Annotated in this window: 63 protein-coding genes and 1 tRNA gene (1 of these 64 cut by a window edge); 34 read left to right on the top strand and 30 right to left on the bottom strand. The window is 64.5% G+C overall.

The annotated features are described in order from the left end of the window. A protein-coding gene (locus tag N826_RS19350) for a MarR family winged helix-turn-helix transcriptional regulator (protein ID WP_052831613.1) crosses the window boundary here: on the bottom strand, positions 1-393 show its 5' portion. 99 nt of this gene lie to the left of the window's left edge; 393 of the gene's 492 nt are visible here — the first part of the coding sequence; it begins with the start codon at positions 391-393; the stop codon falls past the left edge of the window. Between the two features lie 500 nt (positions 394-893). Here N826_RS19350 and xth point away from each other — a divergent pair, with 500 nt between their 5' ends. After that, positions 894-1,685 (top strand): exodeoxyribonuclease III, encoded by a 792-nt coding sequence (gene xth, locus N826_RS19345; RefSeq protein WP_044431519.1) that lies wholly within the window; start codon positions 894-896, stop codon positions 1,683-1,685. Positions 1,686-1,712: 27 nt separating this feature from the next. Here the strand turns inward: xth and N826_RS19340 are convergent, their stop codons facing one another. The 3 genes from N826_RS19340 to N826_RS43160 all read right to left on the bottom strand — a co-directional run bounded on the left by N826_RS19340 (position 1,713) and on the right by N826_RS43160 (position 3,371). Next, entirely contained in the window at positions 1,713-2,549 is an 837-nt protein-coding gene (locus tag N826_RS19340; protein WP_044431518.1) for a transglutaminase-like domain-containing protein, read from the bottom strand. 109 nt (positions 2,550-2,658) lie between these two features. After that, positions 2,659-3,138, bottom strand: a complete 480-nt coding sequence (locus N826_RS19335; protein WP_244619660.1) for a GNAT family N-acetyltransferase — start codon at positions 3,136-3,138, stop codon at positions 2,659-2,661. Positions 3,139-3,155: 17 nt separating this feature from the next. Next, positions 3,156-3,371 carry a hypothetical protein gene (locus tag N826_RS43160; protein ID WP_147040891.1) on the bottom strand — a complete coding sequence of 72 codons (216 nt, stop codon included), beginning with the start codon at positions 3,369-3,371 and terminating at the stop codon, positions 3,156-3,158. On the opposite strand from N826_RS43160, the gene N826_RS19330 reads away from it, so the two are divergent. Next, positions 3,370-4,215, top strand: a complete 846-nt coding sequence (locus tag N826_RS19330; RefSeq protein ID WP_084720903.1) for a calcium-binding protein — start codon at positions 3,370-3,372, stop codon at positions 4,213-4,215. The two genes, N826_RS43160 and N826_RS19330, sit on opposite strands and share 2 nt — an antisense overlap. Before the next feature lie 81 nt (positions 4,216-4,296). On the opposite strand, the gene N826_RS19325 is transcribed toward N826_RS19330, so the two are convergent. Both N826_RS19325 and N826_RS19320 read right to left on the bottom strand, forming a co-directional pair. Then, entirely contained in the window at positions 4,297-4,512 is a 216-nt protein-coding gene (locus N826_RS19325) for a YbdD/YjiX family protein (protein ID WP_044431516.1), read from the bottom strand. Next, complete coding sequence (locus N826_RS19320; protein WP_044431515.1) at positions 4,505-6,598, bottom strand: carbon starvation CstA family protein; 2,094 nt, start codon at positions 6,596-6,598, stop codon at positions 4,505-4,507. Before N826_RS19320 ends, N826_RS19325 begins: the two co-directional genes overlap by 8 nt. A gap of 314 nt (positions 6,599-6,912) precedes the next feature. Between N826_RS19320 and N826_RS19315 the strand changes: the two genes are divergently transcribed. Beyond that, entirely contained in the window at positions 6,913-7,218 is a 306-nt protein-coding gene (locus N826_RS19315; protein WP_044431514.1) for a type II toxin-antitoxin system TacA family antitoxin, read from the top strand. Between the two features lie 9 nt (positions 7,219-7,227). Next, positions 7,228-7,716: a GNAT family N-acetyltransferase gene (locus tag N826_RS19310; protein ID WP_044431513.1), complete on the top strand. Its 489-nt coding sequence runs from the start codon at positions 7,228-7,230 to the stop codon at positions 7,714-7,716. 7 nt (positions 7,717-7,723) lie between these two features. Here the strand turns inward: N826_RS19310 and N826_RS43155 are convergent, their stop codons facing one another. Together N826_RS43155 and N826_RS19305 are read right to left on the bottom strand one after the other, a co-directional pair. After that, a complete protein-coding gene (locus N826_RS43155; RefSeq protein ID WP_157599352.1) occupies positions 7,724-7,888 on the bottom strand; it encodes a hypothetical protein in 165 nt (54 codons plus the stop codon). A 231-nt stretch (positions 7,889-8,119) separates the two neighbouring features. Beyond that, the gene (locus N826_RS19305) at positions 8,120-9,262 is read right to left on the bottom strand and encodes a PLP-dependent cysteine synthase family protein (protein ID WP_044431512.1); all 1,143 of its coding nucleotides are present in this window, start codon (positions 9,260-9,262) and stop codon (positions 8,120-8,122) included. Positions 9,263-9,466: 204 nt separating this feature from the next. Here N826_RS19305 and N826_RS19300 point away from each other — a divergent pair, with 204 nt between their 5' ends. Together N826_RS19300 and N826_RS19295 are read left to right on the top strand one after the other, a co-directional pair. Then, positions 9,467-9,829, top strand: a complete 363-nt coding sequence (locus N826_RS19300) for a hypothetical protein (RefSeq protein ID WP_044431511.1) — start codon at positions 9,467-9,469, stop codon at positions 9,827-9,829. 189 nt (positions 9,830-10,018) lie between these two features. Next, entirely contained in the window at positions 10,019-10,504 is a 486-nt protein-coding gene (locus N826_RS19295; protein WP_044431509.1) for a hypothetical protein, read from the top strand. Positions 10,505-10,515: 11 nt separating this feature from the next. Here N826_RS19295 and N826_RS19290 read toward each other — a convergent pair whose 3' ends face one another. Genes N826_RS19290 through N826_RS19280 form a run of 3 tightly spaced genes read right to left on the bottom strand, consistent with a single transcriptional unit; the run spans position 10,516 to position 13,912 of the window. After that, positions 10,516-11,751 (bottom strand): class I SAM-dependent methyltransferase, encoded by a 1,236-nt coding sequence (locus N826_RS19290; protein ID WP_044431507.1) that lies wholly within the window; start codon positions 11,749-11,751, stop codon positions 10,516-10,518. A gap of 5 nt (positions 11,752-11,756) precedes the next feature. Continuing rightward, entirely contained in the window at positions 11,757-12,752 is a 996-nt protein-coding gene (locus N826_RS19285; protein WP_044431506.1) for an NADPH:quinone oxidoreductase family protein, read from the bottom strand. Positions 12,753-12,802: 50 nt separating this feature from the next. After that, complete coding sequence (locus N826_RS19280; protein WP_052831611.1) at positions 12,803-13,912, bottom strand: asparaginase; 1,110 nt, start codon at positions 13,910-13,912, stop codon at positions 12,803-12,805. Positions 13,913-13,948: 36 nt separating this feature from the next. Between N826_RS19280 and N826_RS19275 the strand changes: the two genes are divergently transcribed. The 5 genes from N826_RS19275 to N826_RS19255 all read left to right on the top strand — a co-directional run bounded on the left by N826_RS19275 (position 13,949) and on the right by N826_RS19255 (position 18,868). Then, on the top strand, positions 13,949-14,530 hold the full coding sequence (locus N826_RS19275; RefSeq protein WP_308518290.1) for an RNA methyltransferase: 582 nt from the start codon (positions 13,949-13,951) through the stop codon (positions 14,528-14,530). 192 nt (positions 14,531-14,722) lie between these two features. Beyond that, a complete protein-coding gene (locus N826_RS19270) occupies positions 14,723-15,088 on the top strand; it encodes a ribbon-helix-helix domain-containing protein (RefSeq protein ID WP_052831609.1) in 366 nt (121 codons plus the stop codon). A 151-nt stretch (positions 15,089-15,239) separates the two neighbouring features. Next, a complete protein-coding gene (locus N826_RS19265) occupies positions 15,240-15,965 on the top strand; it encodes a hypothetical protein (protein WP_044431505.1) in 726 nt (241 codons plus the stop codon). Between the two features lie 105 nt (positions 15,966-16,070). Continuing rightward, the gene (locus N826_RS19260) at positions 16,071-16,532 is read left to right on the top strand and encodes a hypothetical protein (protein ID WP_044431504.1); all 462 of its coding nucleotides are present in this window, start codon (positions 16,071-16,073) and stop codon (positions 16,530-16,532) included. 245 nt (positions 16,533-16,777) lie between these two features. Then, a complete protein-coding gene (locus N826_RS19255) occupies positions 16,778-18,868 on the top strand; it encodes a sodium-translocating pyrophosphatase (RefSeq protein ID WP_044431503.1) in 2,091 nt (696 codons plus the stop codon). 90 nt (positions 18,869-18,958) lie between these two features. Here the strand turns inward: N826_RS19255 and N826_RS19250 are convergent, their stop codons facing one another. After that, a complete protein-coding gene (locus tag N826_RS19250) occupies positions 18,959-19,435 on the bottom strand; it encodes an outer membrane protein assembly factor BamE (protein WP_044431710.1) in 477 nt (158 codons plus the stop codon). 235 nt (positions 19,436-19,670) lie between these two features. Between N826_RS19250 and N826_RS19245 the strand changes: the two genes are divergently transcribed. The 8 genes from N826_RS19245 (at position 19,671) to N826_RS19215 (ending at position 24,517) form a co-directional block, all read left to right on the top strand. Then, on the top strand, positions 19,671-20,225 hold the full coding sequence (locus N826_RS19245; RefSeq protein WP_044431502.1) for a ubiquinol-cytochrome C chaperone family protein: 555 nt from the start codon (positions 19,671-19,673) through the stop codon (positions 20,223-20,225). Positions 20,226-20,309: 84 nt separating this feature from the next. Then, entirely contained in the window at positions 20,310-20,858 is a 549-nt protein-coding gene (locus N826_RS19240) for a YceD family protein (RefSeq protein ID WP_044431500.1), read from the top strand. 101 nt (positions 20,859-20,959) lie between these two features. Then, positions 20,960-21,142 carry a 50S ribosomal protein L32 gene (gene rpmF / locus N826_RS41775; RefSeq protein ID WP_084720899.1) on the top strand — a complete coding sequence of 61 codons (183 nt, stop codon included), beginning with the start codon at positions 20,960-20,962 and terminating at the stop codon, positions 21,140-21,142. A 125-nt stretch (positions 21,143-21,267) separates the two neighbouring features. Continuing rightward, positions 21,268-22,362 (top strand): phosphate acyltransferase PlsX, encoded by a 1,095-nt coding sequence (gene plsX / locus N826_RS19235; RefSeq protein WP_044431708.1) that lies wholly within the window; start codon positions 21,268-21,270, stop codon positions 22,360-22,362. Then, positions 22,363-23,337 carry a beta-ketoacyl-ACP synthase III gene (locus tag N826_RS19230; RefSeq protein WP_044431498.1) on the top strand — a complete coding sequence of 325 codons (975 nt, stop codon included), beginning with the start codon at positions 22,363-22,365 and terminating at the stop codon, positions 23,335-23,337. A 130-nt stretch (positions 23,338-23,467) separates the two neighbouring features. Beyond that, positions 23,468-23,800 (top strand): integration host factor subunit alpha, encoded by a 333-nt coding sequence (locus tag N826_RS19225; RefSeq protein ID WP_044431497.1) that lies wholly within the window; start codon positions 23,468-23,470, stop codon positions 23,798-23,800. 2 nt (positions 23,801-23,802) lie between these two features. Beyond that, positions 23,803-24,315, top strand: a complete 513-nt coding sequence (locus N826_RS19220; RefSeq protein ID WP_044431496.1) for a MerR family transcriptional regulator — start codon at positions 23,803-23,805, stop codon at positions 24,313-24,315. Positions 24,316-24,443: 128 nt separating this feature from the next. Then, positions 24,444-24,517: transfer RNA gene (locus tag N826_RS19215), tRNA-Pro, on the top strand. Positions 24,518-24,921: 404 nt separating this feature from the next. Here N826_RS19215 and N826_RS19210 read toward each other — a convergent pair. Further along, on the bottom strand, positions 24,922-25,215 hold the full coding sequence (locus tag N826_RS19210) for a hypothetical protein (protein WP_044431494.1): 294 nt from the start codon (positions 25,213-25,215) through the stop codon (positions 24,922-24,924). A 168-nt stretch (positions 25,216-25,383) separates the two neighbouring features. On the opposite strand from N826_RS19210, the gene N826_RS19205 reads away from it, so the two are divergent. Further along, positions 25,384-26,619 (top strand): MFS transporter, encoded by a 1,236-nt coding sequence (locus N826_RS19205; protein WP_044431493.1) that lies wholly within the window; start codon positions 25,384-25,386, stop codon positions 26,617-26,619. 13 nt (positions 26,620-26,632) lie between these two features. Here N826_RS19205 and N826_RS19200 read toward each other — a convergent pair whose 3' ends face one another. Genes N826_RS19200 through N826_RS19190 form a run of 3 tightly spaced genes read right to left on the bottom strand, consistent with a single transcriptional unit; the run spans position 26,633 to position 29,280 of the window. Next, positions 26,633-27,940 carry an O-acetylhomoserine aminocarboxypropyltransferase gene (locus N826_RS19200; protein ID WP_044431492.1) on the bottom strand — a complete coding sequence of 436 codons (1,308 nt, stop codon included), beginning with the start codon at positions 27,938-27,940 and terminating at the stop codon, positions 26,633-26,635. Positions 27,941-27,955: 15 nt separating this feature from the next. Continuing rightward, positions 27,956-28,456 (bottom strand): CoA-binding protein, encoded by a 501-nt coding sequence (locus N826_RS43150; protein WP_044431706.1) that lies wholly within the window; start codon positions 28,454-28,456, stop codon positions 27,956-27,958. A 20-nt stretch (positions 28,457-28,476) separates the two neighbouring features. Continuing rightward, positions 28,477-29,280 (bottom strand): enoyl-CoA hydratase, encoded by an 804-nt coding sequence (locus tag N826_RS19190; protein ID WP_044431491.1) that lies wholly within the window; start codon positions 29,278-29,280, stop codon positions 28,477-28,479. A 136-nt stretch (positions 29,281-29,416) separates the two neighbouring features. Here N826_RS19190 and N826_RS19185 point away from each other — a divergent pair, with 136 nt between their 5' ends. From N826_RS19185 to argC, 4 genes are all read left to right on the top strand, one after another. Further along, positions 29,417-29,875 (top strand): PaaI family thioesterase, encoded by a 459-nt coding sequence (locus N826_RS19185; protein WP_044431490.1) that lies wholly within the window; start codon positions 29,417-29,419, stop codon positions 29,873-29,875. 222 nt (positions 29,876-30,097) lie between these two features. Then, complete coding sequence (rplM, locus tag N826_RS19180; RefSeq protein WP_044431489.1) at positions 30,098-30,562, top strand: 50S ribosomal protein L13; 465 nt, start codon at positions 30,098-30,100, stop codon at positions 30,560-30,562. 3 nt (positions 30,563-30,565) lie between these two features. Continuing rightward, entirely contained in the window at positions 30,566-31,066 is a 501-nt protein-coding gene (gene rpsI, locus N826_RS19175; protein ID WP_044431488.1) for a 30S ribosomal protein S9, read from the top strand. A gap of 127 nt (positions 31,067-31,193) precedes the next feature. Then, positions 31,194-32,246 (top strand): N-acetyl-gamma-glutamyl-phosphate reductase, encoded by a 1,053-nt coding sequence (argC, locus tag N826_RS19170; protein ID WP_044431487.1) that lies wholly within the window; start codon positions 31,194-31,196, stop codon positions 32,244-32,246. Between the two features lie 102 nt (positions 32,247-32,348). Here argC and thiL read toward each other — a convergent pair whose 3' ends face one another. The 5 genes from thiL to N826_RS19145 are packed head-to-tail and all read right to left on the bottom strand — an operon-like array spanning position 32,349 to position 36,236. Continuing rightward, positions 32,349-33,335, bottom strand: a complete 987-nt coding sequence (gene thiL, locus N826_RS19165; protein ID WP_044431486.1) for a thiamine-phosphate kinase — start codon at positions 33,333-33,335, stop codon at positions 32,349-32,351. Then, positions 33,313-33,921, bottom strand: a complete 609-nt coding sequence (gene nusB, locus N826_RS19160) for a transcription antitermination factor NusB (protein ID WP_084720898.1) — start codon at positions 33,919-33,921, stop codon at positions 33,313-33,315. The genes thiL and nusB overlap by 23 nt, the downstream gene beginning before the upstream one ends. A 30-nt stretch (positions 33,922-33,951) precedes the next feature. Continuing rightward, complete coding sequence (locus tag N826_RS19155) at positions 33,952-34,470, bottom strand: 6,7-dimethyl-8-ribityllumazine synthase (protein WP_044431485.1); 519 nt, start codon at positions 34,468-34,470, stop codon at positions 33,952-33,954. A gap of 3 nt (positions 34,471-34,473) precedes the next feature. Further along, a complete protein-coding gene (ribB, locus tag N826_RS19150) occupies positions 34,474-35,646 on the bottom strand; it encodes a 3,4-dihydroxy-2-butanone-4-phosphate synthase (RefSeq protein WP_044431484.1) in 1,173 nt (390 codons plus the stop codon). Between the two features lie 2 nt (positions 35,647-35,648). Next, positions 35,649-36,236: a riboflavin synthase gene (locus tag N826_RS19145; RefSeq protein WP_044431483.1), complete on the bottom strand. Its 588-nt coding sequence runs from the start codon at positions 36,234-36,236 to the stop codon at positions 35,649-35,651. 268 nt (positions 36,237-36,504) lie between these two features. Between N826_RS19145 and N826_RS19140 the strand changes: the two genes are divergently transcribed. Then, positions 36,505-37,827, top strand: a complete 1,323-nt coding sequence (locus N826_RS19140) for a serine hydrolase domain-containing protein (RefSeq protein WP_044431482.1) — start codon at positions 36,505-36,507, stop codon at positions 37,825-37,827. On the opposite strand, the gene N826_RS19135 is transcribed toward N826_RS19140, so the two are convergent. Next, positions 37,794-38,810, bottom strand: coding sequence for an amidoligase family protein (locus tag N826_RS19135; RefSeq protein WP_063772276.1), 1,017 nt, complete (start codon positions 38,808-38,810; stop codon positions 37,794-37,796). The two genes, N826_RS19140 and N826_RS19135, sit on opposite strands and share 34 nt — an antisense overlap. 90 nt (positions 38,811-38,900) lie before the next feature. Beyond that, positions 38,901-39,227 carry a DUF1476 domain-containing protein gene (locus N826_RS19130; RefSeq protein WP_052831607.1) on the bottom strand — a complete coding sequence of 109 codons (327 nt, stop codon included), beginning with the start codon at positions 39,225-39,227 and terminating at the stop codon, positions 38,901-38,903. A gap of 396 nt (positions 39,228-39,623) precedes the next feature. Between N826_RS19130 and N826_RS19125 the strand changes: the two genes are divergently transcribed. Beyond that, the gene (locus N826_RS19125) at positions 39,624-41,123 is read left to right on the top strand and encodes a glycosyltransferase (protein ID WP_044431481.1); all 1,500 of its coding nucleotides are present in this window, start codon (positions 39,624-39,626) and stop codon (positions 41,121-41,123) included. A gap of 162 nt (positions 41,124-41,285) precedes the next feature. Next, the gene (locus N826_RS19120) at positions 41,286-41,885 is read left to right on the top strand and encodes a glutathione S-transferase family protein (RefSeq protein WP_044431480.1); all 600 of its coding nucleotides are present in this window, start codon (positions 41,286-41,288) and stop codon (positions 41,883-41,885) included. A gap of 25 nt (positions 41,886-41,910) precedes the next feature. On the opposite strand, the gene N826_RS19115 is transcribed toward N826_RS19120, so the two are convergent. Then, positions 41,911-42,570 (bottom strand): glutathione S-transferase family protein, encoded by a 660-nt coding sequence (locus N826_RS19115; protein WP_044431479.1) that lies wholly within the window; start codon positions 42,568-42,570, stop codon positions 41,911-41,913. 268 nt (positions 42,571-42,838) lie between these two features. Between N826_RS19115 and N826_RS19110 the strand changes: the two genes are divergently transcribed. Both N826_RS19110 and ettA read left to right on the top strand, forming a co-directional pair. Further along, a complete protein-coding gene (locus N826_RS19110) occupies positions 42,839-44,062 on the top strand; it encodes a polyhydroxyalkanoate depolymerase (protein ID WP_044431478.1) in 1,224 nt (407 codons plus the stop codon). Positions 44,063-44,218: 156 nt separating this feature from the next. Beyond that, a complete protein-coding gene (ettA, locus tag N826_RS19105) occupies positions 44,219-45,901 on the top strand; it encodes an energy-dependent translational throttle protein EttA (RefSeq protein ID WP_044431477.1) in 1,683 nt (560 codons plus the stop codon). 55 nt (positions 45,902-45,956) lie between these two features. Here the strand turns inward: ettA and N826_RS19100 are convergent, their stop codons facing one another. After that, positions 45,957-46,388: a hypothetical protein gene (locus N826_RS19100; protein ID WP_147041221.1), complete on the bottom strand. Its 432-nt coding sequence runs from the start codon at positions 46,386-46,388 to the stop codon at positions 45,957-45,959. Between the two features lie 237 nt (positions 46,389-46,625). Between N826_RS19100 and N826_RS19095 the strand changes: the two genes are divergently transcribed. Continuing rightward, positions 46,626-47,390, top strand: coding sequence for a hypothetical protein (locus N826_RS19095; RefSeq protein WP_044431475.1), 765 nt, complete (start codon positions 46,626-46,628; stop codon positions 47,388-47,390). Positions 47,391-47,405: 15 nt separating this feature from the next. Here the strand turns inward: N826_RS19095 and N826_RS19090 are convergent, their stop codons facing one another. After that, a complete protein-coding gene (locus N826_RS19090) occupies positions 47,406-48,017 on the bottom strand; it encodes a glutathione S-transferase family protein (protein WP_044431474.1) in 612 nt (203 codons plus the stop codon). Positions 48,018-48,137: 120 nt separating this feature from the next. On the opposite strand from N826_RS19090, the gene N826_RS19085 reads away from it, so the two are divergent. Next, entirely contained in the window at positions 48,138-48,617 is a 480-nt protein-coding gene (locus tag N826_RS19085) for a PaaI family thioesterase (protein ID WP_084720896.1), read from the top strand. Positions 48,618-48,650: 33 nt separating this feature from the next. Here N826_RS19085 and hemB read toward each other — a convergent pair whose 3' ends face one another. From hemB to N826_RS19070, 3 genes are all read right to left on the bottom strand, one after another. After that, the gene (gene hemB, locus N826_RS19080; protein WP_044431693.1) at positions 48,651-49,625 is read right to left on the bottom strand and encodes a porphobilinogen synthase; all 975 of its coding nucleotides are present in this window, start codon (positions 49,623-49,625) and stop codon (positions 48,651-48,653) included. Between the two features lie 165 nt (positions 49,626-49,790). Further along, entirely contained in the window at positions 49,791-50,642 is an 852-nt protein-coding gene (locus N826_RS19075; RefSeq protein ID WP_044431473.1) for a metallophosphoesterase family protein, read from the bottom strand. A 10-nt stretch (positions 50,643-50,652) separates the two neighbouring features. Further along, positions 50,653-51,624 carry a diacylglycerol/lipid kinase family protein gene (locus N826_RS19070; RefSeq protein WP_044431472.1) on the bottom strand — a complete coding sequence of 324 codons (972 nt, stop codon included), beginning with the start codon at positions 51,622-51,624 and terminating at the stop codon, positions 50,653-50,655. A 342-nt stretch (positions 51,625-51,966) separates the two neighbouring features. On the opposite strand from N826_RS19070, the gene N826_RS43145 reads away from it, so the two are divergent. The 3 genes from N826_RS43145 (at position 51,967) to N826_RS19065 (ending at position 53,243) form a co-directional block, all read left to right on the top strand. Beyond that, the gene (locus N826_RS43145; RefSeq protein ID WP_147041222.1) at positions 51,967-52,230 is read left to right on the top strand and encodes an enoyl-CoA hydratase/isomerase family protein; all 264 of its coding nucleotides are present in this window, start codon (positions 51,967-51,969) and stop codon (positions 52,228-52,230) included. A gap of 300 nt (positions 52,231-52,530) precedes the next feature. Beyond that, positions 52,531-52,695: a hypothetical protein gene (locus tag N826_RS43140; protein WP_169789380.1), complete on the top strand. Its 165-nt coding sequence runs from the start codon at positions 52,531-52,533 to the stop codon at positions 52,693-52,695. 74 nt (positions 52,696-52,769) lie between these two features. Further along, a complete protein-coding gene (locus N826_RS19065) occupies positions 52,770-53,243 on the top strand; it encodes a MarR family winged helix-turn-helix transcriptional regulator (RefSeq protein WP_044431690.1) in 474 nt (157 codons plus the stop codon). 177 nt (positions 53,244-53,420) lie between these two features. Here N826_RS19065 and N826_RS19060 read toward each other — a convergent pair. Continuing rightward, positions 53,421-53,722: acyl-CoA dehydrogenase family protein (locus tag N826_RS19060; protein ID WP_044431471.1), on the bottom strand; the 302-nt coding region annotated here is incomplete at its 5' end.

The following is a 53,722-nucleotide window of genomic DNA, read 5'->3' as shown; positions in this document are numbered from 1 at the left end:
CGGGATCAGGTCCTCGACCAGCGCTGTGCCGGCGGGGCTCAGTTCCAGCGCATAGGACCGGCGGTCGTTGGGGGAAGGCGCCCGGACCACCCAACCCCGGCTTTCCAGCCGGTCGATCACCGCGACCATGGTGGACCGGTCGATGCCGACGGCGGACCCCAGTTCCGACTGGCTGAGGCCGACATTCTCGCGGATCAGGATCAGGACGCCGAACTGGCCGGGCGTGATGTCGTGCGGAGCGACGGCGTTCTGAAAGTTCTGAAAAACGGCGATCTGCGCCTTGCGCAGACTATATCCGATCAGATCCGGCAGCAGACCGAGGGCAAGTTTAGGCTGGCGATTATCGCGCGCGCGCGGACGCTTCAGGGTTGTTTCTCTCGCGGTATCAGGCAAGGTTTGTCCCTCGGTAAGGCTGCTGGCGCGATAAGGCAACAGGTCTGGGCAATGGTGTCGGAAAACGGTGCGCCCGATATAACCTACGCCAGTTGGGTGACTTGCCTGAACGGACCGATTTGTCGCACGCCCTTCAGATAGTAGCTTGAAGCTTTTCGTAGCCTGATTACTCAGGGTTTTTCAACCAGCACTATGTCGCAGGGCAAAGCCTCTGCACTTTAAACATGCCTGCCATGCATCTGACGCATTGGTCTGGACTGGTCTGTCCGCCACCTTCCTGATCGAAGCGTCGCCTCTTCCCCTGGAGGCAATCGCCCGGCTACCGGTTACCCCTGCCGCATCCGGGATCCTGAAACGGAGCTTCAACGCCCGGCCTCCCCCTGGCCGGGCGTTTCCGTTGTCCGGGAAGTTTGAAAGCGCGACCGGAACGCCATGATCGGGTATGGTGCCGCCGCCCGGTACCGGCCCTCCGATCTTCCCGTCCATTTCGAGTAAGACCCGTGCGAATCGCCACTTGGAACATCAATTCTGTCCGGCTCAGGCTGGACCTGCTGCTTCGCCTGATCGACGAGCAAAAGCCCGACGTCATCTGCCTTCAGGAAACCAAGACGGTGGACGAGACCTTTCCGCTGGCTCCCCTGGCGGAGCGCGGTTACGTCCACACCCTGATTCACGGCATGAAGGGATACAACGGCGTCGCGATCCTGTCGCTCAAGCCGATCTCGGGCGAGTGCGTCCAGCACTGGTGCGAGAAGCAGGACTGCCGCCACGCCATCGCGCATGTCGGCGGGATCGAGATCCACAGCGTCTATATCCCGTCCGGCGGCGACATCCCCGACCCTGATGTCAACGTCAAGTTCCAGCACAAGCTCCGGTTCCTGGACGAGATGACGGCGTGGTGGTCGGCGGAGCGTGCGGCGGACCGGCCGATGGTCGTGGTCGGCGACTTCAATATCGCACCGCTCGAACACGACGTCTGGTCGCACAAGCAGATGATGGACGTGGTATCGCACACTCCGGTCGAGATCGAGCGGCTCAACGCCATGCAGCGGTCGATCGGCTGGGTCGATGCGGTCCGTCACTTCGTACCGGACGATCAGAAGCTATACACGTGGTGGAGCTACCGGGCGAAGGATTGGACCGCCGCCAACCGGGGCCGGCGGCTGGATCACATCTGGGTGACGCAGCCGCTGGCCGGCAGCCTGCGCGGCCAGCAGGTCCTGCGCGACGCCCGCGGCTGGGAGCCGAAGCCATCGGACCATGTGCCGGTGCTAGTGGACCTCGACGTCTGACGGCGGGCCGGCGGCTTCACCGCTTCCTCACCGTTCCGACAGCGACACCGCCTTGGTGGTCAGGTCAACCTCCGTACCGCGGCCGGGCGACGTGATGGCAACCTCCATCTCGGCGGGCTCCACCTTGCCGAAGAAGGACGAGAAGGACACCTCGGCGGCGTCGCGGCCAAGGCCGATCCGGATCAACCCGTCGAGGGCCGCCTTGCGGGTCGCGTCGAACAAGTACCAGCGGCCGCCCAGATAGGCCTCGAAGACGGCGTGGAAGTCGGGCGGGTCGAGCCGGAAGGCGTAGGAACTGACGTAGCGGGCGGGGATATCCATCGCCCTGCACATCGTGATGCCGAGATGGGCAAAGTCGCGGCAGACGCCGGCATGGTCGATGATCGTATCGACCGCCGACGTGGTGCCGTGGGAGCTGCCGGGCAGGTATTCCAGGGTATCGTGAATCCAGTTGCAGATGGCGGTCACCGATCCATGACCGCGCTCGATCTGCCCGAACTCCCGGTTGGCGAAGGCCTTGAGCCGGTCGGACTGGCAGAACCGGCTGGGGTTCAGGTGCGGCAGCACGTCCAGCGGCAGGTCGATTGGCTCCACCGCCTTGATCGTCGCGGGATCCTCCAGCAGCGGATCCAGGTCGACATCCGCCCGGTACTTGAGCAGGAGCTTGCCGGAAGGCGCCAGCACCTTGAAGATGCGGTTGCCGGATTCGCTCACGGTGAAGCGGTCGATTTCCCGTCCGCCGCTCAAGTCCAGGTTCTCGCCAAGGAGGACCTGACGGTCGAACTGCGAAGGCTGCAAGTTGAACAGGCAGACCGTCTCCTCCGCGACTTCGTAACCAAGCGTGCAGCTTACCGAATACTTCATGGGACGGCCTCCGCGCGATGCGCACCAGTTGGATCGGCATCACAACGCAAAACGGCGATAGCCGTTCCCTGACAAAAGCGACCGGAGCCGAACGCAATATGGTTGGCCGTCAGACTTCCGAGATCATGTAGACGGCGTCGCCGCCATAAGAGGCCAGCTTGGCGGCTAGCATCTCATCGCCCGAATAGTCGGAGAAGCCGCGGCGTCTCCAATAGGGTGTCGAGCGGTTGACCGCTGTCAGCGCCAGCAGCGTGAAGCCGGACCGGGCACCGAGAGCCCGCAGCAGGTCCACCAGCGATTCGCCCAGGCCCAGTCCCCGCGCTTCGGGAAGCAATGCCACGTCGTGCAGATACAGGCAGTCGGCATCGGGAGATATCCGCCCGAGCAGGCTGTCGAGCGCCGGCGGCCGGCCAAGCTGTCCCGGATGGCTGACGGCGTAGCCCAGCACGGCGCCCTGCCCGTTTTCGGCGATCAGGCAGCCCGCGGGAAACAGACTCAGCCGCTCCGCCGGGACCGCGCCCGACTCCGGATAGCCGGGATGGACGACCTCCGCGACCCGCTCCACGATGGGCAGATCCGTGACCGCCATCGGGCGCCACCGACCGGTCATCTACAGAAGCCCGCTGCCGAGAAACAGCGCTGCCCATTCGATGAAAAGGCCAGTGTTAAGGGGCGTTTTGTCTCCATTCTCAAATCATTCTCCGGCATTTTGTGACAAATAGTGAACCGGCTATTCATCACTTGAGCGATCGATAGAGTTAAGCCAAATTCGCGCCACAGACTGGAAACATCAGACAAACGATTCAGCGCGAGGCTGCTCATGGCGACACTTCCCGGTGGTGCATACGACACTCAATACGGCACTGACGATGCCGATTTCCTGAACGGCGGCGGCAGGGCCGACCATATCATCGCGGGCGACGGCGACGATATGCTGTTCGGCAACTGGGGCGAGGACGTGCTCGACGGCGGGGCCGGCGACGATTACCTCGACGGCGGTGCCCGTTCCGACATCCTGTTGGGCGGCAGCGGCGACGACATCCTGATGGGTGGCACGTCCGACGATGTCCTGATCGGCGGCAGCGGCAACGACATCCTCAAGGGCCAGCACGGCCACGACATCCTCCAGGGCGGCAGCGGCAACGACATCCTGGATGGCGGCGACGGCCGCGACATCCTGTACGGCGGTTCCGGCAACGATACGCTGCTGGGCGGCGGCCATGCCGACGTGCTCTACGGCGGGTCGGGCGACGACTACCTCAGGGGCGACAACGGCAACGACATCCTGCACGGCGGTTCCGGCAACGACGTGCTGGCGGGCGGCAACGGCGACGACGTGCTGTTCGGCGGCACGGGCGACGACATCCTGCGCGGCGGCACCGGCAACGACACGCTGACCGGCGGTGCCGGCGCCGATACCTTCGTGTTCCGGGGCGGCGGCGGCCAGGACGTCGTCATGGACTTCAACAAGGGCGAGGACATCCTGCTCGTCTCGCGCAACATCAACGGCCTTCAGGTCACCAGCGCCGACGATCTGGCAAGCCGCGTCGTCGATTCCGGCGGCCATGCTGTGATCGACCTCGGCAACGGCGACACCATCACGCTGATGAACGTCTCCGCCGCGGACATCCAGCAGAACCCGCAGGCCTTCTTCGCCATCGGCTGACAAAGAGCGATAGCGATCGAAAATGAAAAGGGGGCGCCGGCTGAAGCTGGCGCCCTCCTTCATTTTGCAATGGCCGCCGCCTCAGCAGCAGCGGTTCATGCCGCCACCCTTGACGCCGTAGCGGGTGTCCTGCCGGTCGCGGAAGAACTCCTCGTAGGTCATCACCGGCTCGTCCGGATGGTTGGCGAGCCGGTGGGCGACATAGGTGTCGTAGCAGGGAACCCCGACCATCAGCCGGCCGGTCTGCTTCAGCCGGCTGAAGATCGCCTTGAACTCATGCAGGGCGGCCTCATGCATGGCGAGCGCCCCTCGACGCCAAGCGGGCGGCCTGCCGGGCGCCTTCGTCGCCGCCCACTTCGCGGGTGGTGACGTTGGGGTTGGCAAGCGCCTTTCGGATCGCGAGGATGCCGTAGACCACCATCGACAGCACCACGGCAATGAACAGCCCGCACAGAACAGCATCGACGTAGTCGTTGAAGATGATGCGGTTCATCTCCTCCACCGTCTTGGCCGGGGCCAGGATGGTGCCGGCGGCCAGGGCGTCGCTGAACTTGCCGGCATGCGACAGGAAGCCGATGGCGGGGTTGGGGTGGAACAGCTTCTGCCAGCCGGCGGTCAGGGTGCAGATCAGCAGCCACGCCGTCGGCACCATCGTTACCCAGGCGTAGCGCTGCCGCTTCATCTTGAACAGGACGACGGTGCACAGGATCAGCGCGATGGCGGCCAGCATCTGGTTGGAGATGCCGAACAGCGGCCACAGCGTATTGATGCCGCCCAGCGGATCGACGACGCCCTGATACAGGAAGTAGCCCCAAGCAGTGACCGCCAGGGCCGTCGCGACCACGTTCGCCATCCACGAGTCGGTCCGTTTCATGACCGGAACGAAGGTGCCGAGCAGGTCCTGGATCATGAAACGGCAGACGCGCGTCCCGGCATCGACCGTGGTCAGGATGAACAGGGCCTCGAACAGGATGGCGAAGTGGTACCAGAACGCCATCATCGCCTTGCCGCCGATGGCGCCGGACAGGATATGCGCCATGCCGACCGCCAGCGTCGGAGCGCCGCCGGCGCGCGACAGGATCGTGCCCTCGCCGACATCGGCCGCCGTCTGGGTCAGCATGTCGGGCGTGATCACGAAGCCCCAGGAGCTTATGACCTGCGCAGCTTGTTCCGGCGTCGTGCCGATCAGGCTGGCCGGGCTGTTCATGGCGAAGTACAGCCCCGGCTCCAGCACGCAGGCGGCGATCAGCGCCATGATTGCGACGAAGCTTTCCATCAGCATGGAGCCGTAGCCGATCAGCCGGGCCTGGTCCTCGTTCTCGACCATCTTCGGCGTGGTGCCGGACGCTATCAGCGAGTGGAAACCTGAGACGGCGCCGCAGGCGATGGTGATGAACAGGAAGGGGAACAGCGCTCCGGAAAACACCGGGCCGGTGCCGTCGACGAAGCGGCTGACCGCCGGCATCTGAAGGTCGGGCATCACGAACAGGATGCCGAGCGCCAGCCCCAGGATCGTGCCGATCTTGAGGAAAGTAGAGAGATAGTCTCGCGGCGCCAGCAGAAGCCAGACCGGCAGCACCGATGCGACGAACCCGTAGCCGATGATGGTCAGCGCCAGCGTCTCGCCGCTGAAGGTGAACATTTCAGCCGCCGTCGGGTTCTCGCTGACGATCTGTCCGAAATAGATGGCGGCGATCAGGGCGATGAAGCCGATCACCGACATCTCGCCGATCCGGCCGGGCCGCAGGTAGCGGGTATAGACACCCATCAGCATCGCGATGGGGATGGTCGCGAAGACGGTGAAGCTGCCCCAGGGGCTGTGCGCCAGCGCCTTGACGACGACAAGGGCCAGGACCGCCAGCAGGATGATCATGATCAGCAGCACGCCGAACATGGCGATCACGCCGGCTACCTGCCCCATCTCGCTCCGGATCATGTCGCCCAGCGACCGGCCGTCGCGCCGCATGGAGATGAACAGGACGATGAAGTCCTGCACGGCGCCGGCGAACACGACGCCGACCAGGATCCAGAGCGTGCCCGGCAGATAGCCCAGCTGCGCCGCCAGAACCGGCCCCACCAGCGGCCCGGCGCCCGCGATGGCCGCGAAGTGGTGGCCGAACAGCACGTATTTGTTGGTCGGGACATAGTCCAGGCCATCGTTGTACCGGACCGCCGGCGTCGCCCGCCTGGGGTCGAGCTGGAGGACGGTACGGGCGATGAACAGGCTGTAGAACCGATACGCGAGAAGCGCCACGCAAACCGCGGCCACGACGATCCACAGGGCGTTGATCGTCTCCCCCCTGTTAAGCGCGATCCAGCCGAATGCGAACGTCAGCGCCAGCGTGACGGCGATCCAGCCGAGCGTCTGAATGGACCTTGTCATTCACAGAGTGCCTTTCATGGCGATGCGAAAGCATCCGCCGTTCAGCCGGTTTGAAACGGCACGGGACGACGGAAGGAAGGGCCGCAATATCCGCCAATCGGGGACGTGGAACAACTATACGGTTGGGACAGTCTTAACGATTGTTTCTTGTCCGAAATGAGCAGGAGGCGGGGTGTTTTGTTGCGATGCAGCATGGGTGTTTAGGTTGTGGGAAGCTGGCTACGTGGCTTCGTCACAGGGTGTCCCTGGTCTCAGCCCGACTTGTTATGTCCGGCAGAAAGCCGTACATTATCCAGGCAGCAGGAGTGATTGACATGGCCAGGCAGGCATCTACGGAAAAGAGGTCGTCACCGACGCGCAAGGAGCGTCTGGAGGCGCGGATCTCCGCTGAACAGAAGGACTTGTTCGTTCGAGCCGCCGAACTTCAAGGCCGCACGCTGACCGATTTCGTGATCGCCAGCGTCCATGAAGCCGCCGTCCGGACGATCGGGGACATGCAGTCCATCCAGCTTACCGCCCAGGAAAGCCGGGCCTTCGCCGAAGCCGTGCTCAACCCCAGGGAGCCGACCGACCGTTTGCGGTCCGCCGCGCGCCGGTATATCGAAACCCTTGGGAACTGACGCAATCCCTTGCGTATCGACGCCCTGAACGACGGCCATGACCGCACCGCTTTCGAAAGCGGCGTCGAGCCTCTGGATCGCTACATCCGGACCCAGGCGAGCCAGGATATCCGCAAGCGGGTCGCGTCCTGCTTCGTCCTGACCGATGTATCCGCCGCTCCGCTCGGCTACTATACGCTTGCGGCCACATCCATATCGCTGACGGACCTGCCGGCATCGCTGAGCAAAAAACTCCCACGCTACCCCGCCGTACCCGCAACGTTGATGGGGAGACTGGCGGTCGCTTCCCAGCATCGCGGCCGGCGGCTTGGCGAACTGCTCCTGCTCGACGCTTTCAGCCGGGCGCTGCGGGCGGAGATCGCGACCTACGCTTTCGTCGTCGATGCCAAGGACGAAGCCGCAGCCGGTTTTTACCGCGCCTACGATTTTCAGCCGCTCACCGCCGAGGGTCGGCGCATGTTCATCCCCATGGCGGAGATCGCAAAGCTGTTTGCGTGACCTGCTTTCAGATATGTACCGCCATGACACTGGGAGCATGGATACCGCCACGGGCGCGAAGCGCTTCGTAGAGTTCTGCTGGACCCAGCAGGATGTCCCTGAGGCCGCACCGTATTCTGTCGGAGTCCAGCGCCCGTTTGCTCATCGCGCTGTGGGCCGCGAACGCATCCATGATGGCGTCTATGATTCTCTAGTTCGATCTTTGTCCCCATGCTCAATGGAGCCGATGAAATACAATCGCATGTATCTGAAGACACCAGAACCTTGAACGACGTTTATTTTGACAGCTTTTATTGCAGAATCACGCTTTCGTGACGCTTTAACTTACATAAAACACGGGCATATGCCTAGCTGGATTGAATTCGGAGAAAATTCACACCTGTTTCTCTCCGACATCGAAACCTCAAGCAATCGGGCGAAGCGCATCCAGCCGGAACTCGCCGGTGTCCAGGAAGGTTTCGGTCAAGGCGACATACGGAGCTATGTCGATGTCGTTCTGCTTCAGCCAGTCGGGGTTGTAGTAGGTGGAGGTATAGCGGTCGCCGCTGTCGCAGATCAGCGAGACCAGCGAGCCTTCCTCGCCGGCCTTCATCATGTTGGCGGCGATCCAGCACAGGCCGAAGAAGTTGGTGCCGCTGGAGCCTCCGACGCGGCGGAACAGGCGGTCGGACAGGACATGCATCGCGGCGATCGACGCGGCGTCGGGGACCTTGATCATGTGGTCGACGACGCCGGGGATGAAGGACGGCTCGACGCGCGGGCGGCCGATCCCCTCGATGCGCGAGGGATGGGCACAGGTGGCGCCGGGGTTGCCGGTGGTATAGGCCTCGTAGAAGGCGGAGTGCTCGACATCCACGACGCACAGGCGGGTGTCGAAGTCGCGGTAGCGGATATAGCGCCCGATGGTCGCCGAGGTGCCGCCGGTGCCGGCGCTCATGACGACCCAGCGGGGGACGGGATGGGCTTCTCCGCGCATCTGGTCGAAGATGCTTTCGGCGATGTTGTTGTTGCCGCGCCAGTCGGTCGCCCGTTCGGCGAAGGTGAACTGGTCGAGGTAGTAGCCGCCGGTCTCGGCGGCAAGGCGGGCGGCGACCTCGTAGACCTCGCGCGGGCTTTCCACGAAATGGCATCTGCCGCCGAAACGCTCGATCGCCTCGATCTTCTGCCGGCTGGTCGATTTCGGCATCACGGCGATGAAGGGAAGGTCGAGGAGATGCGCGAAATAGGACTCGCTGACGGCGGTGGAGCCGGACGATGCCTCGACCAGCGTCGTGCCTTGCTGGATCCGGCCATTGCAGATGCCGTAGAGGAAGAGCGAGCGGGCGAGGCGGTGCTTGAGGCTTCCCGTGGGATGGGTCGATTCGTCCTTCAGGTAGATCGAGATGCCCTTCAACCCGCGAAACACGGGATTGACGAGATGCGTGTCGGCGGATCGCCGGCCATCGCCCTGAAGGATGCCTATGGCGCGCTTGACCCAAGTATGGTCGGAGCAGGCCTGAAGACCGGTGAGCGGCGGGCATGGGAGTCCGGTATTCGGCGAGGTCATGGCACGGGTCCGGTTTGGCGAAGGCATGGGGTAGTCGAGCCAAGTGTTGGCATGACGGATTGTTTCGGGATAGTGGAATCAGGACTAGCCGATGTTTTTCAACTATGAATAAGTAAACTGCTGATTTAATAAAGTTTTATTTTATTTTGCCCTTAGCTGCTGGACGGTATGCCGTTGTGGCGTGCCGAAATTCCGGAGGCATCGATGCGTTTCATTCTCGTGGCTGCGGCCGCTCTCTTCGCGGTATCGGCGACACCCGCTTTTGCCGAAGGCAAGCAGGACTTCGACCTGGTCAACAAGACCGGCTACACGATCGACAAGGTCTTCGTTTCCCCGTCGAACAGCGATGACTGGGAAGACGACGTGCTCGGCCGCGACGTCCTGGACGACGGCGACAAGGTCCACATCACGTTCCATCGCGCCGCCAAGAGCTGCAAGTGGGACCTGAGGGTCGTCTACTCGGACGCCGAGCAGGCGGAGTGGGACGAGTTCGACCTGTGCGAAGTCTCCAAGATCACGATCCGCTACAACAAGAAGTCCGGCGAGACCTCGGCCGTTACCGAGTGACATGACCGGCGGTTGACCGGAAGTGCCACCCCCTGCCGGCTTCGGCTGGCAGGGAACAGGGGGTTTTTGGGGGGATCGTCCCTGCCGGTCGAATTATCAAGGCTCGACATGGCTTGAGTATCTTGAAAAGATCGATTTCGATAAGTGACTCATTTACCCGTTTGTGCCAAGGGCACTGGAAGCCGCCGTATGAAAGCCGACAGTATGAAAACCAAGAGCATGAACATCAAGAAGCTCGATCTCTCCGTAGAGTGGGATGCGACCAAGCTGCGGAATTTGATGACGAATGCGAAGCGGTTGGGGAGAGAGGACATCTACTTCGATGCGGTTCGTCAGATCGCCCGCATCGAAGGGATGAACATCGACGATCCGCTGGAAGCCGATTTCGCCATCACGATGCGGGCATTGGAAGAAGCCCTGTCCGCGGAGAGCGGGCAGACCAAGCGCCTCAGCCGGACCAAGCAGAAGCTCAAGAGGGCTGGTGTAAAGCAGACGCTTGCCGATCTGGCTGTCTCGCCAACTCCGTCATTGGGCTTCATGAAGCTTGTGGAATTCAAGATGGCCGATATGTCGGCCGAAGCGCTGATCCTGAAATACCAAGCGGAGTTCGACGAGGAAACCGTAGGCGCCGCGCGCAAGCGGCTTGCTGAGCATGGGGTGGAACCGGCCGCCTGATGCCCCACGGATCATGACGCCGGCCGGCGGAGCAGGAGCTTGTTGACGCCGTTCAAGGCGGCGTAGAGGTCCTGGAACTGCGATTGGAAGGCCTGCGGGCTCAGGCTGCGGTCGTTCGCGGCCAGGGACTCGAACAGTTGGCCGATGCTCGTCCGTCCGTCGATCCGGGCAAGGATGGGACCGGCAAGGCGCGGCAGCGCCAGATTGACCGGCAGGCCGCCGAGATCGGCGCGGAGGCCGGCACCCGGCTTCAGGCCGCGCGCGATGGCGGGTCCGTCGAGGTCGCGCAGGACGGGGATGGCGTCGGGAAAGTCCGGTCTGGCGACTGCGCCGGCGGCGTCCTCGGGACGGGTCAGGTAGAAGACGTGCTTCGTCATGCTGCCGGAAAGCTGCTCGGCAAGGGCAGCGCGCCGAAGCATGTCCAGGCCGTCGAGGCGGCGGGACAGGCGCGGGTCGGCGATGTAGCGCGCGGGATCGTAGCGGGCCGGCTCGATGAAGGCGGTGATGACGAGGTCGCAGGCGGCGGCAAGCTTGGCCAGATCCGGAACGGTGTAGGCGCGGTCGCGGCTATGCAGCAGCAGGTCGTAGAGGCCGGCGTCGGATTCCTGATGGTCGTTGATGAAGGGATTGCGCTTCAGCCAGTTGGTCGGCGGCAGGGTCTTCAGCAGGCGCTTCGCCAGATCGACGCGCTCGGCATCGGGGAGGCCGCCGGTCAGGGTGCGGAGCGCATCCTGCAAGGGATAGACGCCCGTGCGGCCGAAGGTGCCGTAGACCATCAGGCCGATGCCGCCGCCGGGCGCCAGGACGGAAACCAGGGACTTCAGGCCGGCGGCCGGGTCTTCCAGGTGATGGAGGACGCCGCAGCAGTCGATGTAGTCGAAGGGGCCGAAGCCGTCCAGTTCCAGCAGGGAACCGCGATGGAAGGCGATGTTGGTCAGCTTGCGGACTTCGGCGCGGCGCTCGGCGATGGCGCGGGACGCGTCGGACAGGTCGACATAGGTGATCTCGGCGGGAATGCCGGCATCGGCGCAGTGCTGCGCCAGCATGATCGTGCCGTCGCCCGTGCCGCCGCCGGCGAACAGGACGCGGAGCGGCCTGGAAAAGTCCAGGCGCCCGCCGAAGACGTAGTGGTTGACCTCGTCCAGGTGTCCGGGGGATCCGGCGATCAGACGGCTGGTCTCGTCGCGCGGGTCGCGGGCCGGATAGGGATAGGCCTCGTACTGGGCGCGCAGCAGGTCGGACGGCATCGGCGTCAGTCCTGGTCCTGCGCGTCCATCGTCAGGACGACCTTGCCGGTCGAGCGGCGCTCGATCAGCAGCTTCATCGCCTTGGCATAGTCGGCGAGCGGGATGCGGTTGGAGATGTGAGGCTGGATGCGGCCTTCCTCGAACCAGCGGAACAGGGTGGCGAAGCTCTCGGCGACGGTGTGCGGCTGGTTCTGGCGGTAGGCGCCCCAGTGGACGCCTATCGTGGCGATGTTCTTGACCAGCAGGATATTGGCCGGGATCTGCGGGATGCGGCCCTCGGCGAAACCGATGATCAGGATGCGGCCGCCCCAGGCGATGCAGCGCAGGCTGGCGTCGAAGGTGTCTCCCCCGACCGGATCATAGATCACGTCGGCCCCGGCGCCGCCGGTCAGTTCCTTGACGCGGGTCCGGATGTCCTCGGTCTTGTAGTTTATCAGGTGGTCGGCGCCACGACTGGCCGCGACTTCCAGCTTTTCGGCGGAACTTGCGGTGGCGATGACGGTGGCGCCCATCGCCTTGCCGACCTCGACGGCGGTCAATCCGACGCCGCCGGCGGCGCCGTGGACGACCAGCGTTTCGCCGGGGCGGAGGCATGCCCGCTCCCACAGGGCTATGTGCGAGGTGCCGTAGACGATGGGGAAGCCGGCCGCCGTCTCGAACTCCATGCCGTCGGGGATGCGGAACACGTCGGACGCACGGGCCACGGCCTGTTCGGCGTAGCCGCCGTGGTCGAGCAGCGCCATCACCCGGTCGCCGGGAGCGACGGTATCGACGTCGGGTGCGGCTTCGATCACCGTGCCGGCCGCTTCCAGTCCAGGGGAGAACGGGAACTCCGGCCTGACCTGGTACTTGCCCTGGATCATCAGCGTATCGGCGAAGTTGATCCCGGCGGCACTGACCGCGATCCGGACCTGGCCGGGAGCCAACAGCTTCGGGTCCGCCACCTGTTCGAACGACAGGCTCTCCGGCCCGCCCCATTCCCGGCACACCACGGCGCGCATCGGCATTCCTCCCGGTTTTTGTCTTCGGACTTCGTATAGCCCAGGCAGGGTTATTCGGGCCAGCCGCTCGCGGGCCGGACCTCGCCGACGGACAGGCCGACGCGGTTGGTGATCGCGGGGTGGGTAAGGTCGGCCAGCTCGTCCCGGCGGGACTCGGTCAGCACCTTGCACTGGCGCAGCAGGGCCGCCATCGCGATGCCGGCGGCGCGGCTGGCGCCGTCCTCGATCTTCAGCGCGATGCCGAGACCGAGTTCCGGCAGGACGGCGCACATGACGCCCTCGGCACCGATCTTGATGAGCGCCTGCCCGTCGATCGCTTCCATCATGCGCGTGTCGAAGGTGCCACGCCCGCCGATCAGGTAGGGATGCTTGCCCCAGGCCCGCCGGATACGGACGATCGCCTCCGCCCTGCGGTCGGGCAGGTCCTGCGGGTCGGCCAGACGGGCCATGGCGAGGGCGAGCGAGCCGAGCGGGATCGCGATGGTCGGGATGCCGCAGCCGTCGACGCCCCAGGGAGCATTGCTCAGGTCCTGGGCTGTCATCTGCTCCAGCACGCCCAGGATGCGCTGCTGGACCGGGTGGTCGAAGCGGATGTAGCCGGCTGTCGGCTCGCCCTTGTGGCGGGCCGTCGCCAGCATGCCGGTGTGCTTGCCGGAGCAGTTGTTGTGGACGGTGCCGGGCGCCTCGCCGGCGCGGATCAGGGCGTGGGCCGTCGCCTCGTCATAGGGTAGGTGTGTGCCGCATTCCAGGTCGGCGGGGGTGCAGCCGATCCGGTCGAGCCAGGAGGAGACGAGCGTGGTGTGGCGGGACTCGCCGTTGTGGGAAGAGCAGGCGAGCGCCAGTTCCTCGTCGCTGACATCAAAGGCGTCGGCGGCGCCGCTCTCGACCAGCGGGATCGCCTGGAGCGACTTGATCGCGGAGCGGGCGAAGACCGGCTTTTCGAAATCGCCCCAATGGGCGACGACATGGCCGTCGGCATCGACAATGGCCGCTATGCCGCGGTGACGCGACTCGACCATGCCGCCGCGCGTGACTTCGACCAGGACGGGCGTTTCGGCGGCGCCCAGTTCGGCATGGCCTTCGGCTGGCGCGTCATGGTCGTGGCCGTGCTGGTGGTCATGACCGCAGCAGGAGTGGCCGTGGTGGTCGTGGTCGGTCATTGGGCCGTCACTGTCTAAGCCGTTTCGGAATGTCTCATGCGCGCCACCTTGCCCCGGCGGACGCTCCGGTGCAAGGTGCCGCTCATGCGTGGATATTTTGCAATCGGGGTAGAGGGCGTCAGCAAAGCGTTCAACGTGGGCAACCTTGTCAGGTCGTCCCATGCGTTCGGCGCCAGCTTCGCCTTCACCATCGACGCCCGGCTGGACAAACGCCAGCTTCGCGTCTCTGACACATCGGATGCCTCGAGCCATCTGCCGGTCTACCACTATCCCGACGTGGCGAGCCTGGAGCTGCCGCAAGGCTGCGCCCTGGTCGGCGTCGAGCTGCTGGACGAGTCCATAGAGCTGCCCAGCTTTCGGCATCCGCTGAGGGCCGCCTATGTGCTGGGACCGGAACGCGGCAGCCTATCGCCGGCGCTGGTGGAGCGCTGCGACTTCGTCGTGAAGATCCCGACCCGCTTCTGCATCAATGTCGGCGTGGCCGGAGCGCTGGTCATGTACGACCGCATGATCAGCCTGGGGCGGTTCGCCGAGCGGCCGGTGCGGGCGGGCGGGCCGGTCGAGGCCAGGAAGGAACATGTCCACGGCGAGCAGCTTTACCGGACGCCGAAATCGTAGCGAGCTAGAACGTTCGTTTGCTACTGAATACTATAGCAACTCACGCGATACTTTTTCTGAAGACATACTCGGAAATGCGTAGCCGGGGCGTAATACTTTCGATATGGTCGCGGTCACATACCCTGGCACCGCATCCTTTCCCGAAAAGGACCGGTGCCGGGCGCTGCACTCGGGATCACAGGAAGACGCGACATGCCACCGAGCTTCTCCGGCAGGACGACACTGGTCAGCGGCAACGTGACGATCGCCGGACGTCGAACCAGTATGCGGCTGGAGCCGGAGATGTGGGCCGCGCTGAAGGCCATCTGCGCCCGTGAGCGCCTGTCGATCCATGCGGTGTGCACCCTGATCGACGAGAGGCGGGGCGAAGGGGGCCTGACCTCGGCGGTCCGGACCTTCATGGTGAAGTATTATGAGGGCGCCGCGACCGAGGAAGGCCACGAGCGCGCCGGGCACGGCAGCGGTGCCCCGTTCGGCTGGGGAGGCGGGGCAGGCAGGGCGACGATCAACCAGGGCGAGCCGGCGGAGACGCTGGAACTCGAGACGGAAGAAGCCTGAGGAAAACCGCGCCGGTCCCTGATTCCGTACGCGCGGCACTCCGGACATCCGTTCCCTGTTGCGCCGGAGGCGTGTGCTTTGCGATAAAGGCGGCTTGCAAAAGGGGTACGTACATACTCCTGAACCTGCCTATCGACACCAGGGAACCGGCATGACGCTCGGTCTGCATGACTACGAACGGCGTCGGCGGCGTCGGTTTTGGGGAAGTACGGTCAAGTTCCTCCTCATCTTGGGCGTACTGCTCGCGATCGGCCTGTTCGCGTACCAGATGGGCGTGGAACAGGTGAAGGGCCGCGAGACCGGGCTGCTGGCGGAGAATGCCCAACTCGGTCAGGCCAATGCCGAACTCAGCCGTTCGGTGGCGGGCCTGCGCGCCGCCGCCCAGAACGCGGAGACGAAGGTGTCGGAGTTGGAGGCCCGGCTGGCGCGGGAACTGCCGACCGGCGACTTGGCCCGGCTGACCGAACTGGCGCGGGAGCGGCTGGCCGCGGGGGTCGAGGCGAAACGGCTGGTCTTCGTGCTCAGCCAGATCAAGACGCCCCGCGCCTGCGAGAAGCCGGAGAACAAGCGGTTCATCCTGCCGACTCCCGTCTACAAGGGGCCGAACTCCACGGTCGGCTTCGCCAGCGGCGCGATCACGGTCAGCGGCGAAGGAACGCCGGCCCGGAGCCCGACCGGCAACGTCGAAGGCTGGTTCGACCCCAAGGGGCTTGTCACGATCCGCTTTACCGAGGCCGGCGGACGCCAGACCGAGGCCAAGGGCACCCTGCCGCTGCACCATACCGTCGTGTCCGCCGGGATCGAGCACCAGTTCACCGTCACGGCGGGTGCCCGGTCCTTCGTGGAAGTGACGGACGAGCGCTGCCCCTTCCCCTGACGGGCTTTCCCGAACTTGGTTTTCGTTAACGGATATACCGGGTTAAGTGGGCCTTAAGGGCTGCCGGCGTACCAGTTGCGGACTGGTGCGCATACGGAGGCGGTGTTGGTAAAGATCCTGGTCCTGGTGCTGGTCGCGCTGATCTTCGGCGGCGGCGGATTCGGCGCGGGCTGGTTCCTGTTCGCCAACCAAGGCGAGCACCACGAGGAAAAGGTCGAGGAGCCGCCCCCTCCCCCGCCGCCGGGACCGCCGGTCTTCGTCAATATCGGACCGCTGACCGTGCCCGTGCTGGGCGCCGAGCGGATCGACCAGTTCGTCACCCTGATGGTGGCGCTGGAACTGACCGACATGGCCACGGCGGAGGCGGTCCGTGCCCAGGCCCCTCGCCTGACCGACGCTTTCCTGACCACGATCTACGGCGCCATCGCATCCGGCAAGGTGATGAGCGGCGGGGTGCTGGACGTGGCGCAGGTAAAGTCGAAGCTGCGGGATGCGGCATCCAAGGTGCTGGGAAAGGACATGGTCCGCGACGCGCTGATCCAGGTCGTCAACCAGCGTCCGATGTAGCGCTTTCTTCCGGACAATTTCTCGAGTCGCTTCACTTAGATTAGTAAGCATTTCGACCATGAAGACATCGGATGGCGGAGTTCCGCCTGTTTAGCGTGATCTTCCGATGCCTCTGGAGCAGCGCAGTTGCTTTGTCCGCGTCCCTCCTGCATGCTTTCCGCAATAACTAATTGCCCGCAACTCCTTTGAAACATTGGGATGATTGCGCGGGACAAAAGTTCTTTGACGGGAATCTGGGGGGATCGATGTCAGTTGCCTTCGTCTTCGTCGTCCTATGCGGCCTAGCCGCCCTTGCCTACGGCGTCTATGCCGGCCGGCAAGTGCTCGCCGCCAGTGCCGGGTCCGCCCGGATGCAGGAAATTTCAGGCGCCATCCAGGAAGGCGCGCAGGCCTATCTCAACCGCCAGTACACGACCATTGCCCTGGTCGGCATCGTGCTGTGTGCGATCCTCGGCTACATCCTGGGCATGCACGTGGCGATCGGCTTCGTGATCGGCTCCGTCCTGTCCGGCATCGCCGGCTATATCGGGATGAACGTGTCGGTGCGCGCCAATGTCCGCACGGCGGAAGCGGCGCGCGGGGGCCTGGCGCCGGCGCTGGACATCGCGTTCAAGTCGGGCGCCATCACCGGCATGCTGGTGGTCGGCCTGGGCATCCTGGGCGTCACGATCTATTACGGCGTGCTGCTGATGTCGGGGGTTCCGATCCGCGGCATCCTGGAAGCGCTGGTGGCGCTCAGCTTCGGGGCTTCGCTGATCTCCATCTTCGCGCGGCTGGGCGGCGGCATCTTCACCAAGGGCGCCGATGTCGGAGCCGACCTCGTCGGCAAGGTCGAGGCGGGCATCCCGGAGGACGATCCCAGGAACCCCGCGGTCATTGCCGACAATGTCGGCGACAATGTCGGCGACTGCGCCGGCATGGCCGCCGACCTCTTCGAGACCTACGCAGTCACCATCGTCGCCACCATGTTGCTGGCGGCGATTTTCTTTGTGGGCGATACCCAGGCCCGGCTGATGATCTATCCGCTGGTGATCGGCGCGGTCTGCATCATCGGCTCGGTCGCCGGCACCTTCTTCGTCAAGCTGGGGCCGTCCAACAACATCATGGGCGCGCTCTACAAGGGGCTGGCGGTCACGGCGGCGATCTCCGCCGTGCTGATCTTCCTGGCAACCGCGATCCTGCTGGGCTTCAACACGCCGCTGGAGCGGGTCGAGGGCGGCGCCGTCACCGGCTTCAAGCTGTTCGGCTGCGCGCTGGTCGGCCTTGGCGTCACCGGACTGCTGGTCTGGATCACGGAATATTACACCTCCACCTCGTTCCGGCCGGTCCGCAGCATCGCCAAGTCGTCGGAGACGGGCCACGGCACCAACGTGATCCAGGGGCTGGCGATCTCGATGGAGGCGACCGCCTTGCCGGCCCTGGTGATCTGCGCCGGCATCATCATCGCCCACACGCTGGCCGGCCTGTTCGGCATCGCCATCGCGGCGACCACGATGCTGGCGCTGGCCGGCATGGTCGTGGCGCTCGACGCCTACGGCCCGGTGACCGACAACGCCGGCGGCATCGCGGAGATGGCCGACCTGCCCAAGGAAACCCGCGTCGTCACCGACGCGCTGGACGCCGTGGGCAATACGACCAAGGCGGTCACCAAGGGCTATGCCATCGGCTCCGCCGGTCTGGCGGCGCTGGTGCTGTTCGCGGCCTATATCGAGGACCTGAAGCACTACTTCCCCAACGTGGAGGTGACGTTCAACCTTCAGGACCCTTATGTCGTTGTGGGATTGCTGATCGGTGGACTGCTGCCCTACCTGTTCGGCGCCATGGGCATGACCGCCGTCGGCCGGGCGGCGGGATCGGTCGTGGTCGAGGTCCGGCGCCAGTTCCGCGAGATCAAGGGCATCATGGAAGGGACGGCCAAGCCCGACTACGGCAAGGCGGTCGACATGCTGACCCGTGCGGCCATCCGCGAGATGATCCTGCCGTCGCTGCTGCCGGTCGCGGCCCCGATCGTGCTGTACTTCGTCATCAACCTGATCGCGGGGCAGGCGGCGGCCTTCACGGCACTCGGCGCCATGCTGCTGGGCACCATCGTCACCGGCATCTTCGTCGCGATCTCGATGACGTCGGGCGGCGGCGCCTGGGACAACGCCAAGAAGTACATCGAGGAAGGCAATTACGGCGGCAAGGGATCGGAAGCCCACAAGGCGGCCGTGACCGGCGACACCGTCGGCGATCCGTACAAGGACACGGCCGGCCCGGCGGTCAACCCGATGATCAAGATCACGAACATCGTCGCGATCCTGCTGCTGGCCATCCTGGCGAAGCTGGCGGGATAACGGGAAGGGACGTGAAAAAGCCCCGGAACCGCGAGGTTCCGGGGCTTTTTCGTTGGGTGAGCGGCCGAGGGTGAACCGCCGGCCGGCGATCTAGCGCCGTGGCACGCCCGGCTGGCGGAAGCCGCCGTTGCCGCCGGAGAAGCGCCCGACGTTGCCGAGCATCTGTTCGATGAAGTTCAGGTCGCGACCGGCGGTCGGGGTCGTGCGTTCGACCAGTTCGACTTCCTGGCCGGCGTTCTGGTCCAGCTGGTGGACGTCGGCGACGGTCCCGGCCTCGTCGAACTTGACGACGACGATCTTGCGCTCGACCGTATCGGGCCGGAAGAACGCTGTTTTCTCCGTCCGGGCGCCGATGTAATACCAGGTGTTGGGATCGAAGGTGCCCATCGTGGACGGCGTTCCCAGCACCGCCGCGACATCGTCGCGGGTGCTGACGCCCGGCTGGATCTGCTGGAGGCGATCCTTGTCGGCCAGATTGCCCCGCGTGTCCACCGAGGGCGAGCAGGCGGCCAGCGCAAGGCCCATGAAGCCGGCAGCGAAGACGTGACGAAGTGTTGGTCTGACCATGATTGCCCGGTATTGTCCATCCGCCGCCGCCCCGGCATTATCCGGCGCCGTCTGCCTGCCTCCCGGCTCTTGTGCGGGACCGGGCGGATTGACGACGACCTGGGCGGCACCCATTTCGGGTAGGACAATTGCACCCGTCGCGCCGTCCTGTCAACTTTCCGGAATCGCTTCCGGCCCAATTCGGGATTCCTTCGGGATCATTCCGGCATCACTTCAGGACCATGGAGATCGAGCTTTGCTGAACCGCCTGTTCCAGCGCAATCGCCACGAGGCTCAGGCTCTGGACCTGTACGAAGCCATCGTGGCCCAGGCGCGCCGTCCCGAATTCTATTCGGACCTGGACGTGCCCGACACGATCGACGGGCGGTTCGAAATGATCGCGATGCACGCTTTTCTAGTGATGCACCGCCTGAAGACGCGAGGGACCGAAGCCGAGGCCGTGTCCCAGCAGCTGTTCGACACCCTGATCGCCGACATGGACCGGAGCCTTCGCGAGATCGGGATCGGCGACCTGAGCGTGCCGAAGCACATCAAGAAGATGGCCAAGGGGCTTTACGGGCGTATCGTGTCGTACGAGAAGGGCCTGAACGATCCCAGCGACGCCGTCATGCATGCGGCACTTGATCGCAACCTTTACGGCACCGTGATGGAAGTGCCCGAGCGCTGTTTCGAAGCCGTAACGGCCTATATGCGGCGCGAGGTCGAATCGCTGGCCGCCCAGCCGCTCGACCGGCTGGTCGCCGGACATGTGCAATTCGGCCCGCCGCCTGCTATAGGCCCCCTGCCATAGGGTGACGCCCCGCCTTTCCGGCATCGGCGCAGCTCGGGGCAGCGGAATTTCAGGAACGCGGAATTCAGGAACAGGGAGACGTCCATGACCGACCACGAGATCGCACCGGAATTCTCCCGGACCATCCTTGCCGACAAGGTCGGGACCGACGAGACGGTGCAGACGATCAAGGCGAAGCCGGAGGAATGCGCCAGGCTGGCCCAGCGTCTGGACTTGCAATCGCTGGAAAACTTCAGCACCGTCATTCACCTGCGCCGCATCCGCGGCGGCAAGATGATCCGCGTTTCCGGCAGGCTGGAGGCCGACGTTGTCCAGACCTGCGTCGTGACGCTGGACCCCGTGCCGGCCCATGTCGCGGAGGAGTTCGAGACGATCTTCGCACCGGCCCACCTGATCCCGGCGGCCGCGCAGGAAGTCGAGATCGACGCGGAGGCGGAGGACCCGCCGGAGCCGCTGGTCGACAACCGGATCGACCTGGGCGAGCTTGCGACCCAGCACCTGTCGCTGGCTCTGGACCCCTATCCGCGCTGCCCCGGCATCGGTTTCGAAGACCATATCGAGGATGACGAGGAGGCTCCGGCCGAACGGCCCAATCCGTTCCTCGCCCTTGCCAAGCTTAAGCGGCCTGATTAAATTCGCGCTTCACTCTTGCCCCGATGGGGCGTTTTCTGTAATGAAGCGGTTCGCATGAGGCGGCTCCTTCGGGCCGCCTTTTATAATAGAGAGTCCTGACAATGGCTGTTCCTAAAAAGAAAACCTCGAAGTCGCGGCGCGACATGCGGCGTTCTCACCATGCCCTGACCGCCTCATCCTATGCCGAATGCCCGAACTGCGGCGAACTGAAGCGCCCGCACCATGTCTGCGGTTCGTGCGGCCAGTACGACGGCCGTGAGGTGGTTGAAACCGTTACCGCGTGACCGATCCGCAGGATTCCAGGTCATTGGGTGACGTTTCATCAGGTGGCGGTTTATCAGGTGATGGGCCACCGGCAAACATGCCGGTTGGCGGCAAGGCGGCAGGCGGCCTACGGAGTTCGGATGCGGTGAGTGCGCGTTTGACGATCGCCCTTGATGCCATGGGCGGAGATCATGCGCCGGAAATGGTTGTCGCGGGTGCCGACATGGCTCGGTTGCGTTGCCCGGAGATCGACTATCTGTTCTTCGGCGACGAACAGCGGATAAGGCCGCTGCTCGCGAACCTGCCCGATCTTGAGCGGATCTCCACGATTCATCATACGCCGGACGCCATCAGCAACGATGCGAAGCCGGCTGTGGCTTTGCGCAGTGGCCGCACTTCCAGCATGCGGCTGGCCATCGATGCGGTGGCGCAGGGCAAGGCTGCCTGTGTGGTATCCGCCGGAAACACCGGCGCCCTGATGGCTATGGCCAAGTTCGTCCTGAAAACGCTGCCGGGCATCGACCGGCCGGCGATAGCGTCGTTTTTCCCGACGATGCGCGGCGAAAGCGTCATGCTGGACCTGGGCGCCAACATCGAGTGCGACAGCAGGAACCTCGTCGAGTTCGCGGTCATGGGGTCGGTCTTCGCGAAGACCGTGCTGGGCCTGATGGAGCCGACGGTCGGTCTGCTGAACATCGGCGCCGAAGAGATCAAGGGGCACGAGTCGATCAAACAGGCGGCGGCCCAGCTCCGGATCACTCCCCTGCCCGGCAAGTTCCACGGCTTCATCGAGGGCAACGACATCCCCGCCGGCGTGGTCGACGTGATCGTCACCGACGGCTTTACCGGCAACGTCGCCCTCAAGACGGCGGAAGGCACCGCTAAGCTCTACGCCGAGCTGCTGCGCCGGACCTTCAGCTCGTCCATCCTCGCCAAGATCGGGTACCTGCTGGCCCGCAACGCCTTCACCAAGCTCCGGAAACGGATGGACCCGCGACGCTACAACGGCGCGATGTTCCTGGGGCTTCAGGGCGTCTGCGTGAAGAGCCACGGCGGCACCGATGCCGACGGCTTCGCCAACGCCGTCTGCGTCGCGGTCGACATGGTCACCCGGGGCTTCAACGAAACGATCAAGGTCGAGGTGGCGCGCATCAACAGCGCGATCGCCGCGGCATCCGCGATCGTGGACTCCTCGTCTCCCGATTCACCCCTCCCAGACCCGAAAGCAGCGGCCGTATAAATGGTTCGACGTTCCAGGATAACAGGCTGCGGATCGTACCTGCCGCAGAACGTTGTAACCAATCAGGACCTCGCCCAGCGGGTCGATACGTCGGATGATTGGATCACGCAGCGTACCGGCATCCGGTCCCGCCACTTGGCGGCGCCGACCGAGAAGACGTCCGATCTGGCGCTGGCCGCCGCGCGGAAGGCGCTGGACCATGCCGGGATCGCGGCGGATCAGGTCGATCTGATCATCCTGGCGACCACGACTCCAGACCATACCTTCCCGGCGACCGCTACCAGGGTGCAGGCCGAACTCGGCATCACCCATGGCGTCGCCTTCGACCTTCAGGCGGTCTGCTCTGGCTTCATCTTCGCGCTGTCGGTGGCCGACAACTTCATCCGGCTGGGTCAGGCCAAGACCGCGCTGGTGATCGGGGCGGAGACCTTCTCCCGCATCCTGGACTGGGAAGACCGGACGACCTGCGTGCTGTTCGGCGACGGCGCCGGCGCCGTGGTCCTCCAGGCGGAAGAGGGCGAAGGAACCAGCGCCGATCATGGCATCCTGTCCACCCACCTGCATTCCGACGGACGGCACTACGAGCTGCTGTGGGTCGACGGCGGGCCGTCGGCGACGCAAAGCACAGGCCATGTCCGGATGGTCGGCCAGGAAGTCTTCCGCCATGCCGTGACCCGGCTGAGCGAAGTGGTGGTCGAGGCGCTGGAGGCCAACAACCTGACGGCCGCCGACATCGACTGGCTGGTGCCCCATCAGGCCAATAAGCGGATCATCGAGGGCACGGCGCGGAAGCTGAAGCTGTCGACCGACAAGGTGGTCATGACGGTGGATCATCACGGCAACACCTCGGCGGCATCGATCCCGCTGGCATTGGCCGAAGCGGTCCATGACGGCCGTATCAAACGGGGTGATCTGGTGCTGCTGGAAGCCATGGGCGGCGGTTTCACCTGGGGTTCGGCACTGGTCCGCATGTAAGGCTGTGGAGGTCTCCCACACGCTCAACGATGTCTGCCAACTCTTTGTAATTGACGCATTTCTTCCGCGGGATTACGGTTTCGGCGGCAGGTCCGGCGCCTTGCGGGCCACTGGCGAAAGGGAATACGCCATGAGTCAGGAGACCGTCACCCGCGCTCAGTTGAGCGAGGCCGTGTACCAGGAAGTCGGCTTGTCGCGCAACGAATCCGCCGACTTGGTGGAAACCGTATTGAATGAAATCTCCGACGCGCTAGCGCGCGGGGAGATGGTGAAGATATCCTCCTTCGGCAGTTTCTCGGTCCGGCAGAAGGGAGAGCGCGTCGGGCGCAATCCCAAGACCGGTGAGGAAGTGCCGATCATGCCGAGGCGGGTGCTGGTGTTCCGGGCGAGCCATGTGCTCAAGGCCCGCATCAACCAGACACTCGCCGAACTCGATCCGCCGCATATTGAAGTTGCCTCGTGACGATGACCGCTCCCACCCCGGACCCGCGGCCCCGCAGCATGGTGAAGTCGGCGACAGCCTTCCGCACGATCAGCGAAGTGTCGGCCGAACTCGACGTGCCGCAGCATGTGCTGCGCTTCTGGGAAACCAAATTCCCGCAGATCCGCCCGCTCAAGCGCGGCGGCGGGCGGCGCTATTACCGTCCCGAGGACGTCGAACTGCTGCGCCGTATCCAGAGCCTGCTGTACAAGGAAGGCTATACGATCAAGGGCGTGCAGCGCCTGCTGCGCGAGGCCCGCGGCGGCACTGCCGGTGGAGCGGACGAAGGTGCGTCCCTGCCGGATGAGTCGGCGTTGCCGGGTCATGGCGAAGCTGAGGGCGATGGCGACGAAGCTCATGATCTGGAGCACGACGACGACCTTGGCGACCACGACGAGCATCACGACGGCATGACCGCGGCCCAGCGCGGCGATATCGAGGCGGTGCTGATGGAGTTGATCGCCTTGCGGGACATGCTGCGGAGCGGACGGCCCTGAGCGGTCCGGGCTGAGTGCTCGGTAAGCGGAAAGAGCAAATAATTTCATCGGGGTGATTGCGGAGGGTCAGTCCCGCCGCTATAGTCCCCGCCACGCCAAAGCCGGTGCGAACCGGCACGGTGGTCTTGCGGGCAGTAGCGCAGCCTGGTAGCGCATCAGTCTGGGGGACTGGGGGTCGTGGGTTCGAATCCCGCCTGCCCGATATTTTCAGGAAACTGAAATTGCAAAAGGCCGGAAACGCCAATGGCGTTTCCGGCCTTTTGCTTTTGCGGGACGGAGAAGTGTACCGCTAGCGAAAGACATCGATTGATGGGGATGTGCTTGTTGGGCCACGGCCCAACCTACGGGTTCCTGCTTCGTAGGTTGGGCCGTGGCCCAACACTTCCGGAGCGCCGGTCAGTGTCTTCGGCTGTTGGTACAAGAAAAAAACGCACTGCAACATGACGAGTCGTAGAAACACGAACGGCCCCTCAAAATGAGGGGCCGTTCGTTGTGACTGGCAACTTCTTGCGGCTCGTTGACCGCGACCATCCTTTTCGGATGTTCCTCCCTAAACCCGGACCCGTCTTAACCGGAAGTCAGTTATGCATTGAATGCCGAGTTATGTCAAGGCTGCGACGTATCGCCACGCTGAGATATTTTTGCGTCTTCAAAGTGCGGTGTCAGGACGGCGCGTCCGGCATCGGTGATGCGGCAGACGACCCAGTCGGGTTTCAGCGGGTTCTTGAACCAGCGCTCGGCCCATCCGGCGGCGATACAGGCCTTGACGATCTCGCGGTCGATCCGCTGCCCCTCCTCGTCGAACAGGGGGAGCTTGCCACCGGGTTGGCTCAGGCCACGGCGCAGCCAGTGCAGGTACCGGTCTTCCGGCACGGCACAGGTTTCAGGAGAGGCGGTCATGGAGAGGTCCGGGCAGAAGGGTGGCAGGTGATTTGACGGTTGCGGCATCTTACGTCAGCGGGCGTGTCAATCCAACAAGTCGCGCATATGTGCCATGCGCCCTCTGCAACTTGCCCGCGCCAACACCCTTGTGCGACGTTTCGCGAGCCTCTTTTGAAAGGTTCCAGTATGTCTCCCGCGTCCACGCGCCTGTCCCTGGGGTTCTCGTGCATCGGCCATGCCTTCATGCATGTGCTGTCGGCCCTGTATCTCACGGTCGTCCTGGGGCTGGAGCGGGACTGGGCGATCGGTTACGACGAGCTGATCCGGCTGTGGACCATCGGGTCCCTGATGATCGGTGTCGGAGCGCCGCTGGCCGGCTGGCTGGGCGACCGCTGGAGCGATGCCAAGATGATGGTCGTGTTCTTCCTGCTGACGGGTACGGGCGCCGTACTGTCGGGGCTGGCCGGCGGAACGACGGGCTTGGCGGTCGGACTGGCCGTGCTGGGTCTGGGTGCATCGATCTACCATCCGGTCGGCATGTCGTGGACGATCAAGAACGCGGTCAATCGGGGACGTGCGCTCGGCGTCATGGGAATCTTCGGCAGCTTAGGGATCGCCAGCGCCGCCTTGATCGCCGGCGGCCTTACCGAACTGGTAAACTGGCGGGCGGCCTTCATCGTTCCGGGAGCGGTTTGTTTCGGTACCGGATTGGTGCTGCTGGGCCTGATCGCCACGGGCGTGGTCACCGACCGGCCGCGTGACCTGAGGCCGCAGGTCGGGACCAACCGGAGCGACGCGATCCGCGCCTTCGTCGTGCTGTCGGTGACGATGGTCTGCGCCGGGCTGATCTTCCAGGCTACCGTGACCGCGATGCCCAAATGGTTCGGCGAGCGGATGACCGGGCTGGTGGGCGACGGCACGCTGGGGGTAGGCGGACTGGTGACGCTGGTATACCTGTTCGCCAGCGGCTCGCAGTTCGTCGGCGGCATGCTGTCGGACCGCTACCCGCTGAAGCGGGTCTATGTCTTCTGCCTGTTGATCCAGATCCCTCTGCTGCTGATCGCATCCAGCTTCTCGGGCTTCCCGCTGCTGGTGGTCGCGGCCCTGATGGTGTTCACGCAGAGCCTTCAGATACCGTCGGAGAACCTGCTGCTGGCCCGCTATACCCCTGCCCGGCACCAGGGGCTGGCGTTCGGCTCCAAGTTCATCCTGTCGTTCGGCGTTGCTCCCCTGGGCGTGCAACTGGTGGCGCTGGCCTATGGCTGGAGCACCGATTTCTATTGGCTGTTCCTGATGCTGGGCGGGTTCGCCGCGACCGCCTTCCTGGCGGCGCTGCTGCTGCCGAAGGAAGAGCCGGCAGCGGTACCGGCGACGCCGGTGATGGCGTCGCCGATGGTAGCCCCCGCTGTCGGGGCCGAGTGACCGAAGCGGCTTTCTACCGGACTGCTTTCTTCAGGGCCTGATCCAGGTCGGCGATGATGTCTTCGGCGCTCTCGATCCCGATCGAGAGGCGGATGACGTCCGGCGTGGCCCCAGACGCCTTCAGCCCTTCCTCGGAAAGCTGGCGGTGGGTGGTCGAGGCCGGGTGGATGATCAGCGAGCGGGTGTCGCCGATATTGGCGAGGTGGCTGAACAGTTCGACGCCTTCGACCATCGCGACGCCGGCGTCGAAGCCGCCCTTGAGGCCGAAGGTGAAGACCGACCCTGCGCCCTTGGGCATGTATTTGCGGGACAGCGCGTTATAGGGGCTATCCGGCAGGCCGGCATAGTTGACCCAGGCGACGGCGGGATGGCCTTGCAGGAATTCCGCGACTTTCAAGGCGTTGGCGCAGTGGCGTTCCATGCGGAGCGCCAGCGTTTCGATGCCGGTGATGGTCAGGAAGGCGTTCATCGGCTGCTGGTTCGGCCCCAGGTCGCGCAGGCCGATGGCGTGGGCATGGATCGTGAAGGCCAGATCGCCGAAAGTCTCGTGGAAGCGGAGGCCGTGGTAGCCAGGCTCCGGATCGCTCAGGGCCGGATACTTGCCGGCTGCGGTCCAGTCGAACTTGCCGCTGTCGACAACGACGCCGCCGACCGAGTTGCCGTGTCCCGACAGGAACTTGGTGGTGGAATGGACGACCAGCGTGGCGCCGTGCTCGATCGGGCGGCACAGGTACGGGGTCGCCATCGTGTTGTCGACGATGAGGGGGATGTTCGCTTCCCGCGCCACTTCCGCTATCGCGGCGATGTCGGAAACGACGCCGCCGGGGTTGGCGAGGCTTTCGATGAAGATCGCCTTGGTCTTGGGCGTCAACGCCCTGCGATAGCTGTCGGCATCCTCGCCATCGACGAAGATCGCCTTCCAGCCGAAGGCGCGGGGGAAGCTGTTGGCGAACTGGTTGAGCGAGCCGCCATAGAGCTTGCGCGACGACAGGAATTCTTCCCCCGGCGACATCAGCGCGAAGAAGGTCAGCATCTGGGCCGCGTGACCGGACGAGGTCGCGGTGGCGCCGCGCCCGCCTTCCAGGCTGGCGATGCGTTCTTCCAGTACCGAAACGGTCGGGTTGGTCAGACGGGAGTAGATGAAGCCCATCTTCTGTAGGTTGAACAGCGCCGCCGCGTCCTCGACGTCGTCGAAAACGTAGCTGGTGGTCTGGTAGATCGGCGTGGCGCGGGCGCCGGTGGCGGGATCGGGTGCGGCGCCGGCATGGACGGCGCGCGTTTCAAACCCAAAGGTCCGCTGTTCATTTGGCTGGTCGGTCATGGCGTTGTGGTCCCCTTACATCAGTTTCTTGACGGCTTTGACCGGCCGCTTGCGGTTGGTGATGACGTTGGAATTGATGCCGTTCCAACCGATCTCACCGTGCAGGCGCATGTATTCGATCTTGGGGCAGCGGTTCATGACGACCTTCAGGCCAGCTGCTTCCGCCCTGGCCGCCGCCTCGTCGTTGCGGACGCCGATCTGCATCCAGACGATGCGGGCGTTGATCGCGATGGCGCTGTCGGTGACCGGGCCGGCGGCCTCCGCGTTGCGGAAGACATCGACCATATCGACGGGGTCGGGGATGTCCTCCAGCCGCGCGTACACGGTTTCGCCTAGCAATTGCTCGCCGGCGACGCCGGGATTGACCGGGATGACGCGGAAGCCCTTGGATTGCAGGTACTTCATGACGAAATAGCTGGGCCGGTTCCAGTTGGTGCTGGCGCCGACCATGGCAATCGTCTTCACGGAGGCGAGGATGTCGGACAGGTAGCTGTCGCCGTAGGTGTCGTGCTGCATGATTTCCGCCTGTTGCCGCCTCAGCGGCCTTCCCATACGGGGTGGCGCTTGCCCAGGAAGGCATCGATGCCTTCCTCCGCGTCGCGGGCCAGCATGTTGCTGGCCATGACGTCGCTGGCATAGGCGTAGGCTTGCTCCAGGGGCATGTCGATCTGCTGATAGAAGGCTTCCTTGCCGATCGCCAGCGTCAGCGGCGACTTAGAGGCGATCTGGGCGGCCAGTTGCTGGACGGTGGCGTCCAGTTCCGCTTCCGGAACGGTCTGGTTGATCAGGCCGAACATGACGGCGTCGCCGCTGCCGATCATGTCGCCGGTCAACAGCATCTCCATCGCGTGCTTGCGGCCGACGGCACGCGTCAGGGCCACCATCGGGGTCGAGCAGAACAGGCCGATATTGACGCCGGGTGTGGCGAAGCGGGTGGTGTCCGCCGCAATGGCGAGGTCGCAGGTGGCGACGAGCTGGCAGCCGGCCGCCGTCGCGATGCCGTGGACCTTGGCGATCACCGGCTGGGGCAGCCTGGTGATCGTCAGCATCAGCTTGGAGCATTGCTGGAACAGCGCCTGATAGATCTCCCTGCCAGGGTTGGCGCGGATCTCCTTGAGATCGTGGCCGGCGCAGAACGCCGGGCCGGATCCTGCCAGCACGACGACGCGGATGCTCCTGTCCTGGCCGATGTCCTCAAGCTCCTCCGTCAGAAGGGTCATCAGCTCCATCGAGAGGGCGTTGCGGGCCGACGGGCGGTTGAGGGTCAGCGTGGCGACGCCGTCGGCGACCTCGCGCAGCAGGATCGGTTCTCCGGCTGGGGTGGCGGTCTGTGCGGTCATGGCGGCGTTCTCCCGGTTTTTATGGTCTTTGCCGATGTGGCGATTTGGGGCATCAGAAACCATGCGCCAATCGGTTTCAATGATGGTTTAAAGTGAAGTCATAAAACATTGGGCCAGAAAACATGGGGCGGAAAGCATGAGCCATAGCGACGATACCTCCGCCATCGCGGCGGCCGAGCTTGAAACGCTGATCCGGGAAGGCGTGCCGCTGGTCGGCAGCTACGGCGTCACAGTGGAAAGCGTCGGAGCCGGAACGATACGCCTGCGCATGCCGTACCGCACGGACTTCGTCCGTCCAGGCGGCACCGTGACCGGCCCTGCCCTGTTCGGGCTGGCCGACGTGGCATTGTACGGCGCGGTGCTGAGCCTGATCGGACGGGTCGAACTGGCGGTGACGACCAGCATGACCATCAACTTCCTGCGCAAGCCCGGCCAGTTCGGCGTGATCGCCGAGGCGCGAATCCTGAAGCTGGGCAAGCGGCTGGCCTATGGCGACGTGCTGCTCTATTCGGAGGGCGAGGACGAGCCGGTGGCCCATGTCACGGGGACTTACAGCATACCGCCGGACCGGCCGCCGGTGACGATGCTGGCGTGAGGATGACACGGTATTTGGGTACCGCTCCGACGCTTCAGAGGAAAAAATCATTCTGGCGCAAGGGGTTAAACGAAGCGGTATTATAATACCGCACACCTAAATCACTGTGCTTCAAGCGCTTTTCCGTTGACTCTCGGGGTGTGCGCACCCTACAACACCGGCCAACTTCGGCAAGGGAGTCCCGCTCTCGTGCCGCATCCGGTATTTCATGAGAGAGTGGCAATGCAGACCCTGTCCCTGAAGCCGTCCGAAGTCGAGAAGAAGTGGTTCATCATCGACGCGGAAGGCCTCGTCCTCGGCCGCATGGCGAGCATCATCGCCAATATCTTGCGCGGCAAGCACAAGCCCTTTTATACGCCGCATGTCGATTGCGGCGACAACATCATCGTGATCAATGCCCAGAAGGTCCGTCTGACGGGCAACAAGCGCAATGACGATATCTTCTACTGGCACACCGGCTATCCCGGCGGCATCAAGGGCCGTTCCAAGGGTCAGATCCTGGATGGCAAGTACCCGGAGCGCGTGGTCATCAAGGCCGTCGAGCGCATGGTTCCTCGTGGTCCGCTCGGCCGCAAGCAGATGGGCAACCTGAAGGTTTACGGCGGTGCCGTCCATCCGCATGAAGCCCAGCAGCCGGAAGTTCTGGACGTCGGCGCCCTGAACCCGAAGAACAAGAGGATCTCGTAAATCATGGCGCAGGTTACCACCACTCTCGCCGATCTTAAGAACCTGACCGGCGGTTCTTCTTCGACCGCCACCGCCGTCGTTTCCGAGCAGGCCGCACCCGAGCCGAAGATCGACGCCCAGGGCCGCGCCTATGCCACCGGCAAGCGGAAGAACGCGGTCGCCCGCGTCTGGATCAAGCCGGGTTCCGGCAAGGTCACCGTCAACGGCCGCGACATCGGCGTCTACTTCGCCCGTCCGGTTCTGCGCATGCTGCTGAACCAGCCGTTCGAGATCGCCGCCCGCATCGACCAGTACGACGTGATGGCGACGGTCGCCGGCGGCGGTCTGTCCGGTCAGGCCGGTGCTGTCCGTCACGGCATCTCCAAGGCCCTGACCTACTACGAGCCGGGCCTGCGTCCGCCGCTGAAGGCAGCCGGCTTCCTGACGCGCGACGCCCGCGTCGTCGAGCGTAAGAAGTACGGCCGTGCGAAGGCCCGTCGCAGCTTCCAGTTCTCGAAGCGCTGATCGGCACCAACACACCGCATTTCTGGTTATACTGCGGCAGGGCGTCCCGATCCGGGGCGCCCTGTTCGTTTTTGCATCCGCAGCTTCAAGCTTCGTCCCCTGCCCTTCGCCTATGGGAGTTAGTCAGATGCCCGAATCGGTCGATCAGATCCGGATCGCCATCCTGGGAGCCAGTGGTTACACCGGCGCCGAACTGGTCCGCATGCTTGCCCGCCACCCGGCCGCCGATGTCCGCGTCCTGACGGCCGAGCGTCAGGCCGGCAAGCCGCTGGCCGAGGTCTTCCCGCATCTGGCATACCTGAACCTGCCCAATCTGGTGAAGATCGAGCAGGTGGACTGGTCGGAAATCGACTTCGTCTTCTGCGGCCTGCCCCACGGCACGACACAGGAAATCATCCGGGCGCTGCCCCACACGGTCAAGATCGTGGACCTGTCCGCCGACTTCCGTCTGTCCGATCCGGCCAGCTATGCCCAGTGGTACGGCCATGAACACGCCGCCGTCGAGCTTCAGCGCGAGGCAGTCTACGGCCTGACGGAGTTCAACCGTCAGGGCGTGCGGAGCGCGCGGCTGGTCGCCAATCCCGGCTGCTACCCGACCGCGACGTTGATTCCGCTGCTGCCGCTGGTCCTGGACGGGCTGATCCAGACCGACGACATCATCGTGGACGCCAAGTCGGGCGTCAGCGGCGCCGGTCGCGACGCCAAGCAGGCGAACCTGTTCTGCGAAGTGTCGGAGGGCATGCACGCCTACGGCGTCGGCCATCACCGCCACATGCCGGAGATGGAGCAGGAGCTGAGCATCGCCGCAGGGGTGCCGGTGACGATGGCGTTCACGCCGCACCTGATCCCGATGAACCGGGGCGAGTTCATCACGACCTACGTCAAACTGGCCGGCAAGAACGGGCCGGACGACCTGCGGGCCGCCCTGGCGGCACGGTTCGAGAACGAACCGTTCGTGCAGGTGCTTCCGGCGGGCGTGGTGCCGCACACCAAGCATGTGCGCGGGTCCAATCAGGTCCACATCTCGGTCTTCAAGGACCGGCTGCCGGGGCGGGCCATCGTGCTGTCGGTGCTGGATAACCTGGTGAAGGGCGCCTCGGGTCAGGCGATCCAGAACTTCAACGTGATGAACGGCCTGATCGAGACGATGGGGCTGGAGCAGGCGCCGATGTTCCCGTAAGGCGGGGCGTGGGTGCTCTGTAACGTGCTTGTTGGGCCACGGCCCAACCTACGAGATCTGCTTCGTAGGTTGGGCCGTGGCCCAACACTTGTTCGGGAGCTTTCAAAAGTGGGTCCAACCTCGGGCGGTCAGGGGCATTGCTGCGCCGGTACCGTCCAGCACCGTGACGGTGCCGGTGGCACCGTCCGGGGACAGGCGGCCGATCTCGGTCACGTCAGCACCGGAGGCGAGCAGTGCTTCGCGGTCTTCGGGCTTTACCGTAAAGACGATCTCGTAGTCGTCGCCGCCGGTCAGGGCGGTGGCGAGCAGGGTCGGGTCTGCGGTGACTGCGGCGCGGGTAGCGGTGGACAGGGGCACGCGGTCGGCGTTGATCGTTGCAGCGTAACCTGAGACTTCGCAGAGATGCGCCAGATCGGCGACCAGACCATCGGAGACGTCGAGGCCAGCCGTCGCGAAGCGGCGCAGCGTCGGCACCAGGGACAGTCTGGGCTGCGGGCGGCGGTAGCGCTCGATCAACGGGTCGGGATCGGCGGCGTTCAGCTTGCCCTGGAGGACGCGGAGGCCGAGGACGGCGTCACCGATGGTGCCGCTGACGAAAACCAAGTCGCCCGCGCCCGCCGTGCCACGGCGGAGCGCCTGCCCCCTGGGCACGAGGCCGAAGGCGGTTACCGACAGGGTCACGGGGCCGGGAGTCGATACCGAGTCGCCGCCCATCAGGTGGATGCCGTAACGCTTCTGGTCCTCCGCCAGACCGGCGGCAAAGGCGGCTAGCCAACCGTCGCCGATGTCGGTCGGCAGGCTGGTGACCAGGGAATAGGCCAGCGGCTCGGCCGCCATGGCGGCGAGGTCGGAAAGGTTGACCCGCAGCAGCTTTGCGGCGATGTCGGCGGGGGGATCGTCGGGGAGGAAGTGGACGCCGGCGACCAGGGCGTCGGTGGTTATCACCAGTTCCCGGTCGGGCGGGATGCCGAACACGGCGGCGTCGTCGGTCAGACCGAGCGCACCGGGAAATCCCGCCGCCAGCGGCTTCAGGTAGCGGTCGATCCGGCCGAATTCGCCGGCGCTGTCAGCGCCCGGCGGCTGGAGCACGCGACGGGTCCGGAGATGCCAGATCTTCAGCGCGGATGGCACGGGCCAGCTTGTCGAGCACGCCGTTGACCATCGCAGGCTCACGGCCGGCGAAGAAGGCGTGGGCCACGTCAACGTATTCGCTGATGACGATGCGGGGATGGGTTTCCACGTTGACCAGAAGCTCGAAGGCTCCCGCCCGCAAGATTGCCCGCGTCAGCCGCTCCAGCCGGTCAACCGGCCAGGTGGCGTCCAGGCAGGAGGTCAGCATGGTGTCCAGCTCAGCCTGACGGGCGCTGGCGCCGCGCAGGATGTCGGAGAAGAGCTGCGGGTCGGCGGCGACATAGGTGTCGCCGTCCACTTCATGACCCAGCCGGTGCTTGATGAACTCGCCCACGACCGTTTCGGTATTGGTGCCGCTGAGATCGACCTGATAGAGAGCTTGCACCGCCGCCAAACGAGCCGCCTTGCGACGTGCCTTGGCCGAGCCCCCGCCGGTACGCCGGGAACCCGACTTGCCGCCAGATCCGCCGCCCGAACCGGTCTGGCCGCGCTTGGGGGAAGCCCCCGAAGCGGCATTGTCACGCGCGTCGTCTGACTGTGCCATGGTGCTTTTCAAAACTGCATATGTCTGATTTCAGGATGTCAGGCCGAAGTGGCGCTTCAACCGGATCATGTCAAGACAGGCCGATGCCACGGCACCGCCCTTGTTCTTTTGATCCACCTTGGCACGCGCCCAGGCCTGATCGTCGTTTTCGACAGTCAGGATGCCGTAGCCGATAGCGGCGTTGTGGCGCAAGGCGATATCCTGCAATCCACGTGCGCTTTCGATGCAGACATAGTCGTAGTGGGTCGTCTCGCCCCGGATGACGCAGCCCAGGGCGACATAGCCGTCGTAGCGGGGGGCGGCGCTTTCGTCGTTGGCGGCGCCGCCGCCTTCCGCCGCCGTGAGGGCGAAGTTGATCGCGGCGGGGATCTCGAAGGCGCCGGGGACGGCGATCCGGTCATAGGTGGCGCCGGCTTTCTCAAGCTCGATGATGGCGCCCCGGACCAGTTCGTCCGCGATGTCCTCGTAGAAGCGGGCTTCGACGATCAGGATATGGGGACCCGTGATGCGAATTACGGCGTCGGTTGCGGTATCGGTGACGGCGGACATGCCTCAGTCGGCTCCGGAAATGGCGGGATTGATGGACCGGGTGCCGACGACGGAAAGACCGTAGCCGTCCAGGCCGATGATGTTCTTCTTGTGGTTGGACAGGAGTATCATCTCGCGCACACCCAGGTCGAACAGGATCTGGGCGCCCACGCCATAATCCCGCAACTCGGCTTGAGGATTGGCGGTCCCTTCGAGCTGAGCCTTGACGCGGCTGGACAGGCTGGTCGGCTGCGGTTCGCGGATCAGGACCACGATGCCCCTGCCCTCCTCGCCGATCTCGCGCATCGCCGCCTGGAGGTCGCCGCCACGGCCGCAGGAGCGGTCGTGCAGGACATCGTCCAGGACGTTGAGCGCGTGCATGCGGACCAGCACCGGCTCCGGCGTCGTGATGTCGCCCTTCACCAGGGCGATGTGCTCGGCGTATTCGACCTTGTTGACGTAGATCATCATGCGGAATTCGCCGCCGTACTGGCTGTCCAGTACGGTTTCCAGCGTGCGCTGGATGATCGTCTCGGTCCGGCGGCGATAGGCGATCAAGTCGGCGATGGTGCCGATCTTGAGGCCGTGGAACTGGGCGAATTTCACCAGATCCGGCAGCCGGGCCATGGTGCCGTCGTCGTTCATGATCTCGCAGATCACGCCGGCCGGGTTCATCCCCGCCATGCGGGCCAGATCGACCGCCGCTTCGGTATGGCCGGCGCGGACCAGGACGCCGCCGTCGCGCGCTACCAGTGGGAAGACGTGGCCGGGGGTCGCGATGTCGTCGGCGCCCATCTCGGGATCGATCGCGACCTGGATGGTGCGGGCGCGGTCGGCGGCGGAGATGCCGGTCGTGACGCCTTCGCGCGCTTCGATCGAGACGGTGAACGCGGTCTGGTGGCGCGATGCGTTCTGCTTGGACATCAGCGGCAGGCGAAGCTGCTCGATCCGCTCGCCAGTCATGGCGAGGCAGATCAGGCCGCGCCCAAAGCGCGCCATGAAGTTGATCGTGTCGGGTGTCGCGCACTGGGCGGGGATGACCAGATCGCCCTCGTTCTCGCGGTCCTCGTCGTCGATCAGGACGAACATGCGGCCCTGGCGGGCCTCCTCGAGAATTTCCTCGATCGTGGAGAGATAGGCCTGATCGGAAGGATCGCTCAAACCGGCGACGAGTTCGGATTTCTTGACCGTCTGCATAATCAGATGCTTTCCGCCAGACGCGCCACGTAGCGGGCCAGCATGTCCACTTCGAAGTTGACCTTATCGTCCGGCTTGAGGGTCCGGAACGTCGTGTGCGTGCGGGTGTGCGGGATGATGTTTACGCCGAAGCGCCGTCCCTCCACCTCGTTCACCGTCAGCGAGACGCCGTCCAATGCGACGGAGCCCTTGGAGGCGACGAACCGCGCCAGAGGGGCCGGGACCTCGAACACGTAGCGCCAGCTGTCGCCTTCCGACGTGACGGAGATGACGTCGGCAACGCCGTCGACATGGCCGGAAACGATGTGGCCGCCCAGTTCGTCGCCCATCTTCAGGGCACGTTCCAGGTTGATCTCGGTATTCTCGCCCCAGGTGCCGAGCGTCGTCTTGGACAGCGTTTCGCCGGAGGCGGAGATCGTGAAGCGGTCGGCTTCCTTCTCGATCACGGTGAGGCAGCAGCCGCTGCACGCGATCGAGGCGCCGATATCCACGGTATCCATATCGAAGGCGGTGGCGATGGTGAACAGGGTATCGCCGCGCCGATCCACGGCGACGACGGTCCCCACATCTGTGATGATTCCGGTGAACATGGGCACAAGCCTAGCAGGTTCGACAGTGTCCGGCCACGCAACGCTTAGCCGCAGGGGCGATCCCCCGTCAGGGAGGCGGCTCCATGGGTTGATGACATGGCACCCGGCGGGACGGCAGTCAATTGCCGATCATGCGGGATATCGTCCCGCTTTCGCCATGACGACCATACGTTCCAAACGCTTTCCTCCCTTCCACAACGGCGCTACCTTGAGTGGCTGCGCCCGCGATCGGATGCAGTCATAAGAAAATTGGGGAGGAAACCGAGGAATGAAGCGGATCACCGCCTCCAGCGTATTCATTATAGCGTTATGCACGGCCACGGCGGCATGGGCACAGGCCCTGCCCCGCGCCGAGCCCGGCAAGGTCGGGTTGTCGGCCGAACGGCTGGAACGGATCGAGCAGGCCTTCAGCCGCGAGATCGACGGCGGCAAGCTGCCCGGCGCCGTCATCATGGTCGCCCGGGACGGCCAGCTCGCCTACACGAAGACCATCGGGTTCCGCGACAAGGATGCCAATGCGCCCCTGGCCGAGGATTCGATCTTCCGCATCTATTCCATGACCAAGCCGCTGGTCTCGGTGGCCGCCATGATCCTGATGGAGGAAGGCCGGCTGCAATTGCCGGATCCGGTTTCCAAATACCTGCCGGAGTTCGCCAAGCTTCAGGTCAGCGTGCCGCAGCTCGATCCCTACGGCAAGGTGACCTACTCGACCGTGCCGGCCGAGCGGCCCGTCACGGTGCAGGACCTGCTGCGGCACACGGCGGGATTGGGATATGGCGAGATCACCCAGAACGTCGTCGTCCGCGACGGCTATGCCAAGGCCGGCCTCTACAAGCCCGGCGAGCGGGACTACGACGCCCGGAACCTGACGCCGGAAGAGGAGGTCAAGGCGATAGCGCAAGTACCGCTGATCCACCAGCCGGGCACCCGCTGGGAATACAGCTTGGCGAGCGACGTGCTGGGCCGGGTCGTGGAAAAGGCGTCGGGGATGCGGCTGGCCGATTTCCTCAAGAAGCGGGTGTTCGATCCGCTGAAGATGAAGGATACCGGCTTCTCGGTGCCTCAGGCGGAACTGGCGCGGCTGGCCGAGCCGCTGGCGAAGGACCCGGCCACCGGGGCCGACAACCGGCTGATCGACGTGTCGCAGGTGCCGGCGAACGATTCTGGCGGGGCCGGAGCGGTTTCTACCGCCGCCGATTACCTGCGCTTCACCCAGATGCTGCTGAACGGCGGCGAGCTGGACGGTGTCCGCATCCTCAGCCCGACGACGGTCAAGCTGATGGCGTCGGATCACCTGGGCACCCGCATCCAACCGGTCGTCAGCCCCGGCGAGCAGTTGCTGGGCACGCCGGGCTACACCTTCGGCCTCGGCTTCATGGTCCGTCCGGAGGCCGGGATCGCGGGCGTTCCCGGATCGAAGGGCGAGTTCATGTGGGCGGGCTACGCCGGGACCTTCTTCTGGATCGACCCGGTGGAGGATATCACCGCCGTCATGATGACACAGGCGCCAGGACCGAGCCGCCCCTATTACCGCAAGCTGATCAAGCAGCTCGTCTATCAGGCGGTCGTGGATTCCAAGACGGCTGACTGAACCTGAGTTATCTGGTGCGGAGCTATCTGATGCGAAGTTGAGGGGCGGGCGATCCAGGTGTCCGCCTCCCCCTTGAACAGAAGCCATGCGCGGCTCAGCTCCGCCAGCCGTTCGGGGTCGGCGGCAAGCCGTTCGACCGCGACCCAGCGGTTCCAGTCGGCGGCGATGCTCCATCCGGCGTCGCCGACATGGGCTTGGGGCAGCCGGTAGTGGAAGACCGCGCGGGCGGAGATCTTCTCGCGCGGCAGAACGCTCCGGACGCGCCGGGCGTCCAGGTGGAGCAGCAGCGGCAGCAGGTCCAGCGCGCGGTCCCGCGACGGATTGGCCGCCAGATAATCGTCGGTGAAGCCGGCTAGGTCCGGGCGATAATCGGGCGACAATACCTTGCGGGTGTAGTCGCTGGAGAAATCGGGCGGGGCCGCCAACCGCTCGCTGCGGGAGGAGAAACTGGCGGCGCGCAGCCAGGGGTCCAGCAGCATGAAGGCGCGGAGATGCGCCAGGATGTTCCCGGCCGACACGTCCTGGACATCGACGTTGAAGTGCAATCCCAGCGAGCCTAGTTGAGACGATCCGGGCCGAACGGAGCCGCGGCCCTCGGCGCCGGCGCGGCGGAGGACGGCGACGACATCGTCCACCTCGCCCAGCCGGTCCAGCGGCAGCGGAGCGGTAATCAGTTCGCGCGGGACTACCCGGCCCAGGGCGAAGCCCAGCAGGGCGGCGCTCCTCCTGCCCAGCCGGACCGGCAGGGTACGGCCGTGGCGTTGCGGATGGGCGTGGCGAAGGTCGAGTTCGATCGTGATATCCCCCAGCCGCGTGCCGCGTACAGTGGCGGCATGGGGGTCTTCCTCGATCACGATGCCGCCGAAACCGGCGGCTAGGGCGCTTGCCGCTTCGCGGACGCCCGGCCCCATGAACTCGATCTCCACCCCGACCCGGCGCGGCAATCCGTCGGCGGTCCGGGTCGAAGGCGGCAGGTCAAACATCAAACAATCCGCGCCGGTAACGGGGTCGGTCAAAGGGTGAGCCGATCAAAAGGTGAGCCGATCAAGGATGAGTCGATCAAAGGGGCGGGCTCAGTCGGTCGCAGCGCACTGACGGCTGGCTTCGGCGTGACAGGAGACGACCTGGGCGCTCAGCTCGGGCTCGGAGATCGGGCACCCAGCTTCCTTGAAGTCAGCACGCAGCTTGCGCAGCACGTCTTCATGCCCCGGCTCGTCCCGGTCGGCGGCGACGATCTCGCGGGCGTAGGTTTCCAGCTCGGTCCCGGAAAGACCCAGGCGGCGACCGGCCCACAGGCCGATCAGCAGGTTCCGGCGGGCGACGACATAGCCTTCGGTCGCTTCGAACGGACAGGCGGCTTCCGGGGCGGGGATGGTGGATCGGTCATAAGAAGCAGGCATCGGGTGGTTTCCTTCCCTGTGTGGTCTCGACTTCAGGCTAATCCTGCGCCGTATCCTTCAGAAGGAGCAATGTCGTGATCCCTCCAAATGCACGGCGTGCAGGTGGAGGGGTCCGACATCGCGGCGCTGGTTGAAAGCGACCACCAGAGGGGCCCGGACCCCCAATATTGAATACCTGGGGAGACTGCCGGGTCTGGTCAATCCCGAAGTTCGGGCAAGCCGGCTTCATTGTACGTCCGCCGCAGGAATATCACGGTCTTGCCACTGTTAACCCTCATGTGCGGCACTGTAGTTGAAGCATTGCGGTCATGACCGGTTGAACGATTTCCGGACGACAGGGTTGTCCGGCATGGCGACGGCTTGCCGTTCTTGGAAATGACAGAGGGTGATTGGGGAATGCCTGTCTTAACCGTCGTTCAGTGGGTCCTGTACCTTCTGCTCTCGGTATCGCTCGTTATGCTCTTCGCCCTCAGTTGCAATCTCCTTGGACTGTCCATCGCCTTCATCCGGTCGCGGCGCAAGCCGGTGCCGCCACAGGCAGCCGTGGAGACAGCGGCGGAGATCGTGGAATATCCCAGGGTTCTGGTGCAGCTTCCGGCCTTCAACGAGGGAATGCTGATCGAGCGCGCGATCCAGGCTGCCGCGATGGATTGGCCGCGCGACCGCCTGACCATTCAGGTGCTCGACGACAGCACCGACGGGTCCGAAGCGCTTTCGCGGCGGTTCGCCGAGGAGTTGCGGCTGACCGGCGTCGATATCGAAGTGATCCACCGCCGCGACCGCACCGGCTTCAAGGCCGGCGCCTTGGCGAACGGGCTGCTGCGGGACGACAGTCCGTATATCGCGGTGTTCGACGCCGACTTCGTGCCGCCGGCCGATTTCCTGAAGCGCACCGTGCCGGTGCTGATGGCCGACAGTGAGCTGGCTTTCGTCCAGGCGCGCTGGGAGCACCTGAACGCCGGCCAGAACATGCTGACGCGCGCCCAGGCGGTCATGCTGGACGCCCATTTCGGCGTCGAGCAGTCGGTCCGCTTCGCGACCGGCATGATCCTGCCGTTCAACGGCACCTGCGGCGTCTGGCGGCGCGACGCAATCGACGACGCCGGGGGCTGGACGGCCGATACGCTGACCGAGGACCTGGACCTTGCGATCCGCGCCCATCTGGCGGGCTGGCGGGCTGCCTACCTGCCGCAGGTGACGGCCGCGGGCGAGCTGCCGACCACGCTGGCCGCGTGGCGCACCCAGCAGCACCGCTGGAACAAGGGTTTCGCCCAGGTCGCGCGCAAGCTGCTGCCGTCGGTCTGGCGCTCCGACTTGCCGCCGCTGTTCAAGCTGGCGCTGACGCTGGAGGTCGGGCAGTCGCTGTTCTGCCCGCTGGCGGCCCTGTGCCTGACGACGTCACTGTCGCTGCTGTGGCTGAACGCCGGACAGCAGCCGCTGGCGCTGTCGCTGCTGGGACTGATCGCGACGGCGATGGGCGTATTCTCGGCCACGACCTTCGTGACGCTGGGTCAGCTGGCGCTGGGACGGTATCCCCGGAGCGCCATTCCGCTGAGCATCCTGGCGGCGATGACGCTGACGTCTGGTTTGATCCTGTCGAACTCCCGCGCGGTGTTCGAAGCGGCGATGGGCAAGCAGTCGCCCTTCGTCCGTACGCCGAAGATGGGCGGCACGGGCATTGCGCCGTCGGTTCGGACGCCGCGCGTCGCATCGACCGGCCCGACCGGCATCCCGGAAATCGTGCTGGGATCGTGCCTGTTCTTCACGATGGTCCTGCGCGAAGGCTGGTACTCCCCCCTGCTCGGCACCACGATCATCGGCTTGGCCGTGGTCGGGATCGCATTGCTGCGGGAGCGCTGGCAGGTGATGCGGACGGAAGCGCCGGTTAACATGTAGATGGGAGAGGCGCCGCAGGGCGCCTTTTTCGTTTCGCGGCAAATCGCTTGAGCTACGCGAAAATTATCACAGGAGAATGGGATCACCCATTCCTCCATCCTCTGGACGCGCGCAAAATGTTCATGATATGTTCTGTTTCTCTCAAAAATCCAGGAGGCGGCGATGAAGCTTTATTGGGCACCGCATACGAGGTCCATGCGCGCATTGTGGATGCTGGAGGAGACGGGGTGCGCTTATGAGCGCGTGCTGGTCGATATCACCACCGGCGCCCAGTCGCACCCGGATTTCCTGAAGATCAACCCGATGGGCAAGGTCCCGGCACTGGTCGATGGCGAAACGATGGTCGCCGAGTCGGGCGCCATATGCGTGTGGCTTGCCGACCGCTTCCCCGAAAGCGGGCTGGCGCCGGCAATCGGCGACCCGGCGCGGGGCCGGTATCTGCAATGGCTGTTCTTTTCCGCCGGGTGCGCGGAGCCGGCCTATACCGAGAAGATGAACGGCTGGACGACCGACAGCTCGGCAGCGGCCTGGGGCGGTTTCGACCGGGTCGTCGCGGTACAGGAGGAAGCGCTGGCTGGAGGGAAATGGCTGCTCGGCGAACGCTTCTCAGCGGCCGACGTGGTGATGGGGATCGATCTTCACTACTGCATGAACATCATGAAGATCGTGCCGCAGAAGCCGGTCTTGCAAGCCTATGTCGCCCGCTGCCTGGAGCGGCCTGCGCTTCAAAGGGCAATTTCCATCGACATGGCGGGAGTTTGACGGCTGGGGAGGAGCCTCCTCCCCCTTAGAACTCCGCGTCGAGTTCCGGCATCTCGTCGGGTTCGTTCCTGGCGGCTTCGATCCACTCGACCATGTCGGGCAACGCCATGATGCGGTCGCGGTAGTCCGCGCAGGTCTTATCGAGCTTCACGTCGTAGGTCAGGAAACGGGTGCAGACCGGCGCGTACATGGCGTCGGCCATGGTCGGGGCGGCGCCGAACAGATAGGGGCCGCCATAGGTCTTGAGGCAGTCGCGCCAGATGTCGGTGATCCGTTCGATGTCGGCCAGCGCCCCGGCCCATATCTTGAAGTTGGGATAGTGGCGCTTGAGGTTCATCGGCAGGGCCGAGCGCAGTCCCGTGAAGCCGGAATGCATTTCGCCGCAGATCGACCGGCTGCGGGCACGGGCGCCGACGTCTTCCGGCAGGATCGGGTGGCCGGCCGGCTTGATCTCGTTCAGGTACTCGCCGATCGCCACGGTATCCCAGATGGTCAAGCCGTTGTGGTTCAGGCACGGCACCAGAATGGACGGCGACAGCAGCAGGATTTCGGCGCGCGCCGCCGAATTGTCGAGAGAAACCGCACGTTCCTCGAACTTCAGGCCCGACATGCGGGCCAGCAGCCATCCCCGAAGAGACCATGACGAATAATTCTTGCTGCTGATGACCAGGGCGGATTCTGCCATGGCTGCAATCCCTTCTTGTACGGGGTCTTCCAGGGCGGGCACCGGCCAGCCGAAGCAAGGATTGCTTCGGCTTCACTTCCATGTCCAGAAGAAACGCTGTCCCTCCTTCACCTTTTTGCCTATCATTTCGACAATGCGCGGAGATGCCCTCGTCTGTTGATTGATTTATCGGCGGAGTGATGAGTTTTTGCGCAACCTTGGTTTTTAAAACAGAGGCGTCGTTTTATTTCGAAGCAACCACACAGCGTATTGGATCGGGTGACCGCGTATGATTTATCAAATGTACCAGAGCCACACCGACCTCATGGATCCACTGCGCTGGATGGCCCGCCACTCCAGTGCGGCATTGAGCCTGCCCTGGGGGCTAGGGCAACCGTGGGGGGGCGATCTGGCGCGGAAGCTGTCGGCCGCCTTCGAGGTGATCTCGTGCATGGGCACGACCCATACGCGGCCGGACTTCGGCATCCGCTCGGTCACCGTTGGCCACCGCGAGGTCGCCGTGACGGAGGAGGTGGTCTACCGGACGCCGTTCTGTTCGCTGGTGCGCTTCAAGAAGGATATCCAGGTCGAGGAGCCGCAGGTCCTGATCGTGGCCCCGATGTCGGGCCACTTCGCGACCTTGCTGCGCGGCACCTGCCAGACGATGCTGGCCGAACACGACGTCTATATCACCGACTGGCATAACGCCCGCGACGTGCCGCTGAAGGAAGGCCGCTTCGACTTCGACAGCTACGTGGACCATCTGATCCGGTTCTTCGAGGTGCTGGGACGCGACTGCCATGTGGTCGCGGTCTGCCAGCCTTCGGTCGCGGTACTGGCCGCCGTGTCGGTCATGGCGGAAAGGGACAACCAGTCCCAGCCGCGCAGCATGACGCTGATTGCGGGACCGATCGATACCCGGATCAATCCGACCAAGGTCAACGAGCTTGCCACGTCCAAGCCGATCGAGTGGTTCGAGCAGAAGCTGATCTCCAGCGTGCCGGTGCGCTATCCGGGCGCCCTGCGGCGGGTCTATCCGGGGTTCGTCCAGCTTGCCTCGTTCATGCAGATGAACATGGAGCGGCACAAGAAAGCCTATCGCGACATGTACGAGCACCTCGCCGCCGGCGAGGTCGAGAAGGCGCAGGCCATCCGGACCTTCTACGACGAATATCTGGCGGTGATGGACCTGCCGGCGGAATTCTTCATCCAGACCGTCCGCACCGTCTTCCAGGAATACTCGCTGCCCAAGGGCGAGCTGAAGTGGCACGACCAGCCGGTCAGGCCGGCGGCGATCCGGCGCACCGCCCTGTTCACCGTGGAAGGCGAGAACGACGACATCTGCTCGGTCGGCCAGACCCTGGCGGCGCAGGAACTGTGCAGCGGGCTGCGGCCCCATCTGAAGCACCATCATCTTCAGACCGGCGCCGGCCATTACGGCGTATTCAACGGGCGGCGCTGGACCAATCAGGTCTATCCGATGCTGAAGATGATCATCCAGCAGAACGGCTGACGGGCTGAGGGCCGGGATCGAGGCCGGGACCGCCGGCGCTCTCCCTCGCGACTCGCCAAGCCGGCCTGCATGCGCTAAATAAGGCCAAACATCGGCGGGCTACCGTTGCGGTGCGTTCCGCCGCACCCTTTTTCAAGTTTTTGGTCGGAGAGACGCATGGCGTCCTATCAATACGTCTTTGTCATGAAGGGGCTGACCAAGATCTACCCCGGCGGCAAGAAGGTGCTGGATAACGTCTGGCTGTCTTTCTACCCAGGGGCCAAGATCGGCGTGCTTGGCGCGAACGGCGCCGGTAAATCGACCCTGATGAAGATCATGGCCGGCATGGACAAGGACTACAACGGCGAGGCCTGGACCGCCGAAGGCGCCACCGTCGGCTACCTGTCGCAGGAGCCGCAGCTTGACGAGTCCAAGACCGTCCAGGAAAACGTCATGGATGCCCTGGCGGGCACCAAGGCGCTGCTGGACCGGTTCGAGGAAGTCAGCATGAAGCTCGGCGAGGTCGAGGACCCCGACGAGATGACCGCCCTGATCGACGAACAGGCCGAGTTGCAGGAGAAGATCGAGGCCGCCGACGCCTGGGACCTTCAGCGCACGGTCGAGATCGCGATGGACGCGCTGCGCTGCCCACCGCCGGACAGCGCCGTCACCAAGCTGTCGGGCGGCGAGCGCCGCCGCGTGGCGCTGTGCAAGCTGCTGCTCCAGAAGCCCGACCTGCTGCTGCTCGACGAGCCGACCAACCATCTGGACGCCGAATCGGTGGCCTGGCTGGAGAAGTTCCTGGAGGACTACAAGGGCACCGTCGTCCTGGTCACCCACGACCGCTACTTCCTGGACAACGTGACGGGCTGGATTCTTGAGCTGGACCGGGGTCAGGGCATCCCCTACGAGGGCAACTACACCGCTTGGCTCGAACAGAAGCAGAAGCGCCTGGACCAGGAGGCCAAGACCGAGGCCGGCCGGCAGAAGACGCTGGCGCGCGAGCTGGAATGGATCAGGCAGGGCGCCAAGGCGCGCCAAAGCAAGAGCAAGGCGCGTATCTCCGCCTACGAGACGATGCTGGCCGAGAGCGGCAAGCAGCAGAACAACGAGGCGCAGATCATCATCCCGACTCCGCCCCGCCTGGGCGGCGTGGTGATCGACGCCGAGAACGTCTCCAAGGCGTTCGGCGACCGGCTGCTGTTCGAGGATCTGAGCTTCCGGCTGCCGCCGGGCGGCGTGATCGGCGTGATCGGCCCCAACGGCGCCGGCAAGACCACGATGTTCCGCCTGATCACCGGACAGGACCAGCCGGACACCGGCACCTTCAAGGTCGGCGATACCGCCAAGCTCGGCTATGTCGATCAGAGCCGCGATACGCTGGCGCCGAACAAGACGGTGTGGGAGGAGATCTCCGACGGGTTGGACATCATCGACCTGGGCAAGCGGTCGATGCCGAGCCGCGCCTATGTCGCCGCCTTCAACTTCAAGGGCGCCGACCAGCAGAAGAAGGTCGGCCAGCTATCCGGCGGTGAGCGCAACCGCGTCCATTTGGCGAAGATGCTGAAGTCGGGCGCCAACGTCCTGCTGCTTGACGAACCGACCAACGACCTGGACGTCGATACCCTGCGGGCTCTGGAGGAGGCGCTGGACAGCTTCGCCGGCTGCGCCGTGGTCATCAGCCACGATCGCTGGTTCCTGGACCGCATCGCGACCCACATCCTGGCCTTCGAGGGCGACAGCCACGTCGAATGGTTCGAGGGCAACTACCAGGACTACGAGGCGGACCGCAAGCGCCGCCTGGGCCACGAGGCCGACCAGCCGCACCGGATCAAGTACAAGCCGTTGCAGCGGGCGTAATCAGGGGATGGGATGCCGGGTGTCGGGCGATGGTTCGGCACCCCTCTCTACCGTATCACTCTTCGCAGAACATGACGCATTCCCGCTTGGGAGTGATCCGGCCGCCGCAATCGGTGAAGCAATCGTCGTAGTGGGCCTCGCATCGGGACTTGTATTCCGTCTGATAGCTTGAACAGCCCATGCTCTTGAAATCCCAGATGCTTTTCTTGAGCGGCAGCTTCTGCTCCTCTCGCGCGCGGCGATAGCGGCGGAAGGCGTCCTCCGCCTGCTCCTCGTCCTCTCTCTCGCACATCCTGTAGCGGCGCTCGGTGCGGTCGACGCAGTCCTGCGTCTCTGCCTTGCAATCGCGTACGCATTCGCGGGTGCTGACGCTATCCGGCGCCGTGTAGATGTTTTTCGTGCTGTAGATCGGGCCGCAGGCCGCAATCAGCCATGGCACGAAAAGGGCCAGGGGGAGTCTCCTGAGTACGGTTTGAGGAAATTGCATGGTCGCTCCGTGCCCAGGATGATTCTCGCAAAAGGGGTATTCTTATCGCAATGGGAGTGGAAAAGAAATTCGATAGTGTGCGGCGACCTGCCCACAGGTTGAGGTTGAGAGTGGCTACTTTCGATCCATAACAAAGTTGAAGCCAATTTTAGTCCAGTCACGCTTCAACCCTGCTCCTGATCGAGACCCCGCCCTGGAGCTTTATGAGGAAAACCAAGCCAGATCGGACCCGCCGCCATGCCGCAGCCAAAGCCATCCGACAACCGCCACACGCCGGCATTTTCCGATGGAGAGACGGAGTTCCCGCGCTTCAAGAAGCCAGTCGGAGCGATGGCGGATGCGGCGCCTCCGGCGGAGGCGCCAGCCGCTTTCCCAACCTCCCGAACCGCGAAGGAGCAACGCTGGCCGAGCAGGTTCCTGGCCGGCTTCATCGTCGGGGTGCTGGCTGCCGGCGTCGGCGTGGCAGTGGTTTTCCTCGTGCTGATTGGGGGCGACCTGAACAAGACCAATCCGCCGGCGCAGCCGCCCCGGAGGGAGGCGAGGATCGTGGCGCCCGACGTTCAGGGCGCTCCCCTGCCCTTGCCACTGGAGACGCCCGCTCGCGCCTTGCCGCCGGAGTGGTCGGAGAATGCCGTGGCGGCAGCGCCTGCGGCTCCCGCACCGCCGCCGATACCGGCACCTTCGGCGACACTCGATCAGACGCGGCTGTTCGTCCACCATTCATCCACCCAGCCCCAGGCCGCCGTGGCGAGCGACGTAGCCGGTCAACTGCGCGGCGGAGGTTTGAGCGTCATCGACATCCGGCGCATCTCGGGCACCATTTCGTCCGGGAGCGTCCGGTACTTCTTTCCCGCAGACCGGGAGGCCGCGACGGCATTGGCGGAAATGCTGGGACAAATCTATCGCGGACGAAACGACCCACGGGAGTTCCGCCTGCTCGACTTCACCACTTACACCCCGAAGCCGAGGGAACGGACGCTGGAGATCTGGTTACCGAACTGAACAGCAGGAAATCCTTTACCGCCCCACGGCGGTAATCGGCACGTATCCCGGCTGGGCTGACACCCGGTCGAGCCACGCCGTCACTGCCGGGTATCCCGACAGGTCGTAACCGCCTTCATGGGCGACGTGGGTGTAGGCGTAGAGGGCGATGTCGGCGATCGTGAAGGCGTCAGCGGCGAAGAACCGGCCTTGACTGAGATGGGCGTCCATCACTCCCAGCGCCGCGTAGCCGCCGGCCCGCTTGCGCTCTGCCGCTTCGAGCAGCCAGGGCGTCATCTCTACCCCGTGGGTCAGCCAGAACCGGACGGTCGCGATGTTGGGCTCGTGGCTGTACTGCTCGAAGAACATCCATTGCAGCACCTGCGCGTGGGCGAAGGGGTCGACGGGCAGGAACGGCGTGCCGTCGGCAAGGTAGTGCAGGATCGCGTTGGATTCGGGTAGCAGGCGGCCGTCGTCCAGTTCCAGCAGGGGTATCCGGCCGTTGGGGTTCTTCGCCAGGAACCCGGGCGTCCGGGTTTCGGCCTTGTCGATGTCGAGCGGGACGTAGTCGTAGGCCCGGCCGAGCAGGGCGAGGATCAGCCGGACCTTGTAGCCGTTGCCCGAACAGGGATCGTCGTAAAGGCGCATGGTATCTCCGGAAGCGGGCGCGATGGGACGGGGAAGCCGTGGTTCGATGGTACCCGAAGCCGCCGGCGAACGTTATGGTCTGGTACGTTTATCCGCTCTACGAGTCCAGGTACCTGCCTTATGTCGAATTCCCCGTCGTCCCTCCACCCCGAAGACGAACCGTTTACAGATCCCCTGCTGGCGTCGGAGGACCCTTCCGGCTTCCAGCGGACCATGCGGTACCGGCTGGCCGAGTGGGAGCCGGACCGTGCCGTGCTGGCGATGGAGATCCTGCCGCGCCATCTGAACCGGGCGGGAGTCGTCCATGGCGGGGTGCTCGCGACCTTGCTCGATACCGTCGGCGGTTTCGCCGGAACCTATTGCACCGTGCCGGGCAACAAGCGCGGCGCCGTCACCCTGTCGCTGACTACGACGTTCCTGTCGCAGGCCAGCAGCGGCACGCTGCGCGCGGTCGGAAAGCGGCGCGGCGGCGGGCGCAAGATTTTCATGGTGACGTGCGAGGTGTTCGACGACCAGGACAAGCTGGTGGCGATCGGGGAAGGAACCTACCGCTACCGCAGCGGCGGCGAGGACCCTTCGGGTGTGCCGGTCATCCGGTGAGCCGGCACACCCGAAAGCTCCGAGACCTGACGCTCAGGCACGGTCGCGCAGCATCCTGGCGGCTTCGATCGCGAAGTAGGTCAGAATGGCGTCGGCCCCGGCGCGCTTGAAGGCGAGCAGGCTTTCCAGCACGACCTTGTCGTTGTCGAGCCAGCCGTTGGCGCAGGCTGCCTTCAGCATCGCGTACTCGCCACTGACCTGATAGACGAAGGTCGGCACGGCGAAGGTCTGCTTGACCCTGGACACGATGTCCAGATACGGCATGCCGGGCTTGACCATGACCATGTCGGCGCCTTCCTGAAGGTCCAGCGCCACTTCGCGCAGGGCCTCGTCGGTATTGGCCGGGTCCATCTGGTAGGTGCGCTTGTCGCCCTTCAGGAAACCGCCGGAATTGACCGCGTCGCGGAACGGGCCGTAGAAGCCGGAGGCGTATTTGGCGGCATAGGAGCAGATCCGCACCAACTGGTGCCCCTGCCCGTCCAGCGCGTCGCGGATGGCGCCGATCCTGCCGTCCATCATGTCCGACGGCGCCAGGATGTCGATGCCGGCATCGGCCTGGGCAAGCGCTTGGGCCACCAGCACCTCGACCGATTCGTCGTTGAGGATGACGCCGTTGTGCATCAGGCCGTCATGGCCGTGGCTGGTATAGGGGTCGAGCGCCACGTCGCCGACCAGCCCAAGGTCCGGGAACTGGCTTTTCAGCGTCCGGATGGTCCGGCACATCAGGTTGTCGGGGTTGGTCGCTTCCCTCCCGTCCTCGGTCTTCAGTTCCGACGGCGTCACCGGAAACAGCGCCACCGCCGGGATGCCGAGATCCACCGCCTCGGCCACATAGGCGACCAGCAGGTCGAGCGACAGGCGTTCGACGCCGGGCATGGACGCGACCGGCTCGCGCCGGTTCTCGCCGTCCAGCGCGAAGACCGGCAGGATCAGGTCGTCGGTCGTCAGCCGGTTCTCGGCCACCAGACGGCGGGTCCAGGCATCGGCGCGGTTGCGGCGGGGCCGCATGCGCAGATTGAGCTGCCGGGCGCCGGCAGGCGCCACCGGGACCGGGGCGACCAGCGGGACGGGAGAAGTGACCGGCGGTTCGGCGGGCCGCGGAGGTTGCCGGTTGAACAGCTTGGTAAACATCTGGCTTGGAACTCATTATTGGCGCCAGCGACTGTACGCCGTTCAGGACACCGGGCTCAATCCCGGATCTTGCTCCTGGAGCACCCAGCGGGTCCCGCTGCGGACATACCTGCTCAGCAATCCGGGCGTGAAGCGTGCTCCTTCCCAGGATCTCACCAGGAAAGTGACGGAAGCGTCCTCGCCGGCGCCCTCGATCGAGATGAAGTTATAGGCGTTGGGTTCGTTCCGCAGCCGGGTCGATGTCGCGGTCGAGGCCTGGGCCACCAGGATCGAGCGTTCGACCTTGGTATGGTGGCTCATGATGTCGCCGCTATACGCCTTGTGCAGGTGACCGGCCAGCATCAGGTCCACCCCGGCGTCCTCCAGGCGGCGCAGCGCCTTGCGGGCACGGCCGACCAGCGTGGTCTTGGGGGAGTCCGGCGGCGGCAGGAACGGGTGGTGGGTGAAGAAGATCTTGAAGCGGTCCGGCCCAGCCGCCTTCAGCGTCCGGTGCATCCGCTCGATCTGCTTGCTATTGATCCGGCCCTCCGCGAAGTCCCAGATCAGCGGCCGGACCGTGTTGATGCCGACCACGACAAGGTCGTCGTCCTGGTGAACCGGGCACAGGTCATTGCTGATATAGCGCTTGTAGTTGCGATAAGGGTCGATGAAACGGCCTAGCAGGTTGAAGTTCGGGATGTCGTGGTTGCCCGGGATCACCATGTAGGGCATCGACAGCCGGTCCAGGAAAGCGCGCGCCTCGCGGAACTGGCTGCGCCGTGCCCGCTGCGTCAGATCGCCGCTGATGATCGCCAAGGACGGCTTCTGCTCCTCCAGGTCCTCCGCCAGCGCTTCGACCACGCGCGGGTCGATGCGGCCGAAGTGGAGGTCGGAGATATGGGCGACGGTACGCATGCCAGTGACCTCAGGCGCTCGCCCGGCGCGGGTCGGCCGGGGCTTCGGCGGGTTTGTCTTCGACCTCGGCGGGAGCAGCTTCGGCGTTCTCGGCCGGAACCAGGATGCGCAGGCCGCCGGCCAGCATCCGGTAGTGGAGCGGCGCCTCCATGCGGTGGACCTCGCCGTCGTTGGCGACCTTCAGGGTGCGCCGGCGGCTCTTCACGGTGAACTCGGTCAGGCTCATGACCTCAAGCTCCGCGTCGCGCTGCCAGGTGCCGAGCACTAGCGCCACCATCATCTTCGCCATCTTGAGCGGCTGGCGGTGCTTGGCGAGGTAGAGCGCCAGCTTGCCGGTATCCAGGTGCGAGCGCTTCAGGAAGGCGCCGAAGCCCTCGTCATAGGGGTTGTTGGCGACAGCCAGGATCGGCGTGGTGATTCGGCGAGTTCCCCGGTCGGTCTGGAGCCTGACACGGAGCAGCGGGTACTCCTTGAGCGCCTTCACCATGGCGATGCCCATGGCCGGCCATTTGCTGAGGCCTCGGCTCTCGCGCACTTCCTCCCGCTCCTGGACCATCATCGGGTAGAGACCGAGGACGGAATGGTTTAGGAAGACGGTGCCGTTGACGTCGCCGACATCCATCGGCTTGATGGTGCCGCGCGCCAGCAGGGGCACGGCTTCCGCTATGGGCAGCGGGATGCCGAGATCCTTGGCGTAGAGGTTGAGCGTGCCGAGCGGCAGGATACCCAGGGCCTTGTCGGTCCCCATCACCTTGCCGGCGGCGGTCGCGACCGTGCCGTCGCCGCCGCCGACCACGACCACGTCGGCATCGGACGCCACGGCCTTATCGATCGCGGCCACGATGTCCGGACCGAAAGCGGCCGTGACCTCGGCGGTATGACCCGCCTCCTCGAAGAGGCGCTTTACCTCCTCGACCGCTTCTTCTATCGGCCGGCCCACCAGGGACCCGGCCGCACCATTGAGGACGACGGACAATTTCATGATGACGGGTTCCACATCATGCACGAGCTAAAAGAGGGGTATTGGTTAATTGGTAGTGTCGTGCGCGTGGGTCAAACACCAGCCCATGTCCAATGTTCCGCCCGGCACCGCCATGGGTCCGGCGGGGACTGACCGGATGTTGCCGCCGCTTCCACCGCCAAACCTAGGCCGGACGGTTTAGGACCAATGCCAGATCGCAATTTGCAACGAAAGCTTGCAGCTTAGCCATGGGTACGGTTACATCGAGCAATCGTCATCCTGACTTCGCCGTCGATATGTCCAGCGTGCACCCACCGCATCAAAGCCCTCCCGAGAAGGCATCGAAGAAACCATGCGCACGCGATGGTATCCCTGATCTCCGACACCGCCTACGATGACCTGGATACACCAAGCTCGGAGCTTCACCGTGACGCGACTGTTCGGCGCCATCCCTTCGGTTCCGTTGAGGAGATTTTTGCCGCAGTGGAAAATAAAGGAACCGAAGAGGTAGGCGATACGTTGAAAAATTTGCGACATATGTTACCGACCGGTCTAGAAGACGGCGTGAGCGAAGTCACACTGGAGCGGAACGGGCCGGTAACCGGCTGTCGGCCGATGATGCCATGACCCTGGAGGTTGGGATGAGTCAGGCGTTCATGAAGAAGCGTCGCGAGGGGATTCGGTGCCGGAATGGCGGCGAAGCGATCCGCCACGATGTTTTGGAAGCATTCATGCTTGCGCGAAAGCCAAATCTCGACCACCAAAAATTGTTTGATATAAGTTCGCTATCTTTCGGACAATACTGGTCGCCAGACTGGCCATCGTCCCTGACAGCGGCTGGAATCCTGTTCAAGGCATCCATCCAGTCAGGATCGTCCCCCGGACCAAGGCCGGAATGCTGCTGGTTGAGCCAGGATGATTGTGGAGATGGTGTCGGTGGATCCGAAACCCGCCGGGCGGGTGGTGGAAAATCCGGGGTCGCGCAAGCCCTCCGGAGCGAAAACAGGAGCGTATCACACGATGTTCGCCAATAATGGCAGCGGCAAGCTGGATTTTTCGGCGATTATCAAGATGCTTCGCGGAACGTGTTGAGTTAACGTATTACTTAAGGGGTCCGGCATCCTTTTGAAGAAGGGAGTGTCTGATCCGGGAGAATGGAGAACGCCGTGCGACAGCCTTACTATGACAGCATCCTCCTGATCGAGCGCTTGCACCGCCACTTTCTGGAAGTGCTGAAAACCGAATTGGATCGACTGGGAATCCAGGACATCAATAACGTTCAGAGCCTGATCCTCTACAATATAGGCGATGACGAGCTGACCGTTGGTGAATTGACCGCACGCGGCTATTATCTCGGCTCGAACGTTTCCTATAACGTCAAGAAGATGGTCGAGAACGGCTATCTCGGCCAGGAACGGTCACCCCACGACCGACGCTCGGTCCGGGTCCGCCTGTCGGACAAGGGTCTGGACCTCCGGGACAAGATCAGCTCCATGTTCGAGCGTCAGATCAAGGCCTTGGACAAGGCCGGCCTGAATGACGAAGAGCTGATCAAGGCCAACGAGACCATGCGCAAGCTGGAGCGTTTCTGGTCCTCATCCCTCGACTACAGCGGCTATCCTGTGACGTCCGCCGCCTGAGCGGCGTCTTCTCCGGAAGAGCGACGCTAAGAGAGCGATGAAGATGTTGGGCGTGGGCTCAAACCGGCGACGGAAGTCGCGGACGGTTTGGCTCCACGCCCAAGATGCATTCACGCGAGCAGGATACCTGCCGGCCAAGGCGTCGCGCGGACCCGCCCAAGGGTTCGCGCGTTTGCCTTAGCTGAAGGCCTGCAAGCCGGTCTGGGCACGGCCGAGGATCAGCGCATGGATGTCGTGCGTGCCCTCATAGGTGTTGACCGCCTCCAGGTTCATCACGTGGCGGATCACGTGGTACTCGTCCGAGATGCCGTTGCCGCCCAGCATGTCGCGGGCGATCCGGGCGATGTCCAGCGCCTTGCCGCAGTTGTTGCGCTTCATCAGGCTGATCGCCTCCGGCGCCGCCCGGCCCTCGTCCTTCAGGCGGCCCAGACGCAAGGCTCCGTGCAGACCCAGCGTGATCTCCGTCTGCATGTCGGCCA

The sequence above is a fragment of the Skermanella aerolata KACC 11604 genome, assembly GCF_000936425.1.
Taxonomy (GTDB): domain Bacteria; phylum Pseudomonadota; class Alphaproteobacteria; order Azospirillales; family Azospirillaceae; genus Skermanella; species Skermanella aerolata.
The sequence above is the reverse complement of the archived record's forward strand: the minus strand, read 5'-3'. Positions and strand labels throughout refer to the sequence as shown.

Excerpts from the sequence above, each read along its gene's own strand:
- N826_RS19340 (WP_044431518.1), bottom strand. The coding sequence starts at position 2,549 with ATGAAGTATTCGGTAAGCTGCACGCTTGGTTACGAAGTCGCGGAGGAG.
- N826_RS19335 (WP_244619660.1), bottom strand. The coding sequence starts at position 3,138 with ATGGCGGTCACGGATCTGCCCATCGTGGAGCGGGTCGCGGAGGTCGTC.
- N826_RS19330 (WP_084720903.1), top strand. The coding sequence starts at position 3,370 with ATGGCGACACTTCCCGGTGGTGCATACGACACTCAATACGGCACTGAC.
- N826_RS43160 (WP_147040891.1), bottom strand. The coding sequence starts at position 3,371 with ATGAGCAGCCTCGCGCTGAATCGTTTGTCTGATGTTTCCAGTCTGTGG.
- N826_RS19325 (WP_044431516.1), bottom strand. The coding sequence starts at position 4,512 with ATGCATGAGGCCGCCCTGCATGAGTTCAAGGCGATCTTCAGCCGGCTG.
- N826_RS19320 (WP_044431515.1), bottom strand. The coding sequence starts at position 6,598 with ATGACAAGGTCCATTCAGACGCTCGGCTGGATCGCCGTCACGCTGGCG.
- N826_RS19315 (WP_044431514.1), top strand. The coding sequence starts at position 6,913 with ATGGCCAGGCAGGCATCTACGGAAAAGAGGTCGTCACCGACGCGCAAG.
- N826_RS43155 (WP_157599352.1), bottom strand. The coding sequence starts at position 7,888 with ATGGATGCGTTCGCGGCCCACAGCGCGATGAGCAAACGGGCGCTGGAC.
- N826_RS19305 (WP_044431512.1), bottom strand. The coding sequence starts at position 9,262 with ATGACCTCGCCGAATACCGGACTCCCATGCCCGCCGCTCACCGGTCTT.
- N826_RS19300 (WP_044431511.1), top strand. The coding sequence starts at position 9,467 with ATGCGTTTCATTCTCGTGGCTGCGGCCGCTCTCTTCGCGGTATCGGCG.
- N826_RS19295 (WP_044431509.1), top strand. The coding sequence starts at position 10,019 with ATGAAAGCCGACAGTATGAAAACCAAGAGCATGAACATCAAGAAGCTC.
- N826_RS19290 (WP_044431507.1), bottom strand. The coding sequence starts at position 11,751 with ATGCCGTCCGACCTGCTGCGCGCCCAGTACGAGGCCTATCCCTATCCG.
- N826_RS19285 (WP_044431506.1), bottom strand. The coding sequence starts at position 12,752 with ATGCGCGCCGTGGTGTGCCGGGAATGGGGCGGGCCGGAGAGCCTGTCG.
- N826_RS19280 (WP_052831611.1), bottom strand. The coding sequence starts at position 13,912 with ATGACCGACCACGACCACCACGGCCACTCCTGCTGCGGTCATGACCAC.
- N826_RS19275 (WP_308518290.1), top strand. The coding sequence starts at position 13,949 with ATGCGCGCCACCTTGCCCCGGCGGACGCTCCGGTGCAAGGTGCCGCTC.
- N826_RS19270 (WP_052831609.1), top strand. The coding sequence starts at position 14,723 with ATGCCACCGAGCTTCTCCGGCAGGACGACACTGGTCAGCGGCAACGTG.
- N826_RS19265 (WP_044431505.1), top strand. The coding sequence starts at position 15,240 with ATGACGCTCGGTCTGCATGACTACGAACGGCGTCGGCGGCGTCGGTTT.
- N826_RS19255 (WP_044431503.1), top strand. The coding sequence starts at position 16,778 with ATGTCAGTTGCCTTCGTCTTCGTCGTCCTATGCGGCCTAGCCGCCCTT.
- N826_RS19250 (WP_044431710.1), bottom strand. The coding sequence starts at position 19,435 with ATGGTCAGACCAACACTTCGTCACGTCTTCGCTGCCGGCTTCATGGGC.
- N826_RS19240 (WP_044431500.1), top strand. The coding sequence starts at position 20,310 with ATGACCGACCACGAGATCGCACCGGAATTCTCCCGGACCATCCTTGCC.
- rpmF (WP_084720899.1), top strand. The coding sequence starts at position 20,960 with ATGGCTGTTCCTAAAAAGAAAACCTCGAAGTCGCGGCGCGACATGCGG.
- N826_RS19230 (WP_044431498.1), top strand. The coding sequence starts at position 22,363 with ATGGTTCGACGTTCCAGGATAACAGGCTGCGGATCGTACCTGCCGCAG.
- N826_RS19225 (WP_044431497.1), top strand. The coding sequence starts at position 23,468 with ATGAGTCAGGAGACCGTCACCCGCGCTCAGTTGAGCGAGGCCGTGTAC.
- N826_RS19220 (WP_044431496.1), top strand. The coding sequence starts at position 23,803 with ATGACCGCTCCCACCCCGGACCCGCGGCCCCGCAGCATGGTGAAGTCG.
- N826_RS19210 (WP_044431494.1), bottom strand. The coding sequence starts at position 25,215 with ATGACCGCCTCTCCTGAAACCTGTGCCGTGCCGGAAGACCGGTACCTG.
- N826_RS19205 (WP_044431493.1), top strand. The coding sequence starts at position 25,384 with ATGTCTCCCGCGTCCACGCGCCTGTCCCTGGGGTTCTCGTGCATCGGC.
- N826_RS19200 (WP_044431492.1), bottom strand. The coding sequence starts at position 27,940 with ATGACCGACCAGCCAAATGAACAGCGGACCTTTGGGTTTGAAACGCGC.
- N826_RS43150 (WP_044431706.1), bottom strand. The coding sequence starts at position 28,456 with ATGCAGCACGACACCTACGGCGACAGCTACCTGTCCGACATCCTCGCC.
- N826_RS19190 (WP_044431491.1), bottom strand. The coding sequence starts at position 29,280 with ATGACCGCACAGACCGCCACCCCAGCCGGAGAACCGATCCTGCTGCGC.
- N826_RS19185 (WP_044431490.1), top strand. The coding sequence starts at position 29,417 with ATGAGCCATAGCGACGATACCTCCGCCATCGCGGCGGCCGAGCTTGAA.
- rplM (WP_044431489.1), top strand. The coding sequence starts at position 30,098 with ATGCAGACCCTGTCCCTGAAGCCGTCCGAAGTCGAGAAGAAGTGGTTC.
- rpsI (WP_044431488.1), top strand. The coding sequence starts at position 30,566 with ATGGCGCAGGTTACCACCACTCTCGCCGATCTTAAGAACCTGACCGGC.
- argC (WP_044431487.1), top strand. The coding sequence starts at position 31,194 with ATGCCCGAATCGGTCGATCAGATCCGGATCGCCATCCTGGGAGCCAGT.
- nusB (WP_084720898.1), bottom strand. The coding sequence starts at position 33,921 with ATGGCACAGTCAGACGACGCGCGTGACAATGCCGCTTCGGGGGCTTCC.
- N826_RS19155 (WP_044431485.1), bottom strand. The coding sequence starts at position 34,470 with ATGTCCGCCGTCACCGATACCGCAACCGACGCCGTAATTCGCATCACG.
- ribB (WP_044431484.1), bottom strand. The coding sequence starts at position 35,646 with ATGCAGACGGTCAAGAAATCCGAACTCGTCGCCGGTTTGAGCGATCCT.
- N826_RS19145 (WP_044431483.1), bottom strand. The coding sequence starts at position 36,236 with ATGTTCACCGGAATCATCACAGATGTGGGGACCGTCGTCGCCGTGGAT.
- N826_RS19140 (WP_044431482.1), top strand. The coding sequence starts at position 36,505 with ATGAAGCGGATCACCGCCTCCAGCGTATTCATTATAGCGTTATGCACG.
- N826_RS19135 (WP_063772276.1), bottom strand. The coding sequence starts at position 38,810 with ATGTTTGACCTGCCGCCTTCGACCCGGACCGCCGACGGATTGCCGCGC.
- N826_RS19130 (WP_052831607.1), bottom strand. The coding sequence starts at position 39,227 with ATGCCTGCTTCTTATGACCGATCCACCATCCCCGCCCCGGAAGCCGCC.
- N826_RS19125 (WP_044431481.1), top strand. The coding sequence starts at position 39,624 with ATGCCTGTCTTAACCGTCGTTCAGTGGGTCCTGTACCTTCTGCTCTCG.
- N826_RS19120 (WP_044431480.1), top strand. The coding sequence starts at position 41,286 with ATGAAGCTTTATTGGGCACCGCATACGAGGTCCATGCGCGCATTGTGG.
- N826_RS19115 (WP_044431479.1), bottom strand. The coding sequence starts at position 42,570 with ATGGCAGAATCCGCCCTGGTCATCAGCAGCAAGAATTATTCGTCATGG.
- N826_RS19110 (WP_044431478.1), top strand. The coding sequence starts at position 42,839 with ATGATTTATCAAATGTACCAGAGCCACACCGACCTCATGGATCCACTG.
- ettA (WP_044431477.1), top strand. The coding sequence starts at position 44,219 with ATGGCGTCCTATCAATACGTCTTTGTCATGAAGGGGCTGACCAAGATC.
- N826_RS19100 (WP_147041221.1), bottom strand. The coding sequence starts at position 46,388 with ATGCAATTTCCTCAAACCGTACTCAGGAGACTCCCCCTGGCCCTTTTC.
- N826_RS19095 (WP_044431475.1), top strand. The coding sequence starts at position 46,626 with ATGCCGCAGCCAAAGCCATCCGACAACCGCCACACGCCGGCATTTTCC.
- N826_RS19090 (WP_044431474.1), bottom strand. The coding sequence starts at position 48,017 with ATGCGCCTTTACGACGATCCCTGTTCGGGCAACGGCTACAAGGTCCGG.
- N826_RS19085 (WP_084720896.1), top strand. The coding sequence starts at position 48,138 with ATGTCGAATTCCCCGTCGTCCCTCCACCCCGAAGACGAACCGTTTACA.
- hemB (WP_044431693.1), bottom strand. The coding sequence starts at position 49,625 with ATGCGGCCCCGCCGCAACCGCGCCGATGCCTGGACCCGCCGTCTGGTG.
- N826_RS19075 (WP_044431473.1), bottom strand. The coding sequence starts at position 50,642 with ATGCGTACCGTCGCCCATATCTCCGACCTCCACTTCGGCCGCATCGAC.
- N826_RS19070 (WP_044431472.1), bottom strand. The coding sequence starts at position 51,624 with ATGAAATTGTCCGTCGTCCTCAATGGTGCGGCCGGGTCCCTGGTGGGC.
- N826_RS43145 (WP_147041222.1), top strand. The coding sequence starts at position 51,967 with ATGGTATCCCTGATCTCCGACACCGCCTACGATGACCTGGATACACCA.
- N826_RS43140 (WP_169789380.1), top strand. The coding sequence starts at position 52,531 with ATGGTGTCGGTGGATCCGAAACCCGCCGGGCGGGTGGTGGAAAATCCG.